Genomic DNA, 57,671 nt, shown 5'->3' on the forward strand with positions numbered 1-57,671 from the left:
TGAATTAATATCATTATTATAAGCTAAAAAGACAGTTAAAGGTTTAATTTATTCAACCTTTAACCGTCTAATAATTTAATGGACTTTTTCAGTGCCCTCCGTGCAGCGCCGAGGAGGCTCAGCATTCGCCCGCGGAAAGCGAGCATCCTGGAGCGGAAATGAATGTGCTTATACATAAAAAACTTTAATCCAGTTAATGAATATATTATCTTCAAGCATAAACCCATCTATTTATACATGATAAAGAGGGAGAAACTCTCATTTATAAATGAATTCCAGCAAGTGCTCTTAATAAGGGATGCTGACACTGAATATATAAATTTCTCGCTTGCAAGCAATTGAGCTATTCCTTATAGATAATAATTGAATAGTATTTTCTATAAAATCCTTGTTTTTTCAATAAATGTTGTTTACTTAATCTGTGTTCAGCAATCTTTATCTTTTCATCGCAAAAGATTTATTATATACTATCATTTCAATTTGATATAATAATTTTAAAAATAATGTCATTAGCTTTTCAAAATAAAAGGAAGAGATTCTTCTATTTTTTCTAGGGGGAAATTTCATTGCTTAACATTGCAAACAGAATGAATTCTGTAAAGACGCTAATTTTTAGTGAATTAAACAATTATAAAAAAAGAAAACAACAAGAGGGTATGGAAATGATCGATTTAAGTATTGGGAGTCCCGATCAGCCGCCACCATCTTTTGTAATTGAATCGTTGGCGGCTGACGTAAAAGATCCAGCACAATACGGCTATACGATTTCTGGAATTGATGCCTTTCATCATGCGGTTTCTTCTTATTATCAGGAACGTTTTAATGTAAAAGTCGATCCACATAAAGAGGTTATTCAATTAATGGGTTCCCAGGATGGGATTGTTCATTTACCACTTGTGTTCTGTAATCCTGGGGATATTATTTTAGTACCAGATCCGGGCTACACTGCTTATGAATCAGGTGTTCATATCGCTGAGGCTGAAGGATACCCAATGCCGTTACTTGAAGAAAATGGATTTTTACCTGATCTTTCGAAAATCCCTGAAGATATTGCTAAGAAAGCGAAAATGATGATTTTGAATTTTCCAGGTAATCCGATTCCAGCACTCGCAACGAAAGAGTTTTTTACAGAGGTTGTTGCTTTTGCGAAAAAATATAATATTATTGTTGCTCACGATTTCGCCTATAGCGAACTAATTTTTGATCAGAAGCAACCTGTTAGTTTTTTATCCATTGAAGGTGCTAAAGATGTAGGGGTTGAATTTAATTCCTTATCCAAAAGTTTTAATATGGCTGGTACTCGAATTGGATTTTTATGCGGAAATGAAGAAGTTATTCAGTTGTTCCAACGATTAAAATCGCACGTTGATTACGGTATTTTTGAACCGATACAAAGGGCTGCTGTAAAAGCATTAACACAGGGTCAAAACTTTTTAAAACAAAATGCTAAGTTATATGAAAGAAGACGAGATTTTTTAATCAATGGCTTGGCGAATATTGGTTGGAAAATAAAGCCGTCTGAGGCAACAATGTTTATATGGGCGAAAATCCCTGCCGGAAAACAGTCACTTTCATTTACATATGAATTGATGGATAAAGCTGGAGTTGTAGTGACACCTGGGATCGCTTTTGGTGAGCACGGTGAAGGATATGTGAGAATTGCGTTAGTACAAGACGAGAAAACATTGTTAAAGGTTATTGAACGGATTGAAAAGAGTGGGATTATAGCATAAAAAATTTTCAAAACGAATGTTCTAAACGGTAACGTTAAGGACATTCGTTTTTTTCGATTACGGAAAAAGTGGCAAAGGCAATAGAGGCTTGGATCTAAATGAAGGCCATCACCTCAAGACGTTGGCCGGCAGTATAGGCTTATAGCCTCTATGATGTTTATCCGCTACCTTATCCGTTTTGAAAAGTTCAAAAAAAATTAACAATATAAAATGAAATCAAGAAAAATAGCTAGACGATTTATAGAGATATCAGTTATGATAGTAAGTGAAAATAATTATCATTATCGTCATTTTTCGATCGTGGTTAGGAGGTCATCGAATGATCTTGACAGAGTTAAAACCAGGTGACAAAGGTATTATTACTGATTTATCAAAGGTAAATGAATTAATTCAAAGAAGACTTCTTGATTTAGGGGTTATTGAAGGACGAGAAGTTTGTTATAAATGCTCACTGCCATTTGGCGGACCATGTATGCTTGAAGTGAGCGGTCAATGTATTGGAATAAGAAAGAAAGAAGCAATGCAGATTAAAGTGGAGTGTTCATAATGGAAGTAGCTTTATTTGGTAATCCCAACACAGGTAAAACCTCTCTCTTTAATGAATTGACAGGCTCTTATGAGTATGTTGGGAATTGGACAGGTGTGACAGTTGAGAAAAAGGTCGGGCAGTTAAAGGGTAACTATGGTATTCTTATTGATTTACCTGGAATCTATACGTTAAATCCATTATCGAAAGATGAAGCCGTTGCTTCGAGATTCTTATTGGAAAATCAATTTTCAACGATATTGAATATTGTAGATGCTTCACAGCTGGCTAGAAATTTACATTTAACAATTCAGTTACTGGAATTCGGAAAACCGGTTATGATTGGCTTGAACATGATAGATGTTGCGAAGTCGAGGGGCATGCGCATAGATGATCGTGTAATGATGGAACGGTTAGGTATTCAAGTCGTTCCTATCGTTGCGAGAACAGGAAAAGGATGTCAAGCAATTCATAAACAGTTTGACATGAATATACATAATGATTTGAATTTTCAAATAGATTATGGAGAGCTCATCGAAGCAGGAATTAGTAAAATTGAACAATTACTACCGGATATTCGTTCATTAAATAAGCGTTGGTTGGCGATACAATTTCTTGAAGGAAATGATGTTATCTGTAATATGCCTGAACTTGACACGTGCAAGCAAGCTTTATTGGATATATCTAGACAACTAGAACATCAGCTTTCTGATGACAAGTATCGGCTTAAACAAGCAATTTATAGAAAACGTCAGCAATTTATAGATGCCGTGATGAAAGATGCAGTACAGTTCTCTAATTTAGAAAAACGCACTTTTTCAGAAAAACTAGATTCGATTGTGACAAACAAATATCTCGGCATCCCAATTTTTATTCTTGTCATGTATTTCATTTTTTGCGTTACATTTAATTGGGGAGGATCACCACTATCGGATTTGCTTGATCACTTTTTTTCTGGACCGTTATCGGACTGGATTCAAATAGGATTAACGAAAGTCCATGCAACGAAATTTATTCAAGATATTATTTTAAATGGAATAGTCGCTGGTGTTGGCGGAGTGCTTGTGTTCGTACCACAAATATTTGTGCTTTTCTTTTTTATTTCGTTTATAGAAGACTCTGGATATATGGCGAGGGTCGCAATGGTGATGGATCGGTTAATGGAGGCTGTTGGTCTCAATGGGAAAGCATTCATTCCATTAATTATCGGATTTGGATGCAATGTTCCTGGTGTTATGGCAGCAAGAACGATTGAACAGCCGAAAGAAAGATTGCTGACAACACTGTTGACCCCTTTAATGTCTTGTTCAGCAAGATTATCGGTATATAGTTTATTTGTCGCTGCTTTTTTCGAAAAATACCAAGCATTAATTGTTCTTTCTCTTTATTTACTTGGCATTGTTGTGGCACTCATTTTAGCAAAAGTATTTTCTCTCTTTATAAAAACAGAAGGATCTGTGTTCGTGATTGAATTGCCGCCATATCGTGTTCCGAATGCTCGTAGTCTGTTTAGAAGTACTTGGGATAAAGGAAAAGGATTTGTTCGAAAAGCAGGTACATTTATTTTTGGCGGTACTGTTGCGATATGGTTATTATCTTATACGGGGCCAGGCGGTGTGAATGTACCGATCGATAAAAGTTTTATGGCAGTGATTTGCAGCTATATTGCGCCAATTTTTACACCACTCGGTTTTGGTACTTGGCAAGCTGCTGCGGCCTTAATAACTGGATTTTTAGCTAAAGAGGTTGTTGTATCCACGATGAATGTGCTGTATTTTGTTCCCGACAGTTCATCACTTGAAACGGTTATTTCTCATACTTTTACACCAATATCAGCGTACAGTTTTATGGTATTTATTCTTTTATATATTCCGTGTTTATCAACTGTTGCGATTATTCAAAAGGAAACAGGCTCAAAAAAAATCACCATATTTTCAATTATTTACGCACTAATGATTGCATATATTCTTTCTGTCTTGGTTTATCAAATAGGACGTTTACTATAAATCTATAAAGGTGGGCTTTTCAATGATTTTTAGCATTGTTGCTAGTGTGCTTATTTTCGGTTATGCTTGCTGGACGTTAATACGATTTGTAAGAAAGAGCAAGGAAGGTCAATGTGCGGCATGTTCATTAAATAAGCATTGTGCAAAGGCAAGCTGTAACTATACCCCAATTCAAGAAGAACAGATTAATAGATCATTTAAAGAACATCATGCATCATAATGAAATGTATATACTTATCCCGATAAAGAGATATTGCTTTGTCGGGATTTTTTAGTTTTTTAAAAGACAGATGGGAATTGAGCAGGTTGTTGTACAACATCATTAAGTTTGTGTTAAAACTAGTGTGAGTCATATAAAAATAAGCTTGAAGTTTTGTCAAACTTACAAACTATAAATCATATATTTCGTAATACGAATATTTTGCTATGGGTATGATAAGGGGAGGAACGTTATGACAGATCAAGATTTACGTGTGAATGAAGCAAAAATATGGACTCGCGATTTTATTTTTATTTGCTTAGCGAATTTTTTTGTTTTTTTGGGCTTTCAAATGACACTTCCGACGATTCCTTTATTTGTAAAGCATTTAGGTGGAACTGACCAATTAATTGGATTTGTCGTCGGTATTTTTACCTTTTCAGCATTATTATTAAGACCGTTTGCTGGGCATGCTTTAGAATCTAAGGGCAGAAAAATTGTATATTTATTCGGATTGCTCATTTTTGTTCTTTCAGTTGGATCATATTCAATTGCGCCTAGTATTCTTTTTCTATTTTTAATGCGCATTATCCAAGGCATTGGGTGGGGATTTTCGACAACAGCTGCAGGGACAATTGCTACAGATATCATCCCCGCAAGTAAAAGAGGGGAAGGTTTAGGTTATTATGGACTATCTGGAAATCTTGCACTTGCATTCGGTCCATCGTTAGGGCTGTTTCTTTCAAATGCTATACCGTTTCACATTTTATTTCTAATCTGTTCATTTCTTGGTTTATTAGCATTCATTCTTGCCATTCAAATTCGCTATAAAAAGGTCGAAAAAAAGGAGAAAACTGAATCAACGACATTTAAAGTAGATATTTATGAAAAGAATGCGTTAATGCCATCTGTGCTTTTATTCTTTGTTACAGTAACTTTCGGTGGAATTGCAACGTTCCTGCCGTTATATACAGCAGAAAAGCATATAGCAGGGATACAATGGTATTTTCTAATATACGCATTGGCTCTAATGGTAACAAGAACGTTTGCGGGGAGTTTATATGATAAGAAAGGACATCAGGCAATTTTCATTCCAGGTGCATTCATGATTATTGTTGCAATGATTTTATTATCATGGCTCCCTAGCACGTTAGTTCTTTTTGTTGCCGCTTTCTGTTATGGCCTTGGTTTTGGATCAGTACAGCCTGCGTTACAAGCATGGGCGATGGAAAAAACACCTATCAATCGTAAAGGGATGGCGAATGCAACATTCTTTTCTTTCTTTGATCTTGGCATTGGAATTGGTGCGATGGTATTTGGTCAAATTGGAGATTTGTTTGGTTATTTCAGCATCTATATTACATCTGCATGCTCCGTAACACTTTCAATATTGCTTTATATTGCCATCTTATTGAAAGATCGACGTAAACATATCGTTCGTGCCCATTTATAAAATTATAAAGGTGGATAAAAATGGAAAGGTGGATAAAAATGGTTTCTGCAATAAAAATAAACGATAGGACGATAAATATAACACAATTTCAAGAAGAATATAATAAACAATCAAAGTATACCATTCGCTTTTCTTTTCATGTAAAAGGTGGGCTTGAATATCATGATATCACAGCCCTTTTATATAATGATTCCTTCCATATCGTTATACCAGACAGAAAAAGAGATTTTACAGCGGTGATTCAAGAATATTATACATCAATTGGTGATTTTGCTGATGAAGATACGACAGCAACATTTACGCTTACATTGTTGGAAATATGACTGAATAGAACTTGTTCTTTTTAGATTTTTTATTTAGAATATGGTAATATTAAGTAAAATATCTTAACCTTATCGAACTACTGTGTTCGATAAGAAAATCTGATATAAAATGGATGGTTGATTTAGTAATGAGTAAATTTACAAAAGATTATATGATTACAATGAAAGATATAGTGAAAGAAGGAGCCCCGATATTAAGAAAAGTGGTAGATGAGGTGCAAATGCCTCCAACCGAAGAGGATAAAGAAGAATTGATGTGCATGCTTCAGTTTTTGAAAAACAGTCAAAATCCGGAAATTGCAAAAAAACATCATTTACGAGCTGGTGTAGGCTTGTCCGCAAATCAAATCGGCCTCAATAAACAAATGTTTGCTGTATATATTCAAAGTGAACAAGAAGAACTTGCATATACTTTATTCAATCCGAAAATCGTAAGCCATTCTGTATCAATGACTTACCTGCCATCTGGAGAGGGATGTCTATCGGTAGAACGTGAAGTTCCAGGTTATGTTCCTCGCTATGAAAGAATTAAAGTGAAGGCATTTGATATTAATGGAGAAGAAGTAGTAATTAGACTTAAAGGATATACAGCAATTGTTTTTCAGCATGAAATGGATCATTTAAATGGGATTATGTTTTATGACCATATCAACAAAGAAAATCCTTTTAAGCTTCCTGAAAATACCGATATCCAAAGTCTTTATTAATGAATCTAGGCTGCATGCATTGTCTGACGCTATCTTGCAATATACGGTGATAGCCTATTCTTAGGTGATTAGCTTTGTAATAGTGTCAGACAAATGATGTTGCCTATTTTTAACTTCTTTTATTGAAATAAGCGTTTATTTGACCGCGGATAACCTTTTCCCGCAATGTTTTTTCATCATATTTTTTTTCTTTAATAAACTCTTTTCTGATTTCTGATGTTTGAATGCCTTCTTCTCTTTTATTGGCGATATCAACAAGTTTTTCAACGTCTAGGAATGAATATTTACGAATTCCGCTTTTTGATCTGTCGGGAAAAATGAGCTTTCTTTCTTCATAATAACGGATTCGCCGTTCGCTTAATCCTGTCAGTTCACAAACTGTTCCAATTGAAATTACCTTTTTCTCCATATATGATTCATTAGCTGCCACCGTATTTCCTCCCCTTGTGAGATGTTATTACTAATATATAATAAATTCCTTGCTAAGTATACAATAATGTTAGAATTCCTAACGCAAGAATTAAGTTTTTTACTAAAAATGTTATTTTATTTTACGCAGATATGTTATATAAAATTGATTGCTCATTTTAAGTGTTATTTAAGAATTTTTATGTATAATACTCAGGAAATAAGTAGAAGCTGGTGTTTATTAAGGAAAAACGAAAAACTATTGATATTAAGGAAAGATACATTTCGTTGAGTAGATGAAATAGCTTACGCCATTCTGAGCTAAAAAAGTGAGACCACATGGACACGGAAAAAGAACAATTCAAATGAGGAGTTATTTTCATTTCATTTGATTAAAATTTATTCATTTTTGGAACTTCTTCAATTATGTTTTACAACAGTTGAGTAATTAATAATTTATTACTATAATAATTCTCATGAACTGTTTGTATAACAACTAAGGAGAGAAAAATGAAGAATTTTTGTATGGTCGTTCTGGGATCAGTTATCGTTGGTTTAGGGTATAACTTCTTCTTGATCCCAAATAAAATTTTAAGCAGTGGTTTAAGCGGGATTGCAATTATGTTAGGACTTATTACACCAATTAATACTGGAGTATTAAACTTTGTTTTAAATTTACCACTGTTAATCGTTGCAATTTTTAAATTAGGGAACAAATTCGTTTTTTACACCATTACATCTGTTGTTGTTTTATCTGTTAGCTTATATGTGATTCCTGTTATACAGCTTTCCACTGAACCAATTCTTTCTTCCTTATTTGGCGGAGTATTAACAGGATTAGGTATTGGCATTATCTTTAAAGCGTCAGGTTCTTCTGGAGGTTTTGATATCATTGCCATGTTGTTAGCAAAAAATAAAGATTTCCCTCTTGGATCTATTCTTTCTGCTTTAAACGGTATTGTTGTGATTATTTCAGGTTTTGTATTCAATTGGGATGCTGCTTTAAACACATTGGTAGCTATTTATACAACAGGTAAAGTAATTGATACTGTACATACGAACCATATTAAACTAACGTTAATGATCATCACTAATAAAGGTGATGAAATGAAGTCGAAATTATTACAAAGTGTTTATCGTGGAATTACGATTATGGATGGTGAAGGGGCTTATTCTGGTGAAAGCAGAAAAGTTTTATTAACGGTTATTACTCGTTATCAATTAACAGATGTTAAAAAGTTAATTAAAGAAGTTGATGAAAATGCTTTTGTCAATATAACCGAAACGACGGAGGTAATGGGTTCTTTCCATCGGAATTAATATCTCTGAATGAGTAAAGTAAGTGTACAAAGCAAAAAAAGTGGTGACTGATCTTGAAACAAGCTTCACGGTTCATATTGTCTTTACTGCTTTTAATTAGTTTATTATTAGTACTTAATTATTATCATCATTCTGATCTAAATAAAAAAAAGTCAGATAACGTTGAAGCAGATGTAAAGACAAGTGAAAAAAAGGAAAAAAATCATGCAAATGCAAATGTTAAGGCGCAGCAATCGACGTCCAAGCAAACAACTATAGAGAAAAAGATACTTGATGCCCCATTAATCAATCAAATGTCATCACCAAGACTTTATAATGGCTGTGAAGTCACAAGTTTAGCTATGCTGCTTAATGCAAATGGTATTAAGGTAACGAAAAATGAATTAGCAAATCAAATTAAAAGGGTTCCGCTAACATATGATAATGGGTTACATGGTAATCCAAATGTCGGCTTTGTTGGAAATATGGAAAACGGACCAGGATTAGGGGTTAATCACGGACCTATTTATGATCTTGCTAAAAAGTATGCTGGCAATAAGGTGAAGGATATTACAAATCATTCATTCGATGAAATTATAAAAAATATTCAAGCAGGCCATCCTGTTTGGGTCATTATTAATACAAAATTTCAGCCAATATCAAACTTTACGGAATGGAATACTCCGCAAGGCAAGGTGAGAATCACTTATTCTTGCCACAGTGTATTAATTACTGGCTATGATAAACAACATATATATGTAAATGATCCATACGGGACAAAAAATAAACAATTAGACCGTGATCAGTTTATTAAGGCGTGGGAACAAATGGGAAAACAGGCAATTGTTATGAAATAGTGATATAATCATAATGTAAAGAGTCCAGATGATGATTGAATCATTATTTGGGCTCTTTCATTGTTTATTTATCATATAAATCATACTTTGAGGAAGACGAACTGATCGATAAAGTTCATAAAGTAAATGTGTTCAATTGTTTGAAGGAATAACATCTTATGAGATAATAGTTGATATAGTGGAATGTATTTTATATGTAGGGAGGCAGTATCATGATTCAAAAGAAACTCGCTGGTGAAAAAGCAGCCGAATTTGTTGAAGATGGGATGATCGTCGGTTTAGGTTCCGGATCGACTGTTTATTATACGATTCAAAAACTAGGAGAACTCGTGAAAAATGGTTTACATATAAAAGGTGTTTCAACGTCATCAAGAACGTCATCATTAGCAGCAAGTTTAGGAATACAGCTTGTCTCTTTAAATGAGGTTGAAAAAATTGATTTGACAATAGATGGTGCCGATGAAGTAGATCGAAATTTTAACGGAATTAAAGGCGGTGGCGGTGCATTATTATTTGAAAAAATGGTTGCGAAGGCGTCAGCAAAAAATATTTGGGTTGTAGATCAAAGTAAACGTGTAAATGCTTTAGGCAGCTTTCCACTTCCTGTTGAGGTCATTCCGTTTGGCTATACACATGTAAACAAAGCCTTGCAAGAAAGAGGATTTAAACCAGTGTTACGGACTGAAAATGGGGAACCCTTTCAAACAGATAGCCATCATTACATACTAGATATTCATACAGGATCAATCGATGACCCTCATGCATTACATCAATGGCTTAAATCATTAACAGGGGTTGTTGAAACCGGTTTGTTTATTGATATTGCTGATGCTGTAATTGTTGGAGAAAAGCAAACAGCAAGCATTGTAACAAAATAACAAATATTAGGGATAACATATAAATAATGGATAATCGCGACCTTTAGTGAAAATATAAATGAGAGAGTAAAGAATTATATATGTTTTGGAGGACTTATTAAATGTACCGATTATTGACGCATAATGATTTAGATGGGCTAGGATGCGGTATACTGGCACGTCTTGCTTTCGGTGAAGAAGTTCATGTTCAATACAACTCTGTTGCTGGTCTAAATCCGCAAGTAGAGATGTTTTTAGCAAAAGAAGATAAGGAAGAAACTTTGTTTATTACAGATTTGTCCGTAAATGAGCAAAATGAAAAAAAACTGAATGACTATGTCCAACATGGTGGAGAAGTGTATCTTATAGATCATCATAAAAGTTCATTGCATCTTAACGAGTATTCTTGGGCAGCTGTCGAGGTTGAACAGGCTAATGGAAATCTAACTTGTGCAACATCTTTATTTTACAAGTTTTTAATCGAAAAAGGACTATTACATGCTAAGAAATCACTTGAACAATTTGTAGAACTTGTCCGGCAGATGGATACGTGGGAATGGGAGAAAAATGGAAATCTTACGGCGAAAAGATTAAATGATTTATTTTTTCTTTACTCAATCGAGGATTTTGAACAAATTCTTTTACATAAAATTTCTAGCCACGAAGACTTTACATTTAATGAGTTGGAAGAAGCAATATTAGATATTGAAGAAAATAAAGTGGCCAGATATATTAGAGGTAAGAAAAGAGAGGTATATCAGGCTTTCATCGATGGCTATTATGCTGGGGTTGTTCACGCCGATTCAAATCATTCTGAGCTTGGAAATGAATTAGCAAAAGAATTTCCGCATCTAGATTATATTGCAATCCTCATGGTAGGCAGAAAAAAAATAAGCTTACGAACAATTTATGATCATGTAGATGTATCGGAAATTGCCCGAAAATATCATGGCGGGGGACACCAAAAAGCATCAGGCTGTCTATTAACGACAGAGGCGTACAAACAGTTTGTTGAAAATACTTTCCATTCTGAACCGCTGAGAAGAGATTTTATGCATAACAAGCATAATCTGAAAGAGCAAAAAGAAGGCTGTTTATATAAAAATCATAGTGATGAAACATTTTTTATTTATTATAAAGATGAAGGTTGGTTTATTGAAACAAAGGGAAAAGAGAAGCATTCATCCTATTCAACATTTCAAGATTGTGAGAAATTTGTAAAACGTCAATTTAAAGCATGGCTTGTGCAAGACGATGAATATTTTCAGTATTTATTACAAACTGGTCGTATTGCTGAACGGCCATAAAGTTTATGAGAATCTCAATCGATTATTGATTGAGATTTTTATATGAAACGTTTTACGAAAAAAGGAGTATTACATGAATTCAACAATAGCTTATATTCATAAGTGGCAAGAAGCATTACAAGATGAAATCAATTATTTGAAAAAGTTTGGCAGTACGAGTTATAGTTTGACGAATGGAAAATTGATTTCAAGATCTGAGACGTACAACTACTTTTTTGAGTCATCTTACTACTTAAACGTCCCAATTGGTTCACTTGTTAAAATAAAATGGGGAAGTGAAAAAATTTCGGGACGTATCATATCATCTGAAGGAAAAACGATTATTATTGAATTGCAGGAGTTTATCGGTGATGACGTTTCGGATGTTTATATTAACCACGATCCATGGGAATTACTAGAACATTTGATTGACCGTCTTAATGAGCTAAAGAAAAATAAAAAGAAGCGGATCAGAATTAAAAGATTGATGAATCCAACAATGCCGGCTAAGCATCCAATCGGGAAAATGAAAAACCATGTTCATGAACTTGTTTTAAGATCTAAATATAATCCCGTCACATACGTATGGGGGCCTCCTGGAACAGGGAAGACGTATACGTTGTCCCGGGTAGCTGCACATCAATATTTTAAACAAAAAAGAATTTTGATTCTCTCCCATAGTAATCATGCTGTAAATGTGTTAATGCATACTTTATTAGAATATATTAAACGCAAGGAAAGATATCATGCTGGTGATATTATCCGCTATGGCTCACAACTTGAAGCAAATAATCAGCAACTGTCGATGCAGCAGTTAATCGAAAAACAGGATCCCGATTTAATAAAGAAGAGGGAGCAGCTTCTTTTTGAAAAGAATGGTCTTCAGCAACTATTAATATCCTCATATAGTAAAAGAGATTCAGAAGCATTACTAGAAATCGAAGCAAAATTAGCAAAAATTATGATGAAAATCCGCAACAAGGAAATGAATTTGTTAAAGGAAGCATATGTAGTAGGGACGACATTAGCAAAAGCGGCTACAGAACAAGCGATATATGAGAAAAATTTTGATATTGTAATCGTGGATGAAGCAAGTATGGCTTATGTTCCGCAAATTGCTTTTGCAGCGAGTTTAGGAAAACGGATAATCGTATGTGGCGATTTTAAGCAGTTACCGCCGATCGCATCTTCACATTCGCTAATGGTAAATGAATGGTTGAAAAAAGATATTTTTATCACTTCAGGGGTAGCGGACACAGTAAATGATGGTGAATTACATCCTCATTTATTTTTGTTAAAACAGCAAAGAAGAATGCATCCAGACATTTCCTCTTTCACAAATAAATATATTTATTACTCACTCGTCGATGATCATCAAAGTGTGTTGCAAACAAGACAAGCAATTGCGGATCATGCCCCATTTGAAACATATGCTTCGATATTAGTGAATACAAGCGGAAGTGGACACTATTGCATAAAAGAAGCGGGGACAAATTCACGAATTAATATTTGGCAATTGCTGCTATCGTTTCAAATGATACATGAAGCATATTTATCTGGTGTACGATCGATTGGTTATGTAACGCCATATCGTGCACAGGCAGCTTTAATGAGTAGCTTGATAGACGATCTTTATGAAAACGAAAAAATGACTGCTGATATTATATCCGCAACAGTTCATCGTTTTCAAGGTAGTGAAAGAGATATGATGGTCTTTGATATTGTTGATAGTGCCCCTTATGCACGTCCAAGCTTTCTCCTCTCTGGTAAAGAAAGTGAGAAATTGATAAATGTAGCGATGACAAGAACAAAAGGGAAGTTTATCCATGTAGCTAATACTGATTTTGTGCATCATTTACGGGCCGATCAAACTCTTAAGAAACTTGTTCAGTTTCAGATGAAACATCAACGGGTCATTACACAACAACAAATTGGTACATGGATTCGCCACCAGCATCCTAACTTGAGGTGGGTCCATGCCCGTAAATTAGATAGTATTTTCAAAGATATGGAAAACGCCCGACACTCGATTACGATTTCCTTACCAGATCAAACAGTTTTACCAGATTATTGGGAAAACCAAATGAAAAAGAGCAGTAATAGGCTTCAGCTTAATCTAATTACTCAATATAAACTAAAGGCGTTTCCTGATGCTACATACTTAAATGTGGCAGTTCCATTTCCTTTTGTACTAATTGATCAACATATATTATGGCTTGGGCATCCTTTGGAAGGAATGAAACAAGTAAATCCCCCATATATTGCTGCAAGGCTGCAAGCCAATGCCGTTATTCAACAATTGATCAAACAATTAAGTATCCCAGCTTTAATATAAAAAGGCTTGAGCCATAGAAAGCGGCTCAAGCCTTTTTTCATATTAATCGTCACTTTCAATTATTCCAAGTAATTGAAGAATATACGTAAACAAATTAATAAAGTCTAAATATAAATTTAATGCTAAGAGCGGTACCATTTCCTCAGAAATTCTATGTTGTTTCATTTGGTTAAAATCATACATGATATAAAGTGAAAAAACGATAGAACCTATTGCTGAAAATGCAAGTAGACCGCCTGAGTTTAACGGACTAAAAATATTAAAGAGACTAATAAACACAAGTGCTAATAAAGCGACAAGCAAAAATGTGCTTAGAAACGATAGATCTTTTTTCGTAATAGCCCCAATAATCCCCATCACTGCGAAAATACCAAATGTTGAAGCGAAAGCTAGAAGTACAACTTGGGCACCTGCGATAGATACATAATGGCTTACGATTGGAAAAGTTGTAATGCCCGAAATAAAAGTAAATACATACACGAACGTATATCCAACACTTTTGCTCTTTCTAATCCAAAATGCTGAAATGATCAGTATTAATTCAAGAGCAGCTAATGGAAACATCATGATAGGTGGTATATATTGGCCTACATATAAACCAACTGTCGCAATTAACAATGAAACGATAAATGTACCAAGTACTTTTTGAAACATGGATCTTTGATTCACTTGAATAGTTTCCATTTTAATACATCCCTCCTAATAAATATTATACCGTTTTCGTATGAACATTGCATGTCATTTTAAATTGGGGATCAAGGCATGAAAAAAGGAAGAGGGGAGGTTATTAAATAAGCAGCAATAAACTGCTCCTTACTAGGAAATCGTTATTGCTGCTTATTGGTAAATAATATTAATATACGATACTAAATAGTCCTTTAATATGAGATAGATAACGAATATTACTTGCTTCTTTCATAGCAGACGCAGGGAATCCTTTTAATTGCGTTTGGTTTGCACCAATTGTTGCAATGGCATCTTTACGTCCAAGACTAGCAAGTGTCCCAGAGTTAACTGGATTGAATGAATTCATCTTACTATTGTTGAAATATGCAAATAAGTTATAGCCTACTAGTTCACCCATTTGCCAAGAATTTTGAGCAGTCGGTGGGTATGGACGGCCGCCTTCTGGAGGGAATACAACTGCACTGTCACCAACAACAAATACATCTGAATGGGAAGTAGATTGTAGATATTCATTAACAGTTGCACGGCCACGATCAACAGCAAGACCAGAATTAGCTACAACTGTATTTCCTTGAACGCCACCGGTCCAAACAAGTGTATTTGTCTCGATTTTTTGTCCATCTTTTAATTCTACTACACCATCTTCGTATTTTGTTACAGGGATACCTGTTAAAAATTCAACCCCACGAGCTTCCAAGCTTTCTGTTGCACGTTCAATTAAGTTTGGAGCAAAAACTGGAAGAATAGAAGGTGCTGCTTCTACACAAATAAGACGTACATCGCTTGCATCAATTCCTAATTCTTTTGTCCAAGTTGGCATTTGGTCAGCTAGTTCACCAATTAATTCAACACCAGTTAAACCGCCGCCGCCAATTACGAATGTAGCGTTTGCTTTGTTTTTTGTTTTTGCGTACTCTTTAAGTTCGCTTCTTACGTGTGCGTAGATGCGTTTCGCATCATCAACAGATTTTAAAAGGAAGCTGTTTTCTTGAAGACCTGGAATACCGAAGAAAGCAGTTTCACTTCCAAGACCTACAACTAATACATCATAGCTTAATTTATCGCCGCTTTTTAGTTCAACTTCTTTTGCATCAGGTGAAATTTTTGTTACTTCATCAACTTTAATGTCGATATCTTTACCTTTAAATAATTTTTTCAAAGGTAAAGCAACTCTTTTTTCAGTTACATTTCCAGCTGCAAGGCGGTGCAACTCAGTAATAATTTGATGATCTGGAACACGATTGACAACCGTGATTGAAGCATCACTAGCATTAAGATATTCACGTGCAGTTAAAGCGGTAAGTACGCCGCCATAACCAGCTCCTAAAATAACAATTTTTTTAGACATATTGATCCTCCGTTCATTACTTATTCCGTAAAATATTGAAATTAGTTATGTTGTTGCTTGTTCCGTTCTTCTGAAACAGCTAAAAATGCGTGTAAAAAACGGAATAATTTTTGTGCTTGTGGATCTTTCATTAATCTTAATAGGCCAAAAAGGCCAATTGTTTCATTAGATTCTTCTGCACGGTCTTTTGCTTCGATGACTGTTTGAGCGATTCCTTTTGCTTTATCAGCTACAGGATCAATAAATTCTTGGAATCCACCTTTAAAATCATTCATTAATACTTTGTCTGTCGCAACAGATTGGCTGAAATCGTACACTTTGTTTAAAATTGTTACAAGTTCAGCGATTTTTGGTAAGCTGTCAACAAGAACCGTTAATGATTGTTGAACTTCAGGGTTTAACAATTGATCTAGAATGTCTTTTTGAGCTTGTGTTACTGTTGGTTCTTGGCTAGCCGTTTTTTGAATTGAACTTTCTGCCATCTCCTATTTCTCCTTTACTGATGAGATTCCGATTACAATTATGTAATAGGTGAAAAAACTTTTGATGTGTTATTACTATTTTTCTCAACCACTCCTTTATCTTATGTATAATAATTTAAAGTAAAGCGTTTGAAAAAAATAAAGTAATAATGAAGAAACAAAAAAGCTCCTTCAAGGTTAGTATTGTGAAATTACTAACATAAATAATCAAATGACTACGAGATTAGTATAACAAATTTTTCCGCATTGTGCAGTAGTTAACTTAGGAAACATAAAATTTCTATAAGTGAATTAATTTAAAGGGATGATGAACGTTTATTTTTCATCATATTTCAGCTAGCTTTTACGATTTTATGCTTTTTTATGTATATAAAAAACTACTTGTCATTTATGCGTGCACATAGTAATATAGAAAAAAATAATGAGCGGTAACGAAGGAATAGTATGCGTGTATTGATGTAAAAGAGAGTGAAGTTTATAAGCTGAAAGACTTCATTACATACGATCCGCAGAACCTACCTTCTGAGCCCTATGGAAAACCATAGGCGCAAATGTTGCGTTATCAAACAAAGTGGGATAGTTTTTTACTATCCAATTAAGGTGGTACCACGGATAAACAGCCATTTCGTCCTTATATTATAGGATAGAAATGGCTGTTTTATTTTTATACAGATTCAGATTAAAAACTGGAATATAGATGGATTGCGTATTGTTTCATAAGGAGGGGAAAAGCGGTGGAAAAGAAAAGAGTAGTCATAAAAATTGGCAGCAGTTCGTTAACAAATGCAAAAGGGGAAATTGATCATCATAAATTTTCGGATCACATAAGGGCCATTGCTGCGTTAAAACGTATTGGCCATGAGGTCATTCTCGTGTCTTCGGGTGCGGTTGCAGCTGGCTTTAAACGTCTAGGGTATCCGTCGCGCCCTGTTACTTTAAAAGGTAAACAAGCCGCGGCTGCCGTCGGACAAAGCATACTAATTCAACAATACATGGATGAATTAGCGCAGTTCGGATTGACTCCTGCTCAAATTTTATTAACTCGCCAAGATTTTTCTAAAAAAGACCGATATCATAATGCTTATTCAACATTAACGGAATTATTGGCAAGAGGTATATTGCCAATCATTAACGAAAACGACACCGTTTCTGTTGCAGAATTAACATTTGGTGATAATGATATGCTATCTGCTCTAGTTAGCGGCTTAGTTCATGCAGATGAATTGATTATTTTAACCGATATTAATGGTTTATATAATGCGAATCCAAAATTAGAGCCAAATGCAAAACGTTTCGATTTTATTCGTGAAATTACGGATGATATGCTGGCTGCTGCTGGAGCTGCTGGTTCAAAAGTAGGGACTGGAGGAATGAAGTCAAAGCTGATTGCGGCAAATACTGCATTATCGCTTGGTGTCCATGTATTTATTGGAACAGGCCAAGGAGCCAATAAATTGATTGATATTATGGAAGGACACGGAGATGGAACGTATTTAGGTGAAGATTTATCTACCATTAATAGTCGGAAGCAATGGATTGCTCTTTATTCAGAATCACGTGGGAAAATTTATGTTGACGAAGGTGCAGAACAGGCAATTATGGAAAAAGGGAGTAGTTTGTTGCCTGCAGGTATCTACAAAGTTTCGGGAATTTTTAAAAAAGGTGAAGTAGTTGAAGTATGTGGATTAAAAGGTTTATTGGGAAAAGGGGAGGTAAGCTATTCCTCAGAAGAATTGCAGCCATTGATCGGTAAACGTAGTGATGAGATTGAACAACAACTATCACACGTTGAAGTCATTCACCGGGATAAATGGGTACCGTCATTAATAAGGAGTGATATTTATGAATGAAGTAAAAGAAAAAGGAAAACTAGCAAAGGAAGTAAGTTATACTTTAGCAAATGTTTCAACGGAAGAGAAGAATGACGCCTTATTAAAGATTTCTGAACAGTTATTAAAGGATAAAAAACTTTTAATTGCAGAAAATCAAAGAGATATTATTCATGGCAAAGCGAAAGGTTATCTGGAAAATATTCTAGATAGAATGTTGCTGAATGAAAAAAGAATTGAAGATATGGCTGCAGCGATCAAACAATTAGTAGAGTTACAAGACCCAATTGGGCAAACGATTGAAATGATTGAAAAAGAAAATGGTTTAAAAATCGAAAAGAAAAAAGTACCATTGGGTGTTATTGGGATGATTTACGAAGCGCGTCCAAATGTCACAGTAGATGCAGCTACATTAGCATTAAAAACAAGTAATTGTGTTATTTTAAGAGGAAGCTCATCCGCCATTCATTCAAATAAAGCATTAGTACAAACGATCCATCGGGCGCTGGAGAAAACCTCGATCCCTGTAAATGCAGTACAGCTAATTGAAGATACAAGCAGGGAAACAGCGAAAGAATTATTTCATTTAAATGAATATTTAGATGTATTAATCCCACGCGGAGGAAAAGCACTAATCCAAACTGTTGTGAATGAATCAACTGTTCCTGTTTTAGAAACGGGTGCAGGAAACTGTCATTTATATATAGATAAAACAGCTAAGAAAGAAATGGCGATACAAATTGCTTTAAATGCAAAAATTCAACGTCCTTCAGTTTGTAATGCAATTGAAACGATTTTAATCCATGATGATTGGTTCAAACAATATGGTATTGAACTATTGGAAGCATTGACACTGCAAGGGGTTGAGATTTATGGCGATGAGAGAGTAGTGCAAACATATTCTGAAGTTGTGCTGGCAACGGATGAAGATTGGTATGCGGAATATTTGGCATTAAAAGTAAGCGTGAAAATCGTGAGTAGTACCGAAGAAGCAATCAAGCATATACATCAATATGGAACAAAACATTCAGAAGCCATTATTACCGAGGATAATAAGCAAGCACAAATATTTTTAAACACTGTTGATGCAGCAGCAGTATATCATAATGCATCTACTCGTTTTACAGATGGATTTGAATTTGGCTATGGTGCAGAGATTGGGATTAGTACCCAAAAGCTCCATGCGCGCGGTCCAATGGGATTGGAAGCTTTAACATCAAGTAAATATTTTATTTATGGAAGCGGACAAGTAAGACAATAGTTAAGAAAAGTATTTGGCACATGCGTGTGGACATCATTTCACACGCTCTTTTTTTATGCAATCATAAGAAGAGACAAGTATCCTTAAAGCAAAAAACACATGTTTTCAATAACTTATATCCTATTATATTGGAACGGAAAAGGAGAACCATACAGGAACAGCAAGTCAATGGGGAATCTGCAGCATCCAGATAGCCTGGAAAACGAACTCCGGCAGCATCCATTGCCTTCCTCTGAAGTTAATAAATGTTTTTCGCTTTAAGTGAAGCGATGATTTCTATTAATGAAGGATTATCTTGGTCAAAAAAATCATTCATTGGACAGGATTTGTCTGTAAGTCGCTTTAATACAGACGGAATATTAAAATCTTCTATGCGTAAATTTTCATTAATCTCTTCCCAAAAGAGCGGTGCGGCAACAGTTGCATATTTTTTCCCTCTCGTTGAGTATGGACATATAATCGTTTTTCCTTCTGCATGTTGTATATAATCAATGTAAAGCTTATTCCCTCTGTTTTTTTTCATTCTTTCAATCGTAAAATCATTTGGGTGCAGTTCAACTAAATAAGTCGCGATAAATGTAGTAAATATTTTCGTGTCATTATACGTAAGGGATGTATTGTTAATCGGAATATGGATTTGTAGTCCTTTACTTCCTGAAAGTTTTGGATAACTTTTTATGTTAAAACGTTCAAAAATATTTTTGATTTCTAATGCTGCCTTAATCGCCAAAGAAAAATGGTCTTTATTTGGTGGATCTAAGTCAAAGACAATTTCTAACGGTTTGCTTGAATCAATTGTTTGAAAGGGGACATGGTATTCGATCGCTAACTGATTCCCAAGCCAAACTAATGTAGAGAGATGATCACATACGATATATTGAATATCATCTCTTTTTTCAGTCTGCACAAAGCTGGGGGCGTAATTTGGACAGTTTTTTTGGAAAAAGGCTTCCCCTGGTACTCCATGTGGGTAGCGAATGGTCGTAAGTATTCGATTTTGTAGAAAAGGTAGTATGAACGGTGAAATTTGAATTAAATAAGAAATAAATGCTTCCTTTGTAATAAAAGGCTCTTCCCAAATCGTTTTGTCGGGATGAGTAATATTGATTTCATTATAAACTGGAGTATTTTCCACAATAAGCCTATCCCATGTACATCGCTTCCAATGTTGTTCGAGTTGAAATGAATCAAAATAAGGATCGATCAATTGATTGTTTTCAATGGCTCGAAAGTATAATGTGATACATATGCCTGGATCAACCGATACGAGATCATCTTCCGTTTGTTTTTTATTGCTTAAAATTGTTTTTATTAAAGTATCTGCTTCATGTTTCCCGATACCTTCGGAAAATGAGCCGATTTCTATAATGTCCTTACCTTTACAAATGCCTACTCGAAAGTGATAATTCTTTTTATTTAATCCTACAATAAAAAAGCACCCTTTATAGTGCGAGTCTTTGATTGGAAATAATGTTTTTAAATGATCCAATTTCATGTCTATCTTCCCTTTATTGATTTAGTTTGCAGTCTTGTGGATCATAATCTACAAATGCTTGTATACTTGGCTGTCTTAATGAAAGACCTGCTGTCCATTCCATATATTGAATTTTGACTGTTAATATTGGTCGAAGCCATTGAACGTGGTTTATATTTTTTCCTAGATTCACAAAGGGCATCGTATCACTTTTGAGCGGGTTTATGATCTCTGTGAAATATTTCCATTCATCTTTTGTTAATTTTCCTGTACCAACATCCCCAATATACGTTAGTTGATGATCATCATTATAAAGACCTAAAAGCATTGCATTGACAATTCCAGAACGATATGTAACACCACAAATAATTGCGATCAAATCTTTATAGTTTTTAATTTTTTTCCAATTTCCGTTTTTTCCATTTATGTGATAGTTGCTGTTCATGTCTTTACAAACAATACCTTCTAAATCATATTGTTTTACTATTTCAAATAGTGACTTTCCGTCTGTATATGTAGGGACTAATTGAACATATTCATTTGGATGAATAATGGAATTTAGGAGCTCCATTCTTTCTTGAAGTGGATACTGGTGAATCCATTCACCGTTGTGGAAAATGATATCAAAAATCATATACGAAATCGGAACTGCTTCCATTAATTCCTTCACTTTCTCTGGGCGTTTAACTGCATCTCGTTTCATTACTTCGTGAAAAGATGGTTTTCCGTTATGATCAAGTGCAATGACTTCCCCGTCTAATATTACGGATTGACAGTCGGCATAATCCTCTATTTTTAATAGCTCCGGAAAAATGTTCGTACGCTCATTTAATTTTCTATTATAAAGTGTTGTTTTTTCTCCGTCATAATATGTTAACACTCTAACCCCGTCCCATTTAATTTGTGAAATCCAGTCATCATCTTCAGGGATTGTTTCTGAAAGTATCGGTTCAAATGGCTTTATCGGTTTAAGATTCATGTTATGCTCCTTTTTACTTTATCTTTTACAAAAAAACGCAGATTATTTGATAAATGTTTACTTAATATTGATACGAAAGAGGATGATCAAGCGGGTAGTATGCTTTAGGGAAGGGCCATCTCTTCTGAATAAAAAAGACATTAGACAAATAATTTGTCGATAGTCGATATTTATTGGACAACATTCGAGGAGAAAATTGGAAAACATAAAAGAAATTCGTTGGGAACATAATGATATTGAATTTACAAAGGAGGTAAGACATTCATGACTGTTATTAATAACGTTAAAACAACTCTTGCTGGCTTAAAAAGTGCTCAAGCAAGCTTTGAAACCTTTGCACTAGGTACAAATAATAAACAAGCAAAACAGTTATATCAAGATGCGGCAAAACAAACGCAAGCGATTGTTGATAATCTTTCAAGCCGTGTAGAACAGTTGGAGCAAGAAGAACCACAATACAAACAATAATAAGCAATGAAAAAGGTTGGTTTCAACAACCAACCTTTTTATAAAATGGGCATTCTGAAATACATAAGATGCACAGGACATTCTAATTCTAAAACAATGAAAAGTTGACTCATTTGTAAGCAACCTGCAATGGTTAGCGAATATCCTTTCATCCAGAATGAAGAAAACAGCTTATATTTTCTTCATTTTGGATGAAAGGATATATGAGCAAAAAAAGTTAGAAAGCAAAATAATTCATAACAAAAGAAGGGTATACACATGTCAAATAAGAAAAATAAAAAATTAACTTTGACGCAACAGGAATATCAGCAAATACAACAACAACGGGAAATTAAGAAACCAGTTTTTAAAAATTGTATAAAAGCATTTTTAGTTGGTGGACTTATATGCTTAATTGGGCAACTTATTCAAATGTTTTATATTCGTTATTTCAATTTTACAGAGCAGACTGCTGGAAATCCAACGGTCGGAACGTTAATTTTTATTTCATTACTTCTTACAGGATTTGGAGTCTATGATCGAATCGCACAATTTGCAGGAGCTGGAACAGCTGTGCCAGTAACAGGATTTGGTAATTCGATCATCTCTTCTGCTATAGAGTATCGCAGCGAAGGCTATATATTAGGAATCGGCGGTAATATGTTTAAATTAGCCGGATCAGTTATTTTATTTGGTGTGTTTTCAGCCTTTGTCATCGCTACACTTAAAACAATCTGGATCATTTGGGGAGGTCTATAAAATGTTAGTTGGTCATCATACATGGGTTTTCGAACAAAAACCGATTATCGTTGCCACAGGAACTGTTGGTGGGCCTTTTGAAGCAAATGGCGCTATTCCTAATGATTTCGATCTTCTTCATACTGATTTATGGTTAGGGGAAGACTCATATGAAAAAGCTCATAGAGTCTTATTTGAAGAAGCCTGCCAAAAAGCTATCGAAAAAGGCGGAATTAAAAAAGAAGACGTACAGTTTTTGCTTGGAGGCGATCTTATCAACCAAATTACGCCGACAAGTTTTGCAAGCAGGACAATTGGTGCGCCATATCTCGGGTTATTTGGCGCCTGTTCTACTTCAATGGAGGGATTAGCATTAGGTTCGTATATTGTAAATACAAACGGGGCGAAATATGTATTAACAGGTGCTTCAAGTCATAATACGGCGGTCGAAAAACAATTTCGTTATCCAACGGAGTATGGGGGACAAAAACCGCCAACGGCACAATGGACAGTCACAGGTGCAGGTGCTGCTCTCTTATCAAATGTTGGCGAGGGTCCACGTGTTACTTCAGCAACAATTGGACGAGTAATTGATATGGGCTTGTCAGATCCCTTTAATATGGGCGGAGCGATGGCGCCTGCCGCTGTAGATACAATTGAAGCTCATTTTAACGATAGAAATCTTGAACCATCCTATTACGATCTAATTGTTACTGGCGATTTAGGTAAAATCGGACGAGAAATTTCCCTTGATTTATTTAAAAAGCATAGGTTAGCAATAAAGGAATCTCAGTTTCAAGATTGCGGTTTAATCATTTATCGGGAAGACCAGCCAGTTTTGGCGGGGGCTAGCGGAGCAGGATGTTCAGCAACGGTTGCCTACGGTCATTTATTGAATCGCATGAAAAAGGGGGATTTTCAACGAATATTAGTGGTTGCAACTGGTGCGCTTTTATCTCCTTTATCCTTTCAACAAAAGGAGACAATCCCATGTATAGCACATGCAGTATCAATAGAATACGGGGGAGAGCAAATATGATTTTGTTCTGGGCTTTTGTAATGGGCGGATTAATTTGTGTCGTCGGTCAAATGATGTTTGACGTGTTTAAGCTTACACCAGCACATACAATGAGCATACTCGTTGTTGCAGGAGCCGTTCTAGATGGATTTGGTTTGTACGAGCCATTTATTAAATTTGCGGGAGCTGGAGCGACAGTCCCAATTACGAGTTTTGGAAATTCTCTCGTTCACGGAGCAATGCAAGAAGCCGAAAAACACGGGCTAATTGGGGTTGTTACAGGAATGTTTGAAGTAACAAGTGCCGGGATTTCTGCAGCTATTATTTTTGGAGTAATAGGGGCTTTATTTTTTAAGCCTAAAGGATAAGGAGGGATTACGATGACTGTAGCATCGAATGTTAAACAATGTTTAGCAAATCTTAAAGGAATTGAAGCGAATCTTTCAAGTTTAGCTTTGCGTTCTCAGGATGATGATACTAAGCGTACACTGCATGAAACAATGATGACAGTTAATGAAATTGTAACTGACTTAAAAAAAAGAGTAGGCGAATTAGAAAGAGAAGAATTTCAGTATAAAGGTTTGTAAAGGGGGTGTTTCATAATGCCGGATTGGTTAAGTGTATTTTTTCGAGCAATATTATTCGTTGTAATTCTTTTTTTAATTACTAAATGGCTAGGGAAAAAACAGATATCCCAACTTTCATTTTTTGAATATGTAACTGGAATTACAATAGGAAGTATTGGCGCTGAAGTTGTAACTGGACTTGAGCAAAGTATATCATTGGGGATTATTGCGATCGGAACAACAGCTGCTATTCCGTTTGTTGTCGGTGTTATATCTTTGAAAAGCAAAGCCTTTCGTAATTTTATTGAAGGAAAAGGATCTGTTTTTATTAAAGATGGAAAAATTTTAGAAGATAATTTAAAAAAAGAACGATATTCTACAGATGAATTATTAGAATTACTGAGAAAAAAAGATGTTTTCCAAGTTGCTGATGTAGAATTTGCTGTATTAGAAGCAACAGGTGATTTAAATGTATTGTTGAAAAAGGAAAACCAGCCGTTAACTCCAAAAGATTTAAATATGAAAGTAGCCTCAACAAAGGAACCGCAAACAGTTATTATGGATGGAAAAATATTGGATGAACCATTATCCACGATTGGTTATAGCAGGGGATGGCTCAATACTGAACTTGAAAAACTTGGCGTTTCCCTTGATAACGTTTTTCTTGGTCAAGTTGATTCGTATGGACAATTAACGGTTGATTTGTATGATGATAAACTGCAAGTGCCATCCCCTCAAGAGAAGCCATTATTGTTTGCAAATATGAAAAAATGTCAGGCTGATCTCGAAGTGTTTGCATTAAGTACGATGAATGAACAGGCTAAAACAATGTATGAAAAAAATAGTCAAAAATTACAACAAGCAATAAATAAAGTAGAAGCAATTTTGAAAAATTAACCTGAACCAAAGTTATTCTTTTGCCAAAAATTGATGAGTATCAAAACCTTCTTTTCAAACAAATATATGGATAAGAAAGGGGGGTAATGATGCATACAATTTGGAAAGGAAGCATAAGCTTTGGGTTAGTTAATATTCCGATTAAGTTACATGCGGCAACCGAAGATAAAGACATAAAGCTTCGGTCATTGCATAAAAAATGTCATACACCTATTAAATATGAAAAAAAATGCCCTGTTTGTGAGGAAGAAATCACTGCAGATGAAATTGTCAAAGGGTATGAAATCGCAAGCGGAAAATTTGTTATATTAGAAGATGCTGAATTAGAACAATTGAAAAAAGCAACTGAAGAAAAAGCAGTTGAAATTATAGATTTTATGAAAATGGAAGAAATTGATCCCATTTATTATAACAGAAGCTATTACATGTCTCCGAATGAAGGCGGTATGAAGGCATATGGATTGCTTCGAAAAGCTTTAGTGGAATCTAATAAAGTCGGTTTAGCAAAAATTGTTATGCGCTCTAAAGAACAATTAGCGATTATTCGTGTATATCAAAACACTTTATTAATGGAAACTATTCATTTTCCCGATGAAGTCAGAAATGTTGAAGAAGTCCCGAATGTACCTGCTGAGGATCAAACTTCTGAAAAGGAACTTGATACAGCTATTTTATTGATTGACCAATTAACTACAACTTTTCAGCCGGAAAAATATACAGATGATTATCGTTCTAAGCTAATGGAAATAATTGATTCAAAGCGGACTGGTCAAGAAATGGTGACTGTTGCGGAGAAGAAACCGACAAATGTAACGGATTTAATGGCGGCTTTACAAGCATCTATTGATCGCACAAAGCCAGTAGAAGAAAAGAAAACAACGAGAAAAAGGAAAGCTACGACAAAAACGAAAAAAGCTCAATGAATTTTAAGAGGCTGGGACAAAACTTAAAAGTGGTTAGCTAAAGACGAACATTGTACAAAATAGTTCCGGAAAGCGAAGGATATTTCCGGTGCGGGGGTTAAGCGCAATATTTCGGTTTTCTTTAGTTAATGTACTTAGTTTGGTCCAGTCTCTTTTATATAAGTTTTTTATTCAATATTGAATTGATTATACAAGTGAATATTTACACATGTCTTTACAGATGGTATATTACTAGTTGACATTTGTTTTACAAATCTTAAATATTGGGGAGTTAGCATTCATATGAACGGGATTAGGAAGATATCAAAAAAAAGACTGCTTGCATTGACTGGGACAAGTTGGTTGTTTGATGCTTTGGATGTTGGTATTTTGTCATTCATCATTGCTGCTTTAGAAAAAGATTGGCATTTATCAGCAGAACAAATGGGCTGGATCGGCAGCGTCAATTCCATTGGTATGGCAATTGGTGCATTTGTATTTGGTGCATTGGCCGATCGTTTTGGCCGTAAACAAATTTTTTTGTGGACACTTTTATTTTTCTCAGTTGGAAGTGGTCTATCAGCTTTTTCGCAATCATTTATTGTTTTTATCATATTCCGATTGATCGTTGGAATGGGTCTTGGAGGAGAACTCCCAGTTGCATCAACACTCGTTTCTGAAAGTGTTGAAGTAAAAGATAGAGGGAGAATTGTTGTTTTACTTGAAAGTTTTTGGGCGGTTGGCTGGATCCTTTCTGCATTGATCGCATATTTTATTATTCCAAAATTTGGCTGGCAAATTGCATTAATTTTAACTGCGCTACCAGCATTTTATACATTATATTTACGCAAAGGATTGCCTGATTCACCGCAATTTCTTGCAAAAAAGCAAAACAGAGGAGAAGCTTCAATTTTTGTAAAAATAGCACAAGTATGGTCAAAAGAGTTTGCAGCACGTACTTGTATGCTATGGATTCTTTGGTTTAGTGTTGTTTTTTCATACTACGGAATGTTTTTATGGTTACCAAGTGTCATCGCGATGAAGGGGTTTGATTTGATTCATAGTTTTGGGTATGTCCTTATTATGACCATTGCGCAATTACCAGGCTATTTTACTGCAGCATGGTTGATTGAAAAGGCTGGTAGAAAATTTGTTTTAGTAACCTTTTTAATTGGAACGGCAATTAGTGCTTATTGGTTTGGCCATGCAGAATCTGTTTTAATGTTAATTATCTCTGGTATGCTGCTATCATTTTTTGATTTAGGTGCATGGGGGGCATTATATGCTTATTCGCCTGAACAATACCCAACTGCAATTCGTGGAACTGGGACAGGGATGGCGGCAGCATTTGGAAGAATTGGTGGAATACTAGGACCGCTCCTTGTTGGAACTTTAGTGGCACGTCATATACCAACTGCATACATCTTTACGATTTTCTGTTTATCCATTTTCGTAGGCGTACTGTTTCTAATTTTCTTAGGAAAAGAAACAAAAGCAGGGAAGCTGAGTGAGGAGTACTGAGAAGATCATGTTTCCTTCATCGATCTAAATGATTAAAAATTGTGGAAGAGGAGGCTGGGACCAACACTCAAAAGTGGTTAGCTAAAGACGAACATGTACAAATCAGCTCCAGAAATAGATGTAGACTCCTGCGGGGAGGCTTAGCAGCCGTCCGCGGAAAGCGAAGTTTATTTCCCTGAGCGGGGTGAAGCGTAATATTCGGGTTTTCTTTAGTTATTATCCTTTTGTCACAGCCTCTCTTACTTTTCGTAAACATATTTTTTGTGAAGTGTGTTAAATAGTTTTTTATGTTGATCAGGAAGCTAATTACTAGCGGAAGTGGTTTGACTTCGGGGGATCAGTGTTACAGGAGAGTATTAGCAACAAGAAGGCTCGGTGAACGCCCCTAGGAAAGCGAGTACATGGAGGAAGCACTTTATCACTATCTAAAATGACAAAAGGTATCAAAAGTAAGTTCTTTCGATACCGCAATGACCCATTCTTTAAAGATTTAATTCTAACCATCCATCTGTTTCAGTAAAACCAAATTTTTTATATACTGGTCTGCCTAGTCTTGAAGCCCCGAGCCATAATTTTGATATGCCTGCTGCTTTTGCTTCTTCTGTTAATTTCTCTAATAAACTTGTTGCAAGTCCTTGCCCGCGATAGTTTTCTTTCGTATACATATTTGTTATATACCCTTTTTTTCCACTCTTATTCGTGTATGACGGTGGAAATTCATAAAAAATAATTGCACCACAGGCAATGATTTCTTCATGATCTTCAATTAACCATTGGATTAAAGAGCCATCACTTAATTTATTTTTAAAGAAGAGATGTAGTTCTGCATCGATATCTTTATTCGCCTTTATCCCCTCATCAACTAATTGTTTTTTTCTTAATTCAACCAATTGATCAATATCCTTTATCGTTGCTTTACGATATTTCATTCATATCACTCCAAATCAAATAGACCTTTAATAAACTTAGGAGATAACCATTGTCTTACGTACATCGTTTTGCCAACTCTTTTAACAAACGGAATGCGCTTATGATTGATTGTTTTTCTACATCGTTTGCTGTTTCAAAAATCGTCTTGAGTTTTGCTTCATCTAAATTTGAGTTTCTATGCAGTACATCTTTTCCAATGTCCGTTAATTTAATTATTACTTTTCGTTCATCGATACTACTACGCGTTTTATATAAGTATTGCTTTTCTGTTAAACGCTTGATATGTTCAGAAGCGGTGTTATGTGACACAGCAATTTCTTTAGCGATATCTTTAATGGTTACTTCCTTTTCTTTTTGAATGACTTGCATAATTCGTACACCTATATGTGTCACTTTTTCACTATGTTTGTACCGCAGTAAGTAATAAATATCTGTCCATAGGGCGTTTAATTCCGAAACGTTCTTACTCATTTTGTAATCTCCTCAATATATATATCGTTAAAAGCGATATAATCTTAATATACGATAAATATAAAGAATGTTCAACTTAATTTGAATTGTAGCGATGCGAAGTGATGAAAAGGACATATTTGTAGCTTCAATAAATGGTCATAAGAAACATGTTTTTACACAAACTAAGTAAAACGATGGTGGAGGTGAATGAAATGAAATATAAAAAGGGGTTTCTAATTGGGTTATGTATTTGTTCATGGCTAACTTTACCTCTCCTTGGAAAAAGAGCATTGTTGAAATTTCTTCCAGCATCCATTTTAGTTTCGTTATTAGTGAAATTAGAATTTATTATTGCAAGAAAGCGAAAATGGTTTTGGTTTTATCAAACAAAAAAATTTGATGGTTTGAATCCAATTTATTGCGGCCCATTTTTACTAGGTTCCATGTGGTTTCTTAAATTAGGCAACGGCCATTTCGTTAGATTTATGTTCATGAATGCGATTATGGATGCTTTATATGCATTTCCAGGTGTCGTCTTATTTCGAAATTGGCGTGTAGCTAATTTGATTAGAATGAAGAGACCGCAATTTTTAGCATTATTGCTATCAAACGCTGTCCTTTTGTACGTTTTTCAATCACTGTTAGAAAAAGGGTTTAATAAATTAAGAATTCGATGATGATTATAAGTGTATGCAGTCTTTTATTTTGGATAGTCAGGCGTTGACAGTTAGATTGTTAGAAAACCTGTTGATAGGATCGGAAAGATGGGAGACTCCTGCGGGAATAACGGGATAGACCCTACAGGCGTGCAGCGAGGCCACTGAAAAAGTCCAAGAATGGTGTAAAAAGGGATTTCCTTGAAAACATATCCCCCACTTTATAGGTAAAAAAATAGTGTATTTTTGGTCGTTTCTTTTTTAACCATTCATATTTTTTTCTTTAAAAAAACTTTTTCAGTGCCTTCCGTGCAGCGCCGAGGAGGTTCAGAATCCCCCCGCGGAAAGCGAGCATCCTGGAGCGGAAATCAACTCCTTTTTGATGAGAAAGCAATAAAGTTTACACAAACAGCCATATAAGCAAAAGCTCATTTTTAAATACTTAACGATGGTGGTTTGCCGAAGCTTACCACTCATTTCTGCGGGCAAGCGCCGATCTGTTTCGCGGCAAGGTCTTGTTCATCTTTACCTTTCCCATAGGAGTCGAGCGCGGACACTTTAATGTTCAATTTTCTTTTTTACTTGGGATAAACATAGGTTATATATTAACCAACTATTAGATTCAATGGTGGGGCAACACTTTGAGAGTATCCTTTATTGGATACTCTTTTTGCTTTAAGGAAGAGGAGGGGATGATAGCCCAGTAGCGATCATGTTGAATTTAACGATAGGGAATAGGATTTGCGATTATTTGTCTTTTTTCATCTCCTCATATTTTTGAAACCACGAAGGAAAGGCTTTTGCAAAGGAAATAGGTCGAAAACTATCTTTCTTAACGACAAGGTGTGTTGTTGTTCCTTCTGCACATATTTCGTTTTTTTCATTGAATACTCGAAACCCATAAATAGTTTTTGAGCGTTGATTTTCTTCAATCCATGTATGCACGAAAACTTTTTCTCCAAAGCGAATGGCATGTTTATAAGTAATATCAAGATGATATACTGGTGCAACATAACCTGCTTTTTCCATTTCTAAATAATCAAATCCAGCATCTTCAACCAATTGCTGTCTCCCTATTTCAAGCCATTTTATATAATTTCCATGATAAATAATGCCCATCATATCTGTGTCGGCATAAGATACTTGTATTTCAATTTTTGCAATATGCATGTTTTTATCATCCTTTTCTTGAAATGCTATTCATATTATACTTGAGGAAGGGTCATGTTAACAAAAATAAGTAATCGTGCTTTTTTGAGGACCTTTCGCACTTACTAAGAAGAATGTTCATGATTCGTGTTAAATATAGAAAATTTGATATAATGAACGAAAAGAAAACCATTCGAGGTGTATAACATTGAAAATAGCTTTTATTTCGGATATTCATGGCAATGCCGTTGCGTTAGAGGCCGTTTTGGAAGACATCCAACTTCAAAAAGTTGATCAAATTTATGTACTGGGGGATATATGTTTTCGAGGTCCTGAACCACAGCGTTCATTGGATTTAGTACGCTCATTACATACGGAAGTAATTAAAGGAAATGCTGATGAATGGGTAGTTCGTGGTATTCGAAAAGGTGAAGTGCCAGATAGTGCTTATGAGATCATGAATAAAGAGCGAAATTGGATTGTTCATCATTTAACAAGTGAAGCGATTGAATATTTACAGCAATTGCCAACTAATCTAAAGGTAGTTCATGAAAACATCAGCATTCACGGTTTCCACGCAACACCGATCAGTTTGTTTGAAAATATTTTTCCAAATGCAAGTGATGAGGAAATTGAAAATAAACTACTAGTGGAAGATGCAGACATATCTTTATACGCTCACATACATAAACCGTATATTCGTACAATCAATAGCAAAACGATTATAAATCTAGGAAGCGTCGGTTTACCATTTGATGGCATAAAAAAGGCTTCATATGCTTTAGTTGAAGTCGATCAGCAATTTGTACAATCTTCAATTAGACGTGTTTCTTTCGATGTAGATAAAGTTATTAACCAATTCAAGCAATCAGATTATCCAAATAAAGAAAAACTAATTGATATTTTATCGCGAGCAAAAAATGATTAGAGTAAAGATGCCTATACTTTTTTGGCAAAAAAGTATAGGTTTTTAATTTCCAAAAAGCACCTGTTTCTATCTCCTTTGTAATTCGTTATAATGAATTTATACTCTCCTACCTACCTTTTTAAGAGAAAGGAAGGTTATTTGTTATGGCAAAAAAAGCACTTATTATGAAACGGAACCGTATACAAACGTTTAAAGTACGTGAATATACTCGATGTGAGCGATGTGGACGTCCTCACTCGGTCATCCGTAAATTTAAACTTTGCCGTATTTGTTTCAGAGAACTTGCCTATAAAGGTCAAATTCCTGGAGTAAAAAAAGCAAGTTGGTAATATTCATATAGATTGCTCCCTTTTAAAAGGGGGCTATTTTTATTTTTTTAGGAAATCGCCGCTTGTTTCTGCCAGAGTCAATGTATACATGTAAATAAATGTTTAAAAGAACACGTTAACGTGAAAAATAACATTGACATATGAATACATTTGCTAAAAGGAGACAAGGAATTCATGTCAGCAAACGAAGATGTTCCTTATGATAAAACAATTGATAATACTGTAACACTTTTAAAAGAGGGATACTTATTTATTCCGAACAGAATCAGACAGTACCAATCAAATCTATTTGAAACGAGACTTTTGGGGCAGAAAGTGATATGTATGAGCGGAAAAGAAGCGGCAGAACTATTTTATGACTCTAAACGATTTCAAAGGCATGGTGCGCTTCCAAAACGGATACAAAAAACATTGTTTGGTGAAAATGCTATACAGACGATGGATGGGGAAGCACATCATCATAGAAAACAGCTGTTTTTGTCTTTAATGACAGAAGTAAATCAAAAGCAATTAGCTGAACTAGTAACGACGGAATGGACAAATTCAATTCGTAAATGGGAGAATGATAAGGAAGTGATTCTGTTTGATGAGGCAAAAGATATACTATGCCGTGTTGCCTGTCAATGGGCGGGAGTTCCCCTGAAGGATTCAGAAGTAAAAGAGCGGGCAAATGACTTCATCGCGATGGTATATGCCTTTGGAGCTGTTGGACCACAGCATTGGAAGGGAAGAAATGCAAGAAGACAAATAGAAGATTGGATGAAAGGGATCATTGAGGATGTGCGTGATGGAAAATTGAGTGCAAAGGAAGGATCAGTACTTTACGAGATGGCTTTTTATGATCAAGAAGATCATCGCCATTTAGATTCACATATGGCTGCAGTTGAACTGATCAATGTCATACGTCCGATTGTCGCGATTGCCACTTTTATTACATTTAGTGCGTTAGCTTTACACGAACATCCATCCTATAAAGAAAAGCTCCAACAAGGTAACAGTGATGATTGTCATTTTTTTATACAAGAAGTGCGGCGTTATTATCCATTTGGTCCTTTTCTAGGGGCAAAAGTCAAAAATGAATTTGTCTGGAATCAATGTGAATTTAAGAAAGGAATGCTTGTTATTCTTGATGTGTATGGTACAAATCATGATCGACAGTTATGGGAAAATCCTAATGAATTTAATCCGGAACGTTTTAAAACTTGGAACAACAGTTTATTTGATTTAATTCCGCAAGGTGGAGGAGAAGCCGCTACCGGCCATCGTTGTCCAGGAGAGGGAATTACAATAGAAGTAATGAAAGCAAGTTTAGATTTCCTAGTCAATAAGATCGAATTTGATGTGCCAAATCAAGATTTAAGTTATGATTTAAGCGAAATGCCAACACTTCCAAAAAGTGGTTTTATGATGAACAACATTAAAAGAAAGTAAGAAATGATTTACAAAAATCTGCAAAAATGTCACTTTGCAGATTTTTATTTTTATGCTTTAATTTGTACAGATGTACAAATAGCATTGAATCGAATAAATACCGAATTATGTAACAAAAAAAAGAAGTTTTTAATTTTAATAGCTAGATATTCATTGCTCATGATGAGACATGATAAACAACGATCCATTTAATTTATTAGAAAGGTGTATAAATGATGTCAAAAGAAAAGCTAGAAACTACACATCCTATATTAGAGGCATTTTTGCAAGTGGCACCATTACTGAATGAACTATTTCCGGAGGATATTACCATCGGCATCTGTGATACGGAGAAGTTTTTGCTAAGTGTTCCAGGAAAAACATTCTCGTTAGAAATTGAATTTGGGACTCCGCTTCAAGAAGGCGATGCCATTACAAATGCAATCCGCAATAAAAGAATTGAACGAGCGTTTGTCCCTGAGGAAATATTTGGGTTTCCAATTATAGCAAGTGCGATTCCTCTGTTTGATGGTGATCAAGTGATAGGGGGCGTTGGAATTGGAATGAGCATGAAACAATATAACACACTATTTGCCATTGCTTCAAAGCTCTCACAAGCTGTTGAAGAGGTTACGACTTCAGTTGAAAATCTTGCAAACTCTAGCTCTGTATTTGCCGAAAATATGAATGAAATAAATGATCAGTCAAATCATGTTTTACTAAGTGTAAAAGAAATAGAAGAATTGGCAACTTCGGTTGGGAAAATTTCCAATTATTCGCATATCCTTGGTTTAAATGCTTCCATTGAGGCAGCACGCGCAGGTGAGTATGGGCGAGGTTTTTCGGTTGTTGCAAAAGAAATACAGCAGTTAGCGGGAAATTCGAAAAAGCATGCGAATGTTATAAAAGAGTCAGTTCAAAAGATTGATCAATTAATTAAAAACTTGGACTGTTCTATTTCTAATATGAATAATGAAACAGAAAATCAATCGAATGTTACGCGTCAGCTTTTGGCTACGATGCAGGAAATTAGTTCGAGTGCCGCTGTCCTTACCGAGATTGCGAAACAAACATTAGAAGGCAATTAGGAAAATATTTGGAATGAATAAGAAAGTAATATGAAACTCCACCTTGTAACATGCTTGGAACGACTGGGGGCAAACTCCTTTATATGATGCTGTTGTCCACATGTTTTTACATGCAGAGAGATTTCCGCTATAGAGGTTTGCTTTCCGCCGGCGTTCTGGGGATCTCCTCGGCATGAGCCTGCGATGTCTCCCATGGACGCTCGTCCTTTGCGCTTTAGTATATTAGTCATTTAATTAATAAGATAAAAAGGAAGTGTTCCATATTACTGAAACACTTCGAAAAGATTGTTACGCCGCAACATTGCGTTACGCCAATCATATGAACAAATATGTGTAGTAAAAGCACTACACCGCATTGTTCTAAAGATACATTAATTTATGGAATCGGTTTCAGGTCAAGGAAAATATTTTGCAAAAATGAATTTAAGCAAGTTTTCGTTATTGACATGAAATGCGTTTCATCATTTACACTCAAATTAAGCATCAACGTTCACATGAAAGGTGAGTATATGACTAACATTAGAGATTTAGCACAGATGGCTGGAGTTTCTGTTACAACCGTTTCTCGTGTATTAAATCAGCATCCATATGTAAGTGAAGAAAAAAGAAAGGCTGTTTTAGAAGCTATTAAGGTTAGTAATTATCATAAAAATATAAATGCCGTCCATTTAAGCAAAGGGAAAACACAGCTTATGGGTGTTGTGATTCCATTTTCTGATCATTCATATTTTGCAATGCTTTTAAAAGGAATTGCGAAACAAGCATTGGAACATAACTACAAATTAGTTCTATTTCAAACTGAATACATAGAAAGCAAAGAAATGGAAGCATTGCAAATGCTAAAACAAAAACAAATTGATTCCCTAATTATTTGTTCGAGAAGCTGTGATATTTCCATAATTGAAGAGCACTTGCAATTTGGTCCTATTGTATTATGCGAGGATAATCCTAGGAGTAAGATTTCATCTACCTTTGTAAACCATTATAAAATATTTTCTGATGCATTAGACTATTTGTATCAAAAAGGTCATCGCCAAATTGGTTATTGCATCGGGAGAAGATCGGGAACGAATAGCCAAAATCGCGAACTTGCATATCAACATTTTCATAAAAAATATCGCTTGCCATATAATTCTGACTATATTATTGATCAATGTCTTTATTTTGAGGATGGAGAAAGGGTGATAACTCGTATAAAGGAAATGGATACACCTCCATCGGCATTACTCGTTACAAGTGACCAGGTTGCAGCAGGAATTGTAATTAGTTGCCAAAATCAGCAGCTTTCGATACCAGATGATATAGCCATTATCGGTTTTGATAATGAGCCTATCGCAAAAATGTTAAACATTACAACAATCGAAATTCCACTTGTAGAAATGGGAGGGAATTTGTTTCAGCAAGCATTAAATCGAGCATTAACAAATAGGGAAATATCGGTAAAACTTATTGAAAGAGGAACAGTTTGATGGTGCTGTAATTGCTGGAATAACATATGGATCATCGCCGAAGCCTTGTTAACAATGGAAAGCGGGGGAGGATAAATGGATGTGCTTGAACATGCAAAAGCCATGGTTTTAAAATTGTATGCAAATGTGTGCAGTAAAGTAAGCAACGACCAATTAACAAGTCTTGCCGAAGCAATATTAAATGCAAACCGTGTATTTCTTGCAGGTTTTAGCCGTTCAGATATGATTATTCGTGTATTTGCGAATAGATTAGCGCATCTCGGGATCAATGTAAATATAGTTGGGGATGTTACGACTCCAAAACCAACAGCAGGGGATCTATTCCTCATAAGCTCTGAATTTGGTGAGATCCAAACGCTAATAAAGATGGCTGAGCACTGCAAAAAACAGCATATAACAATCGCTGTGAATACAGTCTCTCCGTTTTCTACTCTTGCGAAACTAGCAGATATGAAGATTGTGTTACCATGTGTGTCACAAAACATTGAAGAGAATGATTTTGTGGACATTTTTCCGCAATCAAAAGAATATTCATTTGAGCTGCTTAGTTTTTTAATCTATGATGCTGTCATGATATCTTTAATAAAGAAATTGAATAATCATGCGCAATGATGCTGTTCCATATAGAGAAGATCAATACATCTAAAAGGAGAGACGAACATGATAAAAAGAAGTGTGATATTTTTTGATATTGATGGAACTTTACTGAATCATGAAAAGCAATTGCCTATTTCTACTAAAGAGGCAATTTTTACTTTAAAGGAACAGGGCCATGAAGTAGCGATTGCAACAGGTCGTGCTCCCTTTATGTTTGAGGACTTAAGAAATGAATTAGGGATTCATACTTTTGTCAGTTATAACGGTCAATATGTCGTTTTAAATGGGGAAGTATTATACTCGAATCCATTAAACATATCCTCCCTAGAAGCTTTAACTGCATTCGCGTTGCACAACAATCATCCTGTTGTTTTTATGGATCATGAAGACATGAAAGCGAATGTTCCTGAACATCCTTATATTAAAACGAGTATTGAAACATTGAAAATTAGTCGTTTTCCTACATATGATCCTCATTATTATAAAGGACGCGAACTCTATCAAAGCTTGCTTTTTTGTCTAGAAGGGGAAGAGAGACAGTACGAACAGAAATTTCAAGATTTTGATTTTGTAAGATGGCATCCTTTCTCGGTCGACATAGTTCCAAAAGGAGGATCGAAAGCTAAAGGGATTGAAAGGATCGTTGAAAAACTAGGATTTCAGCAAGAACAACAGTATGCATTTGGAGATGGCCTAAACGATCTAGAAATGTTGGCGACGGTTAAAAATAGCGTTGCAATGGGAAATGCAGAAGATACAGTAAAAAAGGCCGCAAAATATATCACGAAATCTGTTGAAGAGAATGGCGTTTTTCATGGATTGCAGATGGTTGGACTGTTGTGACTAGTTACAACAACATTATTATAATATGAAAATCAGCTCCAGAAATAGACTCTTGCGGGAGTATAGGCATCGGTGAGGCTCCGCAGTGTGCTAGCACGAGGAGCCTCACCAGCCGCCCGCGGAAAGCGAAGTTTATTTCCGGAGCGAGGTTGGAGCGTAATATTTGGTTTTTCTTTCGTTATCATACTTTTGTCCCAGCCTCATTAGAAATAAACATCATGAAACTGTCCAGATTGATATAGTTAGAATCGTTAATCTATCTGCTTTAATAAGTCGCTACCACTTTCGTTTGACAATGCACGACGGCGTTCAAATTCTATATCCATCTCTGCTCGTTTATCATCCAATTTATAGAACCATATCGAAATACCGATAAGTAGGCAAATGAATAATGGAACCCAAATAAAAGTAATTTCGATATATTTTAGAGCTGTAGCCGTTTGCGTAGAATTTGGAACGTAGCCGCCCATTTTCAAAATGATGCCTATAAATGCACTTGCAAGACCCATACTTGCTTTGACAAAAAAGCCTTGAAAAGCTGCGATCATCCCAGCAATACTTCTCTTTTTTTTGTACTCTGAATAATCAATAACATCTGGTTGAATCGCAAATGTTATTCCGAAAATTCCATAAATTCCAAGACCTGTTATTGCCAAACCTGCTATAAGGAGTATAGCAGATGAATTTCCAACATACATGAGTAAATCCCCAACGATATATATTAAAACACTTAAAAGTAAACCATTTTTTTTTGAAACCCTTTTTTGAAGCCAAGGTAAAATGAGGAGCATTGGCAATCCTGAGAGGATGCCGAAAAGCCCAACAAATGTTAGCCAATTCGTACGTCCTAGATTATAGGTGAAATAATAAATCACTGTTGTATTTCTAATTACAAATAACGCGAAATAAAGAAAATTTACGATAAAGAAAATAATACTTGGTCCCGTTAACCCTTTTAAATCCTGTATAAAGGAAGATTTTTCGTGTTTAACAGACGGTGGTACAACCTCTTTCGTATTTAAGAAGGTGAAGAAGAAAATTAACATGGAGAAAATGCCATAAATACTCATTGTAATTAAAAATCCTCTTTGTGAATTTCCTTGACCGAAGAGATGTACGAGCGGTGTTGTAATCGACATGACTAAAGCTGTCCCTAATAATGCACAAATCATTCTAGTAGTTACTAACCAGTTTCGTTCATGAAAATCTGATGTTAACCTTGGGACAATTGTATTTAATGGGATATTTACAACAGAATAAGCAATATTTAATAATGTAAAAGAAACATAAGCCCACATAAGTTTTCCTGTTAAACTGAAATCAGGAACGATAAATGTTAGGATCGTAAAGACGGTAAAGGGAATTGCCCCTATTAGAAAATATGGTCTCCCTTGACCCCATCTCGTATGAGTCCGGTCAACTAATAATCCCATCCCAGTATCGGCGAAAGCGTCAATGATTTTTGTTACTAGCATTAAAGTGCCTGCAGCAGCTGCGGTAATGCCAAAGACATCTGTATAAAAAAACATTAAGTAAGATGCCATTGTACTAAAAACTAGATTGCAGCCTAAATCTCCCACACCATATCCAATTCTTGTTTTCCATTTATTCATTAGCTTCACATTTCCTTTTTCGCAATTTTTTCAAAACATAAGGTTACTTGAAATATTTAAGAAATAGTTGATAACGTTTTCATATCAGTCTTTAAATGATGGTAAATAGATTTATAAACATTGTAATAGGCATTATATTTTTCATGATTTTGTTTATTCGGCATAATCTTTTTATCTAGAACTTGCCATTTCTTTACATCTTCATAGGATAGGAGGCCTGTTCCAATGCCAGCAAGCATGACATCTCCCATATTTGCTTCTACATCATGAACTGGACAAACAACTGGATAGCCAGTAACATCTGCGAAAATTTGTCTCCAAAGTTTCGACTTTGTGACTCCGCCGGCAATCAATATCGATTCGCCGAGATTCTCTCCAGTCGCTTCCATCGCATCCCTTAAAGAAAATGCAACCGCTTCTAAAAAAGCACGGTAAATATGGGCTTTTGTATGTGCCAATGAAAGTCCCACGATCGTTCCTTTTGCATCTGAATCCCATATTGGACTTCTTTCACCCATAAAATAGGGGAGCACGATAAGACCTTCACTGCCAACAGGAATGTTCGCAGCCTGTTCATTTAAAAGATCATAAGTATTTTTTCCACCATGTTTTTCTGCTTCAATTTCGAACTGACACATCGTCTGACGAAACCATTTAACAATTGCGCCTGCTGTAGCACCGCCAGCAAAGTAATAGGATAATTTTTTCGCATCATATAAATAGGGCCAGACAATTAGATTCTTACCTTTAATTGGTTTATCCGAAATGAGTGCAGCACACATAGAAGTTCCAATTGCCGCTGCATAAATGCCAGATTCAAATACACCGAGACCGATATTAGCCGCGCCACAGTCAATTCCGCTTGCAATGACTGGCATTCCTTCCGAAAGTCCCAGTTCAGCGGCGGCTTGTTTTGTTAATCCACCGACGATATCTGTTGACTCCACAATGTTTTCAGGCATCATTGACATTGGAATGCCTAACGCCGCCATCATTTCTTTCGACCATGTTCTATGATTCATATCAAAAATACCGCCAATATTTCCTGCAGAAGAATAGTCAATCGCAATCTTTCCAGTCAGTTTATAGATCACATAATCATTTGGAGGCAAAAAGAGCTTTGTCTTTTCCCAGTTTTCCGGTTCATGATGTTTCATCCATAATATTTTTATAAAGCCGTAATAAGGGTCTGCTCCATTATGGGTAATTTCTAGAAGTGTTTCTTCGCCAATATGGTCCAAAACCCATTCCGCTTCTTGTTCTGCTCTGCGATCCATCCAAATCATACATGGCCTAACTGGTTCCATATTTTCGTCTAAAGGAATGCCAGAGCCACCATAAAGACCACTAATTGCAATCCCATAAATCTTTTCCTTACGAATACCAGATTTCTGTACTGTATTTTTAATAGATAATGTTGCTGCCTGCAACCATACGTCAGGCCATTGTTCCGCCCATAAAGGTTTAGGGGTCAATACATCATATTCTTGCAAATCTTGAGCAATTAAATTGCCATCTGTGTCCATCAACACAGTTTTCGTACCAGATGTACCAATATCCGTTCCGAGTAAATAGTACATAGATAATCTCCAATCTCCTTTAAGCATAAAATCAAAGTCTTTTAATCTATTAAATACAAGTGAAAGCGCCATCAATAACAAAATCAGATCCTGTTGTAAAGCTGCTCGTATCACCTGCAAGATAGACACAAATCGATTGAAGTTCTTCTGGTCTTCCCATTCTGTGAAGCGGTGCCATTTTGTTCCATTGTTCAATTAAAGGTTTCAAACTTGGTGAATTTAATGTCAATTCTGTTCCCATATATCCCGGGCTAATACAGTTAACGCGTACATTTTTTGTTGCCCACTCAACTGCCAATGATTTTGTCAATTGGATCACGCCAGCTTTAGATGCGTTATAGGAACATTGTGGTTGTGGCACATTTACAATATGCCCGGACATAGAAGCCGTATTGATAATAGAGCCGCCGCCTTGTTCGATCATAACCTTTCCTGCAGCTTGTGCTGTTAAAAATACACCAGTAAGATTAATGTCGATCACTTTTTTCCATTGTTCAAATGTCATTTCTTCCGCTGGTATATTCATGCAAATTCCGGCATTACAGAAGGCGACATCTAAACGTCCGAAAACATCAAGTACCGTTGCGATCATGGCATTGACATCATCCGGCTTTGTAACATCTGCTTCGATTGCAATCGCTTTAATAGAATGGTTTTTTTCAAGCTCCATGGCTGTCTTCTTCGCTTCGTTAATGTCTAAGTCTACAATCGCTACATTTGCTCCTGCTTCAGCAAAGGCAGTTGCAACACTTTTGCCAATGCCTCTTGCACCGCCTGTTACAAATATGTTCTTTCCATCTAATCTCATTTTTTCAATAATTCCCATATGAAACTCCCCTTTGGTTAAAATCATTTTATAAAATGATTTTATAAAATGTATTTATATAATATAGCGTTTTTTTGTTTACGTCAACATAAAAAATAGAGAAGTGTGAAAATTGTTGAATCTATCCAGCCGATGTTGTGATGCGATCTGCTAATGTGATATATTTAAAATGAATTTAAATGAAATCTTTTTATAAAATTATTTTACTTAATGGGGTCGTTTTATGGACAATAGCATCACCTTTAAAGATATAAAAAAGAATAATTATTCGTTAATCTATCATCTTATTTACCAGCATGAAAAGCTTTCGAAGCAGGAAATTGCAAATCAGCTTCATTTAAGTTTGCCGACAGTAACGCAAAATTTAGTACGTTTAGAAAAGGAAAAACTGATCGAAAAAAATGGATACTTTGAATCATCCGTCGGCAGAAGAGCGACAGCTTATACAATCTGTCCGCAAGCCCGTATTAGCATCGGTGTCGAGATTCAAAAAAAGAAGGTACGCATTTTAGCAGTGGATTTACTTGGCACTGCATTCCAACAAAAGGAATTATCTCTAAGCTATTCTAATGTAAATAGTTATTACGAACAGTTAAGCCTTGCTGTACAATCGTTTATTACCTCTCTAAATATTAGGAAAGATCAGGTTCTTGGCATTGGCTTTGCCGTACAAGCATTAACATCAACAGATGGACAACATATTACTTATGGAAAAATATTGGATTGTACAGGGTTGGATATTCGCGTTTTTTCCCAGTATCTCGATTATCCATGTATGTTTGTTCATGATGCAAAGTGTGCGGCAACAACGGAACTTTGGGTTAGAAACGATATCGGAGATGCCATCTATTTGTCGATTGGTACACATCTTGGCGGGGCTATGATTATCAATGATCAGATTTACATGGGAAAAGAAGGATATAGTGGAACAGTGGAGCATATGACGATTAATCCCAACGGTTCTTTTTGCTATTGCGGGAAGCGAGGGTGCATGGAAACATATTGTTCAATTAGTGCGCTTCTAGAGGAAGATGAATCATTAGAGCTTTTCTTTCAGAAAGTACGTTCTGGAGATCCTTCATATTCGGAAAGATGGAATACCTTTTTAGATTATCTAGCATTTTCAATCAATAACATTCATCTTGTCATTAATAGAGATTTTATTCTAGGCGGACATATTTCCCCTTACTTGAAAGAAGAGGACATTACGATTCTTCATGAGAAAGTGTACGAAAAAACTGCATTTCCAAGTAATGAAACGTTTATTTATATCAGCCGTTCAACCGACAATGGTGTTCCTATCGGTGCGGCGATCCCATTTATTCAATCATTTTTAAATCAGATTTAATAAGCGATAGAGCAGCTGAAATATGGGTCTCTGTGAGGCCGTGTTAGACAGTGAAAGGGGGAGCGGAATGAAGTTATAATATAGTGTCAGTCATAAAAAGCATCTAAAAAATCTAGATGAAATACTCTATTGTTCTGTTTGTATATGTTTATTTTGACATCATCGAGTGACGTCTGTTTTACTGGATATTCGATAATGTTGTCTGAGCACATTTTTGTCGGGAGGATCGCCATTCCTTTGCAATTTTTGATCATGGAGAGAATTAGTTCGAGAGAATCAATTTCAACAACTTTCCAATGTCTTTTTCTCTTCTGAAGAAAATGAAGGGTCGCTTTTCTATATGGGCAATCAGCATCTCTGCTTACAAAAGCAGTCATATGCCTGAAATCGCTGAATCCTATATTTTTTGCTCCTAGCCAGCTAATCTTCTCATGAAAAGTATGCACTAATTCAAATTCGTTTTCTTGAAGATCTCTATTAATGAAAATTATATCAAGTGTAGAAGTTTTTAATAAAGATAAAAGTTCATGCGCAGGACGAGTGTATAACGAAAATTGATCGCTGCCGTTTAATAGATAATGAGAGAGGTAGTTTGTCGTAATTGTTGGTGTAGCCCCAATTTTTAAAAGCGAGGGAGTGTGAGTTATTTTTTCCTTTGCTTCGGATATTAAGTTGATGACTTGAGAAGCATATTCAAATAGAACTTTTCCTTCAGGAAGAAGGGAAACTCCTCTATTTGTTCGCTTAAAAAGTGGCGCTTGTAATTCGTCTTCTAATATTTTAATTCGCGCGGTAACATTTGGTTGCACATATCCCAATTGTTCAGCTGCTTTAGAAAAAGAGCCAAGCTCAGCAACTTTAAGAAATATTATTAAATCATTTGTCTCCATTTATCGGCCACCCCCAGATATCATTATGAATGATATCAGTAATCATTTATCGTTATTTTACCTTGGCTTAGCATAGGAGTAAACTATGTTTATGAAATTGAAACGAGGGATCGCCATGATTGGAATGCAATACAAAGTTATGTTACCAAGTGATTACGATATGAATATTATTAGAAAGCGCGTCAAAGAAAACGGTGCAAAGACAGATAGATTTCAAGGCTTACATTTTAAAGCTTATTTAATAACTGAAAATGGCAACGACAATAATATCTATAATTCCTATTCTCCACTGTATATTTGGAACAGCCATAGCGGAATGAACACATTTCTCTTTGAAGGCTACTACGATAATATTCTAAAATCCTTTGGCTGGCAGCGGATTAACATTGGAATCCCTTTATATTGCAAATTGAATAAAAACTTTCCAGATAGTCTATATGCTATTGAGATCACAGGTTCAATTCAAGAGACTACCAGTTTAGCTGCTTCATTGATGGAAAACCAACCAAGTTTAGAATTAAAAAATGAAATTGTTGGGGAAACATGTATCTATAATCCAGATAAATGGTGCTACAGCCACATATGCTTTTTTAGAGAAAAACCTGAAAACCTCCAGAATATAGGTACAATTTATGAAGTGTTACACGTATCTATTGGAGAGTGATGAATGAAATTGAATACGTCCTCCTGTCATTTTATCAGGAGGATGGGGATTAAAGTATTGTTAGTAGAATTAGGACAAATGTTTGCTCATATTATACCAAACAGCACCACCATGCTGAGACTTCGAGACCCCGTTGTGTTGAAATCCGTGATGTTCATAAAAGGGAATCAAGTATTCTTTACATGTTAGTGTTATCGTTGTCCGTTTTTTCTTAAGCGCTTCTTTTTCAAGATGCGCAAGTAATGTTGTTGCGATCCCTTGATTTTGATAGTTCGGGTCAACAGCTAGTCCTAAAATGCTTTGATGACCTCCGAATTCAGGATTTTTCTCGATTTCATCAAATAAATCATCTGTTATAACATCGGTTTTAATGACGGGGCCATTCACGAGGCCGACAATGACACCGTTTTTCTCAGCTACAAAAAAACTATCCGGAATTAACTCAATTCGTTTCTTGAAGGCTTCCTCTGTTGCAGCTTCTTCCTCGGAAAAGCAATGTTGTTCAACCACGATGAGTTCAGATAAATCTTCTTTTTTTACATTTCGTATTCTTAACATCTAGTAATTCCTCCGGGTCTCAATGAAACGATTTCTTATTGTTAAAATATATCATATTTTACACTGTTCATAATCTGTTTTCTGATTAAAAACAATGATTAAAATCGGAAACAAAAAAATATGTATAATAAATGGGGGGATAAATAAAAAATATTCGAAGTGGAAAAGGTGCTTTATATCCGAATGTAAAGGAAATATTTTGTTATTTAAAGGAGAATAACTATACAATATACATAGCAAGTAATGGGTTAACAGAGTATTGGCAAGCAATAGTAGACAATTATCAATTGAATAATTGGGTTACTGAAACATTTAGTATTCAACAAATACAATCGCTGAATAAAGCAGATTTAGTCAAAACGATTATCATCAAATATCATATTAAAAAAGCGGCTGTTGTTGGAGATCCTCTACCTGATATCAATGCCGCTAAAGATAATGGCTTAGTTGCGATCGGGTGTCATTTTGATGTTGCGCGCGAAGATGAGCTTTTACAAGCTGATTTTGTCATAGATGATTTACTTGAATTAAAAACAATATTACTTGAAATAGAACATGTTTATTGAACGACATACATAAGCGAATTGGGCAATTTTTTATGAAGCAAATGAATAGGAGGTACATATATGAAACAAGCACTCATTATTGTTGATCTGCAAGAGATCTTTTTTTTAGAGGAAAAAAAATTTCTTGTACGAGCATGAACAATTACTTACTAATGTAAATCAGATGATTGATTGGGCAAGGTTGAAGGGGATTCCTATCGTGTTCATCCAACATACAGACCAAAACCCGTCAGATGAAATGGCGAAAGGAAAGGACGCCTGGCAATTACATAAAGGGCTCCATCGAGAAAGCAGTGATATTGTTATTGAAAAGATTACATGGGATGCCTTTTATCGAACGAATTTAGAGAAGACATTAAAAGCATTGGGAATTGAACAACTCATTTTTGCGGGTGCACAAACCGAATTTTGCTTAGATACGACAATGCGAATTGCCTACAGTAAAGGCTATCAACATAATCTTTTAGTAGAAGATACGCACAGTACATTAAATAGCAGTCAACTTAGTGCAGCGCAAATTATTAAACATCATGAATCTGTATGGCATAATCGTTTTGTGAAAATCCAACCGCTTGAATTGTATCGAAGGTCACTTACTGAAACAAGATTACAATTGTAATTGTATAGGAAGTGATGATCAAGAGCTAGATTACAACATTGCAATATTGTACATATTTTAAATGATTTTTCTAAAGCATTTCTCCGTAATGAGAAGTGCCCTTTTGTTTGGAAATATTTATAAAACAATAAAAACATCATAAAAATAAATAAAAATTTATTGATAAACGATAAATAATGGATTAGAATCAAATTTATATTAATGATGTGAGGTGCTTTTTATGAAACGTGGAACAACACTCTTTTTAAAGATAGCTGTTTTTTTTATTGGTCTTCCAGTTCTTGCCTTGTGCATATTTGTGGTGCCAATGATAGGAAGTTTTGCAAGAGGATTGTATCCAGATCTTGCTTACATAAAATATCTCGTTTTCATCGTCATGTATGGAGCTGCGATTCCTTTTTACTTTGCTCTGTATCAGGCTTTTAAGCTTTTGCACTATATTGACAAGAACATCGCTTTCTCGGATTTTTCTGTGCGAGCTTTAAAGAATATAAAATATTGTGCGATGACAATCAGTGGTATTTATGTGCTAGGAATGCCACTTCTTTATCTTATGGCTGACAAAGATGACGCTCCAGGTATCATCGTACTCGGATTAGTCATTATTTTTGTTTCAATGGTGATCGCGGTCTTTGCTGCTGTTCTCGAAAGGCTTTTAAAAGAGGCAATTGATATAAAATCAGAAAATGATTTAACGGTCTGAGGTGAAAAAGATGGCGATTATAATCAACATTGATGTGATGCTGGCTAAAAGAAAAATGAGTGTAACAGAACTTTCGGAGAGGGTAGGAATCACGATGGCGAATCTTTCGATATTGAAAAATGGAAAGGCAAAAGCAATCAGGTTTTCAACTTTAGAGGCAATCTGTAAAGCGTTAGACTGCCAACCTGGAGATATTTTAGAATACCGCGGTGATGAAGGTGGCCAAGATGAATGAAATAACAATATTTTTCGTTGAAAGAAAGAGAAGTTTGCTTTTCCAGTAATGAATGGCAATGAAGCAAATCTTAAAAGAGGAGTTACTTATGAATTTCATCATTCAAAATGATTCTCAAAAAAAGCCTTTAAAGGCACAGATGATAAGAGCGTTCAAGCAACTCGTTCGTTTTGGTTGGGAGCAGGCGCTATCATGTTTATTTCCAGTCGTTATTTTTGCCTCGTTAGCTTTGACAAAAATGATGCCTATTCCTTTCCTGCCGCGGTATGACTTACTGCTCATCATCTGCCTTTTAATGCAGTGGTGGATGGTACATTTTGGACTTGAAACACGGGATGAACTAAAGGTTATTACATTGTTTCACCTTATTGGACTTGCGCTTGAACTTTTCAAGGTGCATATGGGGTCTTGGTCTTATCCAGAGAAAGGTTATTGCAAAATTTTTGGAGTGCCTTTATATAGCGGGTTTATGTACGCAAGTGTAGCGAGTTATCTTTGCCAAGCGTGGAGGAGATTAAAGGTCGAGCTTATTAAATGGCCGCCGTTTCTATTAGTTGGGCCTCTTGCTGCTGCGATTTATTTAAATTTTTTTACTCATCATTACTGGATTGATATTCGTTGGTGGCTATCAGGACTTGTCATCATTGTCTTTTGGAAATCATCGGTTACTTACGAGGTTGACGGAAGCCGTTATCGTATGCCGCTTGCACTTTCTTTCGTACTTATCGGATTTTTTATATGGATTGCCGAAAACATCGCAACGTTTTTTGGAGCTTGGGAATATCCAAATCAAACCGACGCGTGGAGTCTCGTTTCGCTAGGAAAGGTAAGTTCATGGCTTTTATTAGTCATTGTTAGTTTTCTTATCGTAGCGACGTTAAAGCAGGTAAAGGAAAAAAATTCTAACGGAATAGGTACTAATCATTTTTTATCATGATTAAAAGCGCTCTTCATTTATTTCCTTTGCCTAAACATTAATCTAAACAAAACAAGTTAAATAAAATAAGCGCATTTATAAACGCATGAAAAAGGTAAGCGAATGCTTGAAAATAGTTTATGTAAAGTTGGAAAAGAAAGTATATTAACTAAACAAATCCTGAATACTGCGCTCCAACCCCGTTCAGGAAATATCCTTCGCTGGCTCGTGAGCCTTCTCGTGCTTATGCACCGTGGGATCTCACCGATGCTTATCCTCCTCCGCAGGAGACTACGTATATTTCCGGAGTGGGTTTGTCAATGTGCGTCTTTCGCTACTACTTTTGAGTGTTGTTGAGAGAGAGCAATTAGCAATGATCACAATGGACCAGTGAGTATCGCAAGAACATTTGCTACGTAAACTTAAGCTGCTATCAATTTCTTCTTCATTTATTAGCTGAAAATCTCTACTCACCACTCATCCAATATGTGTTTGGTATTCGTTCTATGCGACAAACCATTAAAGATATAGGAACAAACATGGCAACTTACTTGAGTAGGACTTAGACTAATTGATTGGTGCGGAAGTTGCTTGACTCCTGGGGATTAGCGTCAAGTCCCGGCGAACGTACACGGAAAGCAAGTACTTTGAGCAGATATCAACGGCTTTTTACCGGAATTCCATTCAAAAATGATAAAGGTATCGAGAGTAAGTATTCTCGATGCCTTTTGTCGACAATCTGAAACCATTTAAAATGGTTGTTAATCACGCATTGCTCCCGCCTCTCGAGATGTCATTGCGCCTTGTCCTTCGCTCACATCTTTTTGAATTTCTTGTTTTACTTTCTGGGCATTTGTTCCGGCAAACTCTGGTTTCATAATAGAACCTGTATTTTCTTTAGCCTGTTCCTCCTGCTGCATATAAACCCTCCTTAATATATTATTGAACAATCTTATTATTTACAAAAAGACATCTAATATGTTCCATGAATTACGGAAAGTGCAGTTGATTCAGCTAAACAATGGAATGCTAAGGCGCTCCTATTTTCTTGTTTAATAAACCACTTATAATAAAAAAATGAAATTGAAGTATTCTAACTCTTCACTCTTTGTTGAAGAGGCTGAGTGAAAAAGGTAAAATTTTGGTAACTAATGTTGTTGAGGTGATACGGTGGATAGTATTATGAAATCATATTTTGAAAATCTAGAGGCAAAGGACAAAAATGTACAATTAGAAGCCTTTCAACATATCATGAATGCTACAAAAGAGAAAGTAGACTGGTCGTATGAAGTTTGGGATCAATTAATCGATTGGCTTACCGATTCCGACAATCACCGGAGGGCTAGGGCAGCACAGTTTCTTGCTGGGTTAGCAATAAGTGATCCTGAAAAAAAGATGCTGCACGATTTTCCAATGCTATGGGAAGTTACAAAAGAGTCTAAATTTGTGACAGCTCGGCATACAATACAATCAATTTGGAAAGTAGGCTTAGCTGGAAAAGAACAGAGAGAAATGTTGCTAAATTATATGATTGATCGATTCAAAAATGCAATAGATGAAAAACATTATACGTTGATTCGATATGATATGATTGTCGGATTAAAGAAATTATACGATGAAATAAAGGATGAACATATTAGGGAAATAGCAATGGATTTAATTGAGTGTGAGGAAGATAACAAATATCGAAAGAAATATTTGTCTGCATGGAAATAGTTTTGGCATAAAATAATATCTCCTTTTTAAACGCGGAAAAGTATAAGAAAAGCTCATGTGCCTGCTGAAATCTGAATAGGGTTATTAGTAGAGGAATAAGATTATTTGGATATGGACGTGATGCAAATACGAAAATTTACGTGATTCACTGGGCGCAATTCTGAACCCAATTACTGGTGTAAGTAGAGGGTATTCGTAAACATTTATGTTGAAGGCGCTATCATCCTCCTTTCATCTAATTTGAACATTTCTCCGATTGTAATAGGGTGGCTGATTGCTGCTTTACTTTCTCATAATGTGTGAACACCGATTTCTTTTCCAAGGTGAAATCACGGCGATGAAGAAAGTTAAAACAGAAATCTTAGTTCGTAAGATTAGTTTAAATATAGATAATACAGTTCTGCATTGGTATAATTTACTATGGATAAATCTATAATCGGAGTTGGTCAGGTAATGAAGGTTCTACAAAACGCACAAACAATTGTTCGCTATCAAAATGATAACGGAAAAGTATATTACGGAATTTTAGAAGATGATCAAATTTTACAATTGGCTGGTGATTTTACTGATATTATAAACAATGAAATAAAATATGATGGTGTAAAGGTTAAATATGATGATGTAAAAATTTTGGAGCCTGTGGCACCTTCAAAAGTAATAAATTTCGGTTGGACATACTCTGGACATGCAATTGAGACGGGGGGAAAGGCAAATCTTAAAGAACCATTTTTGTTTTTAAAACCGGCATCTTCCTTGATTCCAAATGAAGAAGATATCGTTCTTCCGTCAACTGATTTGACTACACAGGTGGAAATGGAGGGTGAAGTCGCAATTATTGTCGGGAAACGTGGGAAAAATATAAAAGAAGAAGAGGCATTAGATTATGTCTTTGGATGTACGATCTTTAATGATGTAACTGCAAGAGATTTGACAAAAACTGATCCTCAGTTTACACGTGGAAAAGGTTTTGACACTTTTGGCCCATTGGGACCATGGATTGTGACGGGGGTAGATCCAACTAATTTACGAATAGTGACAACTTTAAATGGAAAAGTCGTACAAGAGGGCAATACGAACCAAATGTCATTTTCAATTCCTTTTCTTATTAGCTGGATTTCACAGATTATGACACTAGAGCCGGGTGATGTTCTAGCTACGGGTTCACCTTCCGGCAGTTGTCCAATGAAAGCCGGCGATGTCGTGACTGTGGAAGTAGAGAATATCGGGAAATTACGTAATTATGTAATAAAGCAGAAATAAGTTGCTGTTTCAGCTCCGGGTAGCAGCAGGAGAAACTATAAGTATTAGACTGGATCCAATAAAGGTCCAGTTTTTTCTTGTTCTTATATGTCTTAATTCCTCATCCGGTAGTGCCCAGTCAGAATAGGAAATTTATGTTAAATTATAAAAGGGTTCTTTTTCTTGTTTCAGTCAATGGGCTGGATTGTTAAAAGAATATAAAGATTATTTTCAAAACATAGATTATAAAAGGAGAGAGGCATTGTTTTAATGGGGAACAATCGTAAACTTTTAGTGGGAATGTTAACAGTATTATTTATTATATTAGCTGCATGTGGAAACTCATCAAAAGAGTCAAGTGCTACGCTGGACAACCAGTCAAAAAATAATAACTCAGCGCAAAACACAAATGACGAACCTGCAAAGACGAATTCGAAGGAAAATTCTTCCTATACTAGCAATCATGATAAAGGTGAAAATGACACAGATGCACAAACGAGTACATCAAAGAATAAAGCAGAAAAAGAAGATGACTCCCGCACGAACAATACTCAAGCGAGTTTGAAAGAAGAATATCTCAACAAATTAAACGATACAAAAAAGAAGATAGAAGAGGAACGAAGCAATCTAAAAGATGATTCAACATATGCTTTAAAAAACGTGGAAGGGGATAGATTCGACGCTTTGGATGGATTATTAAATGAAGTTTATGAAGTTCTAAATAAGCAACTTCCTTCAGAAGAGATGACCAAGCTAAGAAGAGAAGAACGTGGGTGGATAAATTACCGGGATAAAGCTGCAAAAAAAGCATCTTTAAAATATAAAGGCGGTACGATGGAACAATTAGAATATACTGCGGTCGAGAATGATCTGACAGAAAAAAGATGCTACGAATTAGTTGGAAATTATATGAAATAATTTTTTAATCCCAGATAGGGAAACGATTTTCCATTAATGATCCGTAATGGAATCACTATGATGAGGCGATCTGGGTTTTAAAAAAGCTATCATAAATGCTACTTTAATGGGATAGAAACAGAAAAGCTCAGAGTTTTGATATGCTCCCAATAAAGTAGACAGATGAAATAATAAAAATCTGTTTAGTTTATTGGGGGCTTTTTCTATGGATCAATACAGTGTAAGGCGGGTGTTGCTTAGCGCCTTTTTATTGCTAGGTTACATATATAAACAAACATAAAGCACCTGATCAGTCACACTAAATATGAAAATGCTGTATATGAAATGGTTTGTTAAATAAACTATCTTCAGCTGTTATTATCCGTGGAAATCACCTGTATTTTGATTGACCGTTACATAAGGATTAACACCAGTGTCAATTTCCTTGACCCAAACTTCCCAATTGCCATTCCCAATATACTTATAGCGACTAGGAGTAACATGATAATTTTTGTATAGCTCCTCTTTGAACGTTTTCACCCAAGCTCCATTTGGCTGGTTTACAGCTTGATCGTTCGCAACAGTTAAGCTTGTTGCATAAACAACTTTTTCAGTTGTAGAATCTAGCAATGATAAAATGTTTTTGCTGTCTATTTTATACTGAAATAACGTAGCATCGTGTGTCTCATCTTTATTGTTTACAACTTCTTTCACAAAGCCTTCTTTAAAATCATCTTGATGGTCTGAAGTGGGGACAATTGTTAATTTAACTTTTTTTCCACTTTGCGTCATTGTATATGATTTAAAGTCAACCGTCGTATTCGGTTCGTTACTCTCATATTTTAATGTGGCGGTGAAGACGTCATCTATTCGTTCTTCTAATCCACAATTTTCATTAGAAGAAGTTGAGTTTGAGCTGTTATTAGATGTATCATGAGTAGAATGATCGGATGTGTTTGTAGACTGATTTGATGGAGAATTGTTCTCGGCATTTTTAGTCGTTTTGTTCGTTTGTGACTGATGTTGTGTTGTTGGACTCTCTAAAGCCCCCCCTGAAGAATTTCCACAAGCCGATAGTGAAAACAATAATAAAGCTGTGAAAAAGGTAGCAATTATGTTCACGTTTAACCCCCTGTTATCCAAAATATGCAAACCTGTTATTCTAACAAAAGTCGAAGAAACCGTTTTAATTATTTTAACAAATAATTAAAAGCAATCACAGAAGAAGTTCCGAGAAATGGAAAAGGTATCTCGGAGCTTCTACAAGCCTAGTTTATGTTAACTATTCAAAAGTTTTCCAGTCTTTCTTCTTTGCCCACTAATCCTAATGGTCTAGCTCCTGAAAATATCGTGAAGGATTATCTATTCATTGTAGACGAAATGGATGCGCAGCCAAAATCTGTTTTACCACTAATTAAGCCATGGCTTTTAAAAATTTATTGTAACAAAAAGTTAGTGCCTGCACATGTCGAGAAAAAATAAAGAAGTTAAATTTGTTTTTTCATTTCCATATTAAAAATGGTATCAAGGTAAAAGATAAGGGGTTCAATACTTATGTACATTTCCATAATTCATCTGATAATAAAGCAGTCTATCAATAAAAAATGGACTGGATTCAATAAGAGATCCAGTCTCAATTTATTATTTCAATTCGCTCTCGTGTATATCGTAAGTATCATACATCTTTGTTTTGGAACGAATTTAACAACAGAGAAAAGAAGGTTAAGAGGGAAGGGGAGTGAGAATGTCACAACCCATTGGTTTAATGAATTTACAAACTAGACTTATAATCTCGAGTATAAAGAAAAATTTAATCTCACTTAATTTGCTTGCTTATTTAAACTTAACACCTTCCAAACGACAAAAACAAAATAACTGATGAAATAACTGATAAACATTGCAAAAATTAGACTTGTCCATGTATCACTTGCCGAAGTAGAGACTTGTGATTGCCAATTAAAATGTTGTAAATTGCTAGCTGTAAAATGTTGTCCTTTTTCAACATTATATAAATGATAAAGATGCGTCAGTTTTATGATAATCCTAACAAGGACAAGCATTACGACAATTGTACCAAGGAAGGGGTTAGGACGGTAATACCAAACATGATTGCGGCTTTCGATTTTTGTCCATTTGCTCGATAGTATAGCGAGCCCTAAACCTAAAATGACTCCAATACTTCCCCACAACAAAAACAATACATTGATATGGCCAATAAACGGTGTGGCACCATGTAATGCTTTAGTGATCAAATGTAAATGAGTAAAAATCAATGTTAAGAGAGCGCCAAGAATAATAGTAACCAGCCCAATTGCAATCTTTCGTAACAATTGGGAGGTTTTAAGCAACATGAGTATATATATAAGTGGCTGCGGGATCGACCGCCAACTGGCAGCCTTTTTAATTTTTCTAAACAGAATAAAAACAATGAAGAGAATTGTAATCATGATTCCAACTGTAGGGCTTTGCATTTTGTCACCACCTTATTTTAAAAATTGACCGCCATATTTTTACGTGTTCAGTATTATTTCATTTTTTGCTAATGGTTTTGTCTATAAATAGTTTTGTTATCAAACTGTTTGTTTCGCAATCCATATGCTATAATGATTTTAAAGGAATGTCAACCCTCCATTTGAATGTCTATTTGAGGTGATGGATAATGTCGAAAAATGAAGAGTATAAAAACGGAGAATTAACAATGGATCAACATACAGCAATGAAGATGAGCACTGGCTATCTTCTTTCCAGAGCGGGGAGAATCATTCATGAAAAATTTGAAAAGGCTATTGAACCGATGGGAATTCGTGCCCGCCATTTCGGTTTGTTGATAAATTTAAGAAGCTATGGTTTTCTATCTCAAAGTGAAGCAGCACAGAAGATGTCAATAGATAAATCAACAATCGTTGCAATAGTAGATGATCTTGAAAAATGGCATTTAGTTGAACGAAAACGAAACGCAAAAGATCGGCGTCTCTATGATTTAACCTTAACAGAGGAAGGGATAAAAAAATTACATGATGTAATCAATTTTGTTGAAGAAAGTGAATGGTTGAAAGCGTTGAATAAAGAGGAAAACGAGCAACTAAACAAATTACTGTCGCGGTTATTATTTGGGCCGAACGGTTTGCTTTCTAATCCATGATCCTCAATATATTGCTTTCGTTATAGTACATATAGAAGAGAAACAGGATACTTGTATTTTAGAAATTTCAAATGAAGAAGAAATCCCGAATTTAATTGATTGATTACATCATCATCATATAAGAGTATATGAACTAAATATCTACGAACAAACATTAGAGGAAGTTTTTTTATCAGTTTAGATAAAAGGAATAAAAATGAATGATCAGTATTTTTTTGAAAAAGCACTAACCATCTGTTTACATAGATAGTCCATTTAATAAATCCTAACCTTAACGGTAAAGATCTTAATAATCATCTGGTACCTAAAAATATATGAAAACTGGTACTGCCAAAAATGATCAAGCTCCATTACGATAGTGAATGAAGCAGGTATAAATATATTATTGGAAGGATGAAAGAAAATGGATGAAGGATTATTTCAACAACCACCAACGCTAGAAAATGGAAGAATTCAGCTAATACCAATGGAATTGGAACATGTGCAGCCGCTTTTTGCCATTAATCATCCCAGTATTTGGAAATTTATGCTTACGGAAGTAAAGACGGAAACAGATATGTATAACTGGGTAGCGCGAGCTGTTCAACTTCGCCAACAGCAGAAAGCTTTGCCGTTTGTTGTGATATTAAAGGAAACGAATCAAATTGTTGGTACTACTCGTCTTTACGAACTAAATAAGGAACAGAGGTCATGCGAGCTTGGTTCTACTTGGTATGATCGTCATTTTCAAAGAACATATGTAAACTCTGATTGTAAATATTTATTATTACAATATTGTTTCGAAGAATTAAAATTAATTAGAGTCCAGTTGAAAACAGATGAGCGAAATCTTCGCTCACAACAAGCAATTGAACGGATAGGAGCTGTAAAAGAAGGGCTGTTACGCAATGAGAGAATTCTTGACAATGGTTATATCCGTAACGCTGTTCTATATTCGATTATAAATGATGAGTGGCCTTCGGTTAAGCAAAGGTTTTTCGAAAGAAACGGCAAATATGCTCAAAAGCAATAACGAATGCTTATATCTTTCATGATAAATGGTCGTACTTAAAGACACTGGCTTGGATCACTCCAAGCTTTTTCTGTATAAAGTAAATATATTATGTAAACTAAATGTATGTGTTAGCTTTCAGTTTATCTGTACACCTTTTTGACCTTTAATTTGCGAAATCTTTTTGTAATACAAGTTCATCTCGTAAAGGGATTCCGTCATTTCCGATAAGGGGGATGGATGGTTTCAGTTTTCTTGCCCGATCCACTGCATGTTGCAGCACCTTAATGAGACGATAACCTCGTTTTTGATAAAACTTTAAGGCGTGTAAATTATCATTTGTGGTGATTAATTTAATCAATCTACAGCCATTATATTTCGCAATGTTTTCTACTTGCTGTAAAAGTTTTGACCCTATTCCGTTTCCCTCAACGATACTATCTAATGATATAATCTCACACTCGTTATTTCTAATGACGTAAGTAATGAGTCCAATAATATCTTGATTTTCATTTAAATAAACAAATCCATCTAACTCATTACAATGATAAATTCCACTTGAAATAACCATTTCTGGACTGCCCCAATGTTTTTCAAAAAATGCACTAATTTTATGTTTCGCTAATTCACTTACTTTACAAATACACATCGTTTGCTCCTTGAAATAAATGAAATTGTTTTTGTTTAATGATTATTTTATAACAAGTTCTAAAATCCTTTATATCGTAAAGGTTGATTAGAAATTATTCAATAAAATTGATTGGGAGAAAATGATTGGTAGTAATCACACTGTTCGTTATCAGGGAAAGTTTACTTTATTTTTGTTCATAGAGAAAGTTTAACAACCATTGCTAGTTTACTAGAAAAGAAATTTCATGATCATATTTAGATGGTGAAAAGGATCATAGTTTAGAAATTGCGTGTTGAGTCGTCCATGTTGCACTGCTAAAGGCATGATAATTTGTGATCGCTGCTTGAAAATCCCAATCGCTTATTGTGGCGGTAGCATCATAAACGACAGCTGTTTGGAAGCCATTCTCGATTAAGTCCCTCATATGCGATTCCACACACACGTTTGATAAGACACCTGCTAAAATTACTTTTTCTTTCTTTTGTTGACGTAATTGATAAACTAAGTCATTTGTTTGTGGGCTTGCAACTTTATGAGCAGTTGCAAT

Annotated in this window: 60 protein-coding genes, 2 pseudogenes and 1 other annotated feature (1 of these 63 running past the window's edge); of the genes and pseudogenes, 43 read left to right on the forward strand and 19 right to left on the reverse strand. The window is 35.3% G+C overall.

The features are described from left to right. The first annotated feature begins 566 nt into the window (after positions 1-566). The 7 genes from G4D61_RS12205 to def all read left to right on the forward strand — a co-directional run bounded on the left by G4D61_RS12205 (position 567) and on the right by def (position 6,947). Positions 567-1,733 (forward strand): LL-diaminopimelate aminotransferase, encoded by a 1,167-nt coding sequence (locus G4D61_RS12205; RefSeq protein WP_035354491.1) that lies wholly within the window; start codon positions 567-569, stop codon positions 1,731-1,733. Between the two features lie 319 nt (positions 1,734-2,052). After that, on the forward strand, positions 2,053-2,280 hold the full coding sequence (locus G4D61_RS12210; protein ID WP_025730981.1) for a FeoA family protein: 228 nt from the start codon (positions 2,053-2,055) through the stop codon (positions 2,278-2,280). Further along, entirely contained in the window at positions 2,280-4,265 is a 1,986-nt protein-coding gene (gene feoB / locus G4D61_RS12215) for a ferrous iron transport protein B (protein ID WP_163174057.1), read from the forward strand. The genes G4D61_RS12210 and feoB overlap by 1 nt, the downstream gene beginning before the upstream one ends. 22 nt (positions 4,266-4,287) lie before the next feature. Beyond that, entirely contained in the window at positions 4,288-4,485 is a 198-nt protein-coding gene (locus tag G4D61_RS12220) for a FeoB-associated Cys-rich membrane protein (RefSeq protein WP_025730979.1), read from the forward strand. A gap of 232 nt (positions 4,486-4,717) precedes the next feature. Next, entirely contained in the window at positions 4,718-5,917 is a 1,200-nt protein-coding gene (locus G4D61_RS12225) for an MFS transporter (protein WP_163174059.1), read from the forward strand. Positions 5,918-5,937: 20 nt separating this feature from the next. Further along, positions 5,938-6,240, forward strand: a complete 303-nt coding sequence (locus tag G4D61_RS12230) for a DUF3219 family protein (RefSeq protein WP_163174061.1) — start codon at positions 5,938-5,940, stop codon at positions 6,238-6,240. A 128-nt stretch (positions 6,241-6,368) separates the two neighbouring features. Next, positions 6,369-6,947: a peptide deformylase gene (gene def, locus G4D61_RS12235; RefSeq protein WP_025730976.1), complete on the forward strand. Its 579-nt coding sequence runs from the start codon at positions 6,369-6,371 to the stop codon at positions 6,945-6,947. Between the two features lie 109 nt (positions 6,948-7,056). Here the strand turns inward: def and G4D61_RS12240 are convergent, their stop codons facing one another. Continuing rightward, positions 7,057-7,377: a MerR family transcriptional regulator gene (locus G4D61_RS12240; protein ID WP_025730975.1), complete on the reverse strand. Its 321-nt coding sequence runs from the start codon at positions 7,375-7,377 to the stop codon at positions 7,057-7,059. Positions 7,378-7,865: 488 nt separating this feature from the next. On the opposite strand from G4D61_RS12240, the gene G4D61_RS12245 reads away from it, so the two are divergent. The 5 genes from G4D61_RS12245 to G4D61_RS12265 all read left to right on the forward strand — a co-directional run bounded on the left by G4D61_RS12245 (position 7,866) and on the right by G4D61_RS12265 (position 13,989). After that, positions 7,866-8,675 carry a YitT family protein gene (locus G4D61_RS12245; protein ID WP_025730974.1) on the forward strand — a complete coding sequence of 270 codons (810 nt, stop codon included), beginning with the start codon at positions 7,866-7,868 and terminating at the stop codon, positions 8,673-8,675. A gap of 53 nt (positions 8,676-8,728) precedes the next feature. Next, positions 8,729-9,511 carry a C39 family peptidase gene (locus tag G4D61_RS12250; RefSeq protein ID WP_025730973.1) on the forward strand — a complete coding sequence of 261 codons (783 nt, stop codon included), beginning with the start codon at positions 8,729-8,731 and terminating at the stop codon, positions 9,509-9,511. A gap of 212 nt (positions 9,512-9,723) precedes the next feature. After that, positions 9,724-10,389 (forward strand): ribose-5-phosphate isomerase RpiA, encoded by a 666-nt coding sequence (gene rpiA / locus G4D61_RS12255; protein ID WP_025730972.1) that lies wholly within the window; start codon positions 9,724-9,726, stop codon positions 10,387-10,389. 101 nt (positions 10,390-10,490) lie between these two features. Continuing rightward, on the forward strand, positions 10,491-11,675 hold the full coding sequence (locus G4D61_RS12260) for a DHH family phosphoesterase (protein WP_163174063.1): 1,185 nt from the start codon (positions 10,491-10,493) through the stop codon (positions 11,673-11,675). A gap of 73 nt (positions 11,676-11,748) precedes the next feature. Then, on the forward strand, positions 11,749-13,989 hold the full coding sequence (locus G4D61_RS12265) for a DEAD/DEAH box helicase (RefSeq protein ID WP_163174065.1): 2,241 nt from the start codon (positions 11,749-11,751) through the stop codon (positions 13,987-13,989). Between the two features lie 42 nt (positions 13,990-14,031). On the opposite strand, the gene G4D61_RS12270 is transcribed toward G4D61_RS12265, so the two are convergent. The 3 genes from G4D61_RS12270 to G4D61_RS12280 form a co-directional block, all read right to left on the reverse strand. Further along, positions 14,032-14,673: a Bax inhibitor-1/YccA family protein gene (locus tag G4D61_RS12270; RefSeq protein ID WP_025730969.1), complete on the reverse strand. Its 642-nt coding sequence runs from the start codon at positions 14,671-14,673 to the stop codon at positions 14,032-14,034. Positions 14,674-14,842: 169 nt separating this feature from the next. Next, on the reverse strand, positions 14,843-16,024 hold the full coding sequence (locus tag G4D61_RS12275) for an NAD(P)/FAD-dependent oxidoreductase (protein ID WP_025730968.1): 1,182 nt from the start codon (positions 16,022-16,024) through the stop codon (positions 14,843-14,845). A 41-nt stretch (positions 16,025-16,065) separates the two neighbouring features. After that, the gene (locus tag G4D61_RS12280) at positions 16,066-16,506 is read right to left on the reverse strand and encodes a helical membrane plugin domain-containing protein (RefSeq protein ID WP_025730967.1); all 441 of its coding nucleotides are present in this window, start codon (positions 16,504-16,506) and stop codon (positions 16,066-16,068) included. Positions 16,507-16,925: 419 nt separating this feature from the next. Next, positions 16,926-17,142 (forward strand) — a binding site (T-box leader). 98 nt (positions 17,143-17,240) lie between these two features. Between G4D61_RS12280 and proB the strand changes: the two genes are divergently transcribed. After that, complete coding sequence (proB, locus tag G4D61_RS12285; protein ID WP_035354499.1) at positions 17,241-18,356, forward strand: glutamate 5-kinase; 1,116 nt, start codon at positions 17,241-17,243, stop codon at positions 18,354-18,356. After that, positions 18,349-19,596, forward strand: coding sequence for a glutamate-5-semialdehyde dehydrogenase (locus tag G4D61_RS12290; protein ID WP_025730965.1), 1,248 nt, complete (start codon positions 18,349-18,351; stop codon positions 19,594-19,596). Before proB ends, G4D61_RS12290 begins: the two co-directional genes overlap by 8 nt. Positions 19,597-19,834: 238 nt before the next feature. Here the strand turns inward: G4D61_RS12290 and ligD are convergent, their stop codons facing one another. Together ligD and G4D61_RS12300 are read right to left on the reverse strand one after the other, a co-directional pair. After that, a complete protein-coding gene (gene ligD, locus G4D61_RS12295; protein ID WP_035354501.1) occupies positions 19,835-21,091 on the reverse strand; it encodes a DNA ligase D in 1,257 nt (418 codons plus the stop codon). 13 nt (positions 21,092-21,104) lie between these two features. Then, positions 21,105-22,049, reverse strand: coding sequence for an ATP-dependent DNA ligase (locus G4D61_RS12300; protein WP_163174067.1), 945 nt, complete (start codon positions 22,047-22,049; stop codon positions 21,105-21,107). Positions 22,050-22,313: 264 nt separating this feature from the next. On the opposite strand from G4D61_RS12300, the gene G4D61_RS12305 reads away from it, so the two are divergent. The 8 genes from G4D61_RS12305 to G4D61_RS12340 all read left to right on the forward strand — a co-directional run bounded on the left by G4D61_RS12305 (position 22,314) and on the right by G4D61_RS12340 (position 28,138). Further along, entirely contained in the window at positions 22,314-22,517 is a 204-nt protein-coding gene (locus G4D61_RS12305) for a DUF1657 domain-containing protein (protein ID WP_025730962.1), read from the forward strand. A gap of 258 nt (positions 22,518-22,775) precedes the next feature. Then, a complete protein-coding gene (spoVAC, locus tag G4D61_RS12310; RefSeq protein WP_035354503.1) occupies positions 22,776-23,255 on the forward strand; it encodes a stage V sporulation protein AC in 480 nt (159 codons plus the stop codon). 1 nt (position 23,256) lies between these two features. Beyond that, entirely contained in the window at positions 23,257-24,273 is a 1,017-nt protein-coding gene (spoVAD, locus tag G4D61_RS12315) for a stage V sporulation protein AD (RefSeq protein WP_163174069.1), read from the forward strand. After that, positions 24,270-24,620 carry a stage V sporulation protein AE gene (gene spoVAE, locus G4D61_RS12320; RefSeq protein WP_025730959.1) on the forward strand — a complete coding sequence of 117 codons (351 nt, stop codon included), beginning with the start codon at positions 24,270-24,272 and terminating at the stop codon, positions 24,618-24,620. The genes spoVAD and spoVAE overlap by 4 nt, the downstream gene beginning before the upstream one ends. Before the next feature lie 12 nt (positions 24,621-24,632). Further along, positions 24,633-24,839, forward strand: a complete 207-nt coding sequence (locus G4D61_RS12325) for a DUF1657 domain-containing protein (RefSeq protein WP_025730958.1) — start codon at positions 24,633-24,635, stop codon at positions 24,837-24,839. Between the two features lie 15 nt (positions 24,840-24,854). Further along, positions 24,855-25,715, forward strand: a complete 861-nt coding sequence (locus tag G4D61_RS12330) for a DUF421 domain-containing protein (RefSeq protein ID WP_025730957.1) — start codon at positions 24,855-24,857, stop codon at positions 25,713-25,715. Positions 25,716-25,804: 89 nt separating this feature from the next. Next, a complete protein-coding gene (gene ku / locus G4D61_RS12335) occupies positions 25,805-26,638 on the forward strand; it encodes a non-homologous end joining protein Ku (RefSeq protein ID WP_025730956.1) in 834 nt (277 codons plus the stop codon). 282 nt (positions 26,639-26,920) lie between these two features. Beyond that, a complete protein-coding gene (locus G4D61_RS12340) occupies positions 26,921-28,138 on the forward strand; it encodes a niacin permease NiaP (RefSeq protein ID WP_035354507.1) in 1,218 nt (405 codons plus the stop codon). Positions 28,139-28,620: 482 nt separating this feature from the next. Here the strand turns inward: G4D61_RS12340 and G4D61_RS12345 are convergent, their stop codons facing one another. Next, the gene (locus G4D61_RS12345) at positions 28,621-29,067 is read right to left on the reverse strand and encodes a GNAT family N-acetyltransferase (protein ID WP_025730954.1); all 447 of its coding nucleotides are present in this window, start codon (positions 29,065-29,067) and stop codon (positions 28,621-28,623) included. A 55-nt stretch (positions 29,068-29,122) separates the two neighbouring features. After that, positions 29,123-29,539, reverse strand: coding sequence for a MarR family winged helix-turn-helix transcriptional regulator (locus tag G4D61_RS12350; RefSeq protein ID WP_163174071.1), 417 nt, complete (start codon positions 29,537-29,539; stop codon positions 29,123-29,125). A gap of 194 nt (positions 29,540-29,733) precedes the next feature. Between G4D61_RS12350 and G4D61_RS12355 the strand changes: the two genes are divergently transcribed. Further along, complete coding sequence (locus tag G4D61_RS12355; protein WP_025730952.1) at positions 29,734-30,198, forward strand: hypothetical protein; 465 nt, start codon at positions 29,734-29,736, stop codon at positions 30,196-30,198. A 726-nt stretch (positions 30,199-30,924) separates the two neighbouring features. Here G4D61_RS12355 and G4D61_RS12360 read toward each other — a convergent pair. Further along, entirely contained in the window at positions 30,925-31,347 is a 423-nt protein-coding gene (locus tag G4D61_RS12360) for an acyl-CoA thioesterase (RefSeq protein WP_035354517.1), read from the reverse strand. 187 nt (positions 31,348-31,534) lie between these two features. Between G4D61_RS12360 and G4D61_RS12365 the strand changes: the two genes are divergently transcribed. The 7 genes from G4D61_RS12365 to G4D61_RS12395 all read left to right on the forward strand — a co-directional run bounded on the left by G4D61_RS12365 (position 31,535) and on the right by G4D61_RS12395 (position 37,990). After that, positions 31,535-32,254 (forward strand): metallophosphoesterase family protein, encoded by a 720-nt coding sequence (locus G4D61_RS12365; RefSeq protein WP_163174073.1) that lies wholly within the window; start codon positions 31,535-31,537, stop codon positions 32,252-32,254. Between the two features lie 143 nt (positions 32,255-32,397). Then, positions 32,398-32,583, forward strand: a complete 186-nt coding sequence (locus tag G4D61_RS12370; RefSeq protein ID WP_025730948.1) for a type Z 30S ribosomal protein S14 — start codon at positions 32,398-32,400, stop codon at positions 32,581-32,583. A 174-nt stretch (positions 32,584-32,757) separates the two neighbouring features. Then, positions 32,758-34,014 (forward strand): CYP152 family fatty-acid peroxygenase CypC, encoded by a 1,257-nt coding sequence (gene cypC, locus G4D61_RS12375; RefSeq protein ID WP_025730947.1) that lies wholly within the window; start codon positions 32,758-32,760, stop codon positions 34,012-34,014. A gap of 215 nt (positions 34,015-34,229) precedes the next feature. Then, the gene (locus tag G4D61_RS18430) at positions 34,230-35,081 is read left to right on the forward strand and encodes a methyl-accepting chemotaxis protein (RefSeq protein WP_025730946.1); all 852 of its coding nucleotides are present in this window, start codon (positions 34,230-34,232) and stop codon (positions 35,079-35,081) included. 509 nt (positions 35,082-35,590) lie between these two features. Then, positions 35,591-36,550: a LacI family DNA-binding transcriptional regulator gene (locus G4D61_RS12385; RefSeq protein ID WP_025730945.1), complete on the forward strand. Its 960-nt coding sequence runs from the start codon at positions 35,591-35,593 to the stop codon at positions 36,548-36,550. Between the two features lie 75 nt (positions 36,551-36,625). After that, positions 36,626-37,162 (forward strand): phosphoheptose isomerase family protein, encoded by a 537-nt coding sequence (locus G4D61_RS12390; RefSeq protein ID WP_025728491.1) that lies wholly within the window; start codon positions 36,626-36,628, stop codon positions 37,160-37,162. A 48-nt stretch (positions 37,163-37,210) separates the two neighbouring features. Beyond that, complete coding sequence (locus tag G4D61_RS12395; protein ID WP_025728493.1) at positions 37,211-37,990, forward strand: Cof-type HAD-IIB family hydrolase; 780 nt, start codon at positions 37,211-37,213, stop codon at positions 37,988-37,990. A gap of 251 nt (positions 37,991-38,241) precedes the next feature. On the opposite strand, the gene G4D61_RS12400 is transcribed toward G4D61_RS12395, so the two are convergent. From G4D61_RS12400 to G4D61_RS12410, 3 genes are read right to left on the reverse strand one after another with little or no spacing between them, the layout of a single operon-like run. Continuing rightward, entirely contained in the window at positions 38,242-39,603 is a 1,362-nt protein-coding gene (locus G4D61_RS12400) for a glycoside-pentoside-hexuronide (GPH):cation symporter (RefSeq protein ID WP_163174075.1), read from the reverse strand. A gap of 56 nt (positions 39,604-39,659) precedes the next feature. Next, on the reverse strand, positions 39,660-41,183 hold the full coding sequence (locus G4D61_RS12405) for an FGGY-family carbohydrate kinase (RefSeq protein ID WP_163174077.1): 1,524 nt from the start codon (positions 41,181-41,183) through the stop codon (positions 39,660-39,662). A 49-nt stretch (positions 41,184-41,232) separates the two neighbouring features. Then, positions 41,233-42,009, reverse strand: a complete 777-nt coding sequence (locus tag G4D61_RS12410) for an SDR family oxidoreductase (RefSeq protein ID WP_025728498.1) — start codon at positions 42,007-42,009, stop codon at positions 41,233-41,235. Between the two features lie 223 nt (positions 42,010-42,232). On the opposite strand from G4D61_RS12410, the gene G4D61_RS12415 reads away from it, so the two are divergent. Beyond that, positions 42,233-43,357: an ROK family transcriptional regulator gene (locus G4D61_RS12415; protein ID WP_035354521.1), complete on the forward strand. Its 1,125-nt coding sequence runs from the start codon at positions 42,233-42,235 to the stop codon at positions 43,355-43,357. Between the two features lie 86 nt (positions 43,358-43,443). On the opposite strand, the gene G4D61_RS12420 is transcribed toward G4D61_RS12415, so the two are convergent. Further along, on the reverse strand, positions 43,444-44,247 hold the full coding sequence (locus G4D61_RS12420; protein WP_025728500.1) for a LysR family transcriptional regulator: 804 nt from the start codon (positions 44,245-44,247) through the stop codon (positions 43,444-43,446). A gap of 115 nt (positions 44,248-44,362) precedes the next feature. Between G4D61_RS12420 and G4D61_RS12425 the strand changes: the two genes are divergently transcribed. Further along, positions 44,363-44,911, forward strand: coding sequence for a DUF4865 family protein (locus G4D61_RS12425; protein ID WP_163174093.1), 549 nt, complete (start codon positions 44,363-44,365; stop codon positions 44,909-44,911). A gap of 69 nt (positions 44,912-44,980) precedes the next feature. Here the strand turns inward: G4D61_RS12425 and G4D61_RS12430 are convergent, their stop codons facing one another. Next, positions 44,981-45,469, reverse strand: coding sequence for a GNAT family N-acetyltransferase (locus tag G4D61_RS12430; RefSeq protein WP_025728503.1), 489 nt, complete (start codon positions 45,467-45,469; stop codon positions 44,981-44,983). Between the two features lie 143 nt (positions 45,470-45,612). On the opposite strand from G4D61_RS12430, the pseudogene G4D61_RS12435 reads away from it, so the two are divergent. The 6 genes and pseudogenes from G4D61_RS12435 to G4D61_RS18215 all read left to right on the forward strand — a co-directional run. Further along, positions 45,613-46,035: pseudogene (locus G4D61_RS12435) on the forward strand (HAD hydrolase-like protein); the annotation flags it as partial. A gap of 163 nt (positions 46,036-46,198) precedes the next feature. Next, positions 46,199-46,654, forward strand: a complete 456-nt coding sequence (locus G4D61_RS12440; RefSeq protein WP_367613779.1) for an isochorismatase family protein — start codon at positions 46,199-46,201, stop codon at positions 46,652-46,654. Between the two features lie 220 nt (positions 46,655-46,874). Further along, a complete protein-coding gene (locus G4D61_RS12445; RefSeq protein WP_025728507.1) occupies positions 46,875-47,357 on the forward strand; it encodes a DUF2975 domain-containing protein in 483 nt (160 codons plus the stop codon). 10 nt (positions 47,358-47,367) lie between these two features. Next, complete coding sequence (locus G4D61_RS12450) at positions 47,368-47,592, forward strand: helix-turn-helix domain-containing protein (protein ID WP_025728509.1); 225 nt, start codon at positions 47,368-47,370, stop codon at positions 47,590-47,592. Between the two features lie 142 nt (positions 47,593-47,734). Further along, positions 47,735-48,529: a DUF817 domain-containing protein gene (locus G4D61_RS12455; protein ID WP_025728511.1), complete on the forward strand. Its 795-nt coding sequence runs from the start codon at positions 47,735-47,737 to the stop codon at positions 48,527-48,529. A gap of 352 nt (positions 48,530-48,881) precedes the next feature. Next, a pseudogene (locus G4D61_RS18215) lies at positions 48,882-49,053 on the forward strand (IS5/IS1182 family transposase); the annotation flags it as partial. Between the two features lie 216 nt (positions 49,054-49,269). Here G4D61_RS18215 and G4D61_RS12460 read toward each other — a convergent pair. Beyond that, positions 49,270-49,428: a hypothetical protein gene (locus G4D61_RS12460; RefSeq protein WP_163174079.1), complete on the reverse strand. Its 159-nt coding sequence runs from the start codon at positions 49,426-49,428 to the stop codon at positions 49,270-49,272. Positions 49,429-49,678: 250 nt separating this feature from the next. Here G4D61_RS12460 and G4D61_RS12465 point away from each other — a divergent pair, with 250 nt between their 5' ends. The 3 genes from G4D61_RS12465 (at position 49,679) to G4D61_RS12475 (ending at position 52,381) form a co-directional block, all read left to right on the forward strand. Continuing rightward, the gene (locus G4D61_RS12465; protein WP_025728513.1) at positions 49,679-50,224 is read left to right on the forward strand and encodes a hypothetical protein; all 546 of its coding nucleotides are present in this window, start codon (positions 49,679-49,681) and stop codon (positions 50,222-50,224) included. Positions 50,225-50,677: 453 nt separating this feature from the next. After that, positions 50,678-51,484, forward strand: coding sequence for a fumarylacetoacetate hydrolase family protein (locus tag G4D61_RS12470; RefSeq protein WP_025728515.1), 807 nt, complete (start codon positions 50,678-50,680; stop codon positions 51,482-51,484). A gap of 249 nt (positions 51,485-51,733) precedes the next feature. Further along, positions 51,734-52,381, forward strand: coding sequence for a lysozyme inhibitor LprI family protein (locus G4D61_RS12475; RefSeq protein ID WP_163174081.1), 648 nt, complete (start codon positions 51,734-51,736; stop codon positions 52,379-52,381). Between the two features lie 357 nt (positions 52,382-52,738). Here the strand turns inward: G4D61_RS12475 and G4D61_RS18220 are convergent, their stop codons facing one another. Next, complete coding sequence (locus tag G4D61_RS18220; RefSeq protein WP_051476271.1) at positions 52,739-53,482, reverse strand: hypothetical protein; 744 nt, start codon at positions 53,480-53,482, stop codon at positions 52,739-52,741. Between the two features lie 698 nt (positions 53,483-54,180). After that, positions 54,181-54,831 carry a CcdC protein domain-containing protein gene (locus G4D61_RS12485; protein WP_025728521.1) on the reverse strand — a complete coding sequence of 217 codons (651 nt, stop codon included), beginning with the start codon at positions 54,829-54,831 and terminating at the stop codon, positions 54,181-54,183. Between the two features lie 188 nt (positions 54,832-55,019). Between G4D61_RS12485 and G4D61_RS12490 the strand changes: the two genes are divergently transcribed. Next, the gene (locus G4D61_RS12490) at positions 55,020-55,502 is read left to right on the forward strand and encodes a MarR family winged helix-turn-helix transcriptional regulator (protein ID WP_163174083.1); all 483 of its coding nucleotides are present in this window, start codon (positions 55,020-55,022) and stop codon (positions 55,500-55,502) included. Positions 55,503-55,905: 403 nt separating this feature from the next. Then, positions 55,906-56,514, forward strand: a complete 609-nt coding sequence (locus tag G4D61_RS12495) for a GNAT family N-acetyltransferase (RefSeq protein WP_025728525.1) — start codon at positions 55,906-55,908, stop codon at positions 56,512-56,514. Positions 56,515-56,659: 145 nt separating this feature from the next. Here G4D61_RS12495 and G4D61_RS12500 read toward each other — a convergent pair whose 3' ends face one another. Both G4D61_RS12500 and G4D61_RS12505 read right to left on the reverse strand, forming a co-directional pair. Further along, positions 56,660-57,142, reverse strand: a complete 483-nt coding sequence (locus G4D61_RS12500) for a GNAT family N-acetyltransferase (protein ID WP_025728527.1) — start codon at positions 57,140-57,142, stop codon at positions 56,660-56,662. A gap of 253 nt (positions 57,143-57,395) precedes the next feature. Continuing rightward, positions 57,396-57,671: the 3' portion of a cysteine hydrolase family protein gene (locus G4D61_RS12505; RefSeq protein WP_025728529.1), read on the reverse strand. 351 nt of this gene lie beyond the right edge of the window; the window shows 276 of its 627 coding nt (coding positions 352-627); its start codon lies off the right edge, out of view; it ends in the stop codon at positions 57,396-57,398.

It is taken from the genome of Heyndrickxia ginsengihumi (genome assembly GCF_011008565.1).
GTDB lineage: Bacteria > Bacillota > Bacilli > Bacillales > Bacillaceae_C > Weizmannia > Weizmannia ginsengihumi.

What these genes read in the sequence shown, in the direction of transcription:
- G4D61_RS12425 (WP_163174093.1), top strand. Translation starts at nt 44,363, where the DNA reads ATGATTGGAATGCAATACAAAGTTATGTTACCAAGTGATTACGATATG.
- G4D61_RS12280 (WP_025730967.1), bottom strand. Translation starts at nt 16,506, where the DNA reads ATGGCAGAAAGTTCAATTCAAAAAACGGCTAGCCAAGAACCAACAGTA.
- G4D61_RS12245 (WP_025730974.1), top strand. Translation starts at nt 7,866, where the DNA reads ATGAAGAATTTTTGTATGGTCGTTCTGGGATCAGTTATCGTTGGTTTA.
- G4D61_RS12430 (WP_025728503.1), bottom strand. Translation starts at nt 45,469, where the DNA reads ATGTTAAGAATACGAAATGTAAAAAAAGAAGATTTATCTGAACTCATC.
- G4D61_RS12445 (WP_025728507.1), top strand. Translation starts at nt 46,875, where the DNA reads ATGAAACGTGGAACAACACTCTTTTTAAAGATAGCTGTTTTTTTTATT.
- G4D61_RS12490 (WP_163174083.1), top strand. Translation starts at nt 55,020, where the DNA reads ATGTCGAAAAATGAAGAGTATAAAAACGGAGAATTAACAATGGATCAA.
- G4D61_RS12340 (WP_035354507.1), top strand. Translation starts at nt 26,921, where the DNA reads ATGAACGGGATTAGGAAGATATCAAAAAAAAGACTGCTTGCATTGACT.
- G4D61_RS12395 (WP_025728493.1), top strand. Translation starts at nt 37,211, where the DNA reads ATGATAAAAAGAAGTGTGATATTTTTTGATATTGATGGAACTTTACTG.
- G4D61_RS12460 (WP_163174079.1), bottom strand. Translation starts at nt 49,428, where the DNA reads ATGCAGCAGGAGGAACAGGCTAAAGAAAATACAGGTTCTATTATGAAA.
- cypC (WP_025730947.1), top strand. Translation starts at nt 32,758, where the DNA reads ATGTCAGCAAACGAAGATGTTCCTTATGATAAAACAATTGATAATACT.
- G4D61_RS12350 (WP_163174071.1), bottom strand. Translation starts at nt 29,539, where the DNA reads ATGAGTAAGAACGTTTCGGAATTAAACGCCCTATGGACAGATATTTAT.
- G4D61_RS18430 (WP_025730946.1), top strand. Translation starts at nt 34,230, where the DNA reads ATGTCAAAAGAAAAGCTAGAAACTACACATCCTATATTAGAGGCATTT.
- rpiA (WP_025730972.1), top strand. Translation starts at nt 9,724, where the DNA reads ATGATTCAAAAGAAACTCGCTGGTGAAAAAGCAGCCGAATTTGTTGAA.
- G4D61_RS12225 (WP_163174059.1), top strand. Translation starts at nt 4,718, where the DNA reads ATGACAGATCAAGATTTACGTGTGAATGAAGCAAAAATATGGACTCGC.
- G4D61_RS12345 (WP_025730954.1), bottom strand. Translation starts at nt 29,067, where the DNA reads ATGAAATATCGTAAAGCAACGATAAAGGATATTGATCAATTGGTTGAA.
- G4D61_RS12390 (WP_025728491.1), top strand. Translation starts at nt 36,626, where the DNA reads ATGGATGTGCTTGAACATGCAAAAGCCATGGTTTTAAAATTGTATGCA.
- G4D61_RS12400 (WP_163174075.1), bottom strand. Translation starts at nt 39,603, where the DNA reads ATGAATAAATGGAAAACAAGAATTGGATATGGTGTGGGAGATTTAGGC.
- G4D61_RS12385 (WP_025730945.1), top strand. Translation starts at nt 35,591, where the DNA reads ATGACTAACATTAGAGATTTAGCACAGATGGCTGGAGTTTCTGTTACA.
- G4D61_RS12420 (WP_025728500.1), bottom strand. Translation starts at nt 44,247, where the DNA reads ATGGAGACAAATGATTTAATAATATTTCTTAAAGTTGCTGAGCTTGGC.
- G4D61_RS12305 (WP_025730962.1), top strand. Translation starts at nt 22,314, where the DNA reads ATGACTGTTATTAATAACGTTAAAACAACTCTTGCTGGCTTAAAAAGT.
- ligD (WP_035354501.1), bottom strand. Translation starts at nt 21,091, where the DNA reads ATGAAATTGGATCATTTAAAAACATTATTTCCAATCAAAGACTCGCAC.
- G4D61_RS12260 (WP_163174063.1), top strand. Translation starts at nt 10,491, where the DNA reads ATGTACCGATTATTGACGCATAATGATTTAGATGGGCTAGGATGCGGT.
- spoVAD (WP_163174069.1), top strand. Translation starts at nt 23,257, where the DNA reads ATGTTAGTTGGTCATCATACATGGGTTTTCGAACAAAAACCGATTATC.
- feoB (WP_163174057.1), top strand. Translation starts at nt 2,280, where the DNA reads ATGGAAGTAGCTTTATTTGGTAATCCCAACACAGGTAAAACCTCTCTC.
- spoVAE (WP_025730959.1), top strand. Translation starts at nt 24,270, where the DNA reads ATGATTTTGTTCTGGGCTTTTGTAATGGGCGGATTAATTTGTGTCGTC.
- G4D61_RS12470 (WP_025728515.1), top strand. Translation starts at nt 50,678, where the DNA reads ATGAAGGTTCTACAAAACGCACAAACAATTGTTCGCTATCAAAATGAT.
- G4D61_RS12450 (WP_025728509.1), top strand. Translation starts at nt 47,368, where the DNA reads ATGGCGATTATAATCAACATTGATGTGATGCTGGCTAAAAGAAAAATG.
- G4D61_RS12500 (WP_025728527.1), bottom strand. Translation starts at nt 57,142, where the DNA reads ATGTGTATTTGTAAAGTAAGTGAATTAGCGAAACATAAAATTAGTGCA.
- G4D61_RS12220 (WP_025730979.1), top strand. Translation starts at nt 4,288, where the DNA reads ATGATTTTTAGCATTGTTGCTAGTGTGCTTATTTTCGGTTATGCTTGC.
- G4D61_RS12410 (WP_025728498.1), bottom strand. Translation starts at nt 42,009, where the DNA reads ATGGGAATTATTGAAAAAATGAGATTAGATGGAAAGAACATATTTGTA.
- ku (WP_025730956.1), top strand. Translation starts at nt 25,805, where the DNA reads ATGCATACAATTTGGAAAGGAAGCATAAGCTTTGGGTTAGTTAATATT.
- G4D61_RS12270 (WP_025730969.1), bottom strand. Translation starts at nt 14,673, where the DNA reads ATGGAAACTATTCAAGTGAATCAAAGATCCATGTTTCAAAAAGTACTT.
- G4D61_RS12495 (WP_025728525.1), top strand. Translation starts at nt 55,906, where the DNA reads ATGGATGAAGGATTATTTCAACAACCACCAACGCTAGAAAATGGAAGA.
- G4D61_RS12475 (WP_163174081.1), top strand. Translation starts at nt 51,734, where the DNA reads ATGGGGAACAATCGTAAACTTTTAGTGGGAATGTTAACAGTATTATTT.
- G4D61_RS12370 (WP_025730948.1), top strand. Translation starts at nt 32,398, where the DNA reads ATGGCAAAAAAAGCACTTATTATGAAACGGAACCGTATACAAACGTTT.
- G4D61_RS12405 (WP_163174077.1), bottom strand. Translation starts at nt 41,183, where the DNA reads ATGTACTATTTACTCGGAACGGATATTGGTACATCTGGTACGAAAACT.
- G4D61_RS12300 (WP_163174067.1), bottom strand. Translation starts at nt 22,049, where the DNA reads ATGAATCTTAAACCGATAAAGCCATTTGAACCGATACTTTCAGAAACA.
- G4D61_RS12290 (WP_025730965.1), top strand. Translation starts at nt 18,349, where the DNA reads ATGAATGAAGTAAAAGAAAAAGGAAAACTAGCAAAGGAAGTAAGTTAT.
- def (WP_025730976.1), top strand. Translation starts at nt 6,369, where the DNA reads ATGAGTAAATTTACAAAAGATTATATGATTACAATGAAAGATATAGTG.
- G4D61_RS12210 (WP_025730981.1), top strand. Translation starts at nt 2,053, where the DNA reads ATGATCTTGACAGAGTTAAAACCAGGTGACAAAGGTATTATTACTGAT.
- G4D61_RS12440 (WP_367613779.1), top strand. Translation starts at nt 46,199, where the DNA reads ATGATTGATTGGGCAAGGTTGAAGGGGATTCCTATCGTGTTCATCCAA.
- spoVAC (WP_035354503.1), top strand. Translation starts at nt 22,776, where the DNA reads ATGTCAAATAAGAAAAATAAAAAATTAACTTTGACGCAACAGGAATAT.
- G4D61_RS12360 (WP_035354517.1), bottom strand. Translation starts at nt 31,347, where the DNA reads ATGCATATTGCAAAAATTGAAATACAAGTATCTTATGCCGACACAGAT.
- G4D61_RS12485 (WP_025728521.1), bottom strand. Translation starts at nt 54,831, where the DNA reads ATGCAAAGCCCTACAGTTGGAATCATGATTACAATTCTCTTCATTGTT.
- G4D61_RS12330 (WP_025730957.1), top strand. Translation starts at nt 24,855, where the DNA reads ATGCCGGATTGGTTAAGTGTATTTTTTCGAGCAATATTATTCGTTGTA.
- G4D61_RS12355 (WP_025730952.1), top strand. Translation starts at nt 29,734, where the DNA reads ATGAAATATAAAAAGGGGTTTCTAATTGGGTTATGTATTTGTTCATGG.
- G4D61_RS12275 (WP_025730968.1), bottom strand. Translation starts at nt 16,024, where the DNA reads ATGTCTAAAAAAATTGTTATTTTAGGAGCTGGTTATGGCGGCGTACTT.
- G4D61_RS12265 (WP_163174065.1), top strand. Translation starts at nt 11,749, where the DNA reads ATGAATTCAACAATAGCTTATATTCATAAGTGGCAAGAAGCATTACAA.
- G4D61_RS12415 (WP_035354521.1), top strand. Translation starts at nt 42,233, where the DNA reads ATGGACAATAGCATCACCTTTAAAGATATAAAAAAGAATAATTATTCG.
- G4D61_RS12325 (WP_025730958.1), top strand. Translation starts at nt 24,633, where the DNA reads ATGACTGTAGCATCGAATGTTAAACAATGTTTAGCAAATCTTAAAGGA.
- G4D61_RS12230 (WP_163174061.1), top strand. Translation starts at nt 5,938, where the DNA reads ATGGAAAGGTGGATAAAAATGGTTTCTGCAATAAAAATAAACGATAGG.